Below are 57,097 nucleotides of genomic sequence, written 5' to 3'. Positions count from 1 at the left end.
TTCGCGCCGACAGAAAATTCTCGTCAGAATCTGCTGCGCGAGAATCTGCAGGATAAGCAGATTTTTGTCACCGGAAACACCGTCATCGATGCCTTGTTCTGGGTGCGCGATCGCGTGCTGAGCGATGAAGCCCTGCGCCAGAAACTCACGCAGCAGTACCCGTTCCTGGATAACGGTAAGAAGATGATTCTGGTCACCGGGCATCGGCGTGAAAGCTTTGGTCGTGGTTTTGAACAGATCTGCCATGCGCTGGCGGACATTGCCAATAACCATCAGGACGTACAGATAGTTTATCCGGTACACCTTAACCCGAACGTCAGTGAACCGGTGAACCGTATTCTGGGCCATGTTGATAATGTCATTCTGATAGAGCCGCAGGATTATTTGCCATTTGTCTGGCTGATGAATCACGCCTGGCTGATCCTGACCGACTCGGGTGGCATCCAGGAAGAGGCACCTTCGCTGGGCAAGCCGGTTCTGGTGATGCGTGAAATGACCGAACGTCCGGAAGCGATTGAGGCCGGAACCGTTCGTCTGGTTGGCACGAAACGTGAACGCATTGTTGAAGAGGTCACCCGCTTGCTGGGTGATGAGAAAGAGTACGAGGCGATGAGCCGCGCGCACAACCCATACGGTGACGGGCAGGCCTGCCATCGTATTTTGACAGCACTTAAAAACAATCAGGTAACGCTATGAGTTTTTCGACCATTTCCGTGATTGGCCTTGGCTATATCGGTTTACCAACGGCGGCGGCTTTTGCTTCCAGACAAAAACAGGTCACAGGCGTTGATATCAACCAGCATGCGGTCGACACCATCAATCGTGGTGAGATCCATATCGTTGAGCCTGAACTGGGCGATGTCGTCAAAACGGCGGTTGCACAGGGTTTTTTGCGTGCCACTACCACGCCGGTTTGTGCAGATGCTTACCTGATTGCGGTACCGACGCCGTTTAAAGGCGATCACGAACCCGATATGGTTTACGTTGAGTCCGCCGCTAAATCTATTGCACCCGTGCTGAAGAAAGGGGCGCTGGTGATCCTGGAATCCACCTCGCCGGTCGGGTCTACCGAACAGATGGCGCAGTGGCTGGCCGAAGCCCGCCCAGATTTAACTTTCCCGCAGCAGGCGGGAGAGCAGGCCGATATCAATATTGCCTACTGCCCTGAGCGCGTACTGCCGGGTCAGGTGATGGTAGAACTGATTAAGAATGACCGTGTGATTGGCGGCATGACGCCGGTTTGCTCCGAACGCGCCAGCGCGCTGTACAACATCTTCCTGGAGGGCGAGTGCGTGGTGACTAACGCCCGTACGGCGGAGATGTGCAAACTGACCGAGAACAGCTTCCGCGATGTGAATATCGCGTTTGCCAATGAGCTGTCGCTGATTTGCGCCGACCAGGGGATTAACGTCTGGGAGTTGATTCGTCTGGCGAATCGCCACCCGCGCGTAAATATTCTTCAGCCAGGACCTGGCGTTGGCGGGCACTGTATCGCCGTCGACCCCTGGTTTATCGTCGCGCAAAACCCGGACCAGGCTCGCCTGATTCGTACCGCACGTGAAGTGAACGACCATAAGCCGCAGTGGGTGATTAACCAGGTGAAAGCAACGGTTGCCGATTGTCTGGCCGCCAGCGGCAAGCGCGCCAGCGAGCTAAAAATCGCCTGCTTTGGCCTTGCCTTCAAACCGAATATTGACGATCTGCGTGAAAGCCCGGCGATGGAAATTGCGAAGCTGATTGCCGAGTGGAATACCGGAGAAACCCTCGTGGTAGAGCCCAACATTCACCAGTTGCCGAAAAAACTTGCAGGCGAATGTCGGTTGACCTCCCTCGACGATGCGCTGGGCAGTGCAGATGTGCTGGTGATGCTGGTCGATCATAAAGAATTTAAAGCGCACGCCGCAGACCGCGTTCAGCAGCAGTATATTGTTGATACAAAAGGCGTCTGGCGGTGAGCATTCACGCCGTTGTTGAACCTCTCGTCTGGGAGAATCAGTTCTTCGGCGTGAACAGTGCCATCCTGCGTTTTTCCGCAGGTGCACCGGCGCTGCTGCCTGACGCGTTGATCGGCTGGTCGCGGGTGCAGGCGAAAATTCCGGCGGCAGACGCCGAACAGCTTGATGCCTTGCAGCAGTTGGGATTCCGGCTGGTGGAAGGAGAGGTCGACCTGGTTATGCCGGTGAGCGCCGTTGCGGACCCGCAGGCCGACGTTGCCGGAGAGGATGATATTCCCCTGCTACGTCAGCAGGCGGCGCAGGCGTTTTCCCAGAGCCGCTTTCGCGCGCCCTGGTACCCGGCCGACGCCAGCGGGCGTTTTTATGCGCAGTGGATAGAGAACGCGGTCAAGGGCACATTCGACCATCAGTGTCTGGTCTTTCGCGACCAGACCGGAGCGATCCACGCCTTTGTTTCGCTGCGCCAGCTGAATGACACCGATGCTCGCATTGGTCTGCTCGCCGGGCGTGGAGCCGGGGCGGCGCTGATGCAGGCGGCAGAACACTGGGCCCACGAGCGTGGGCTGACAACACTGCGGGTGGCGACCCAGATGGGCAACACCGCCGCGCTTAAACGTTATATTCAAAGCGGTGCCAACGTTGAAAGCACTGCGTACTGGTTATACAGGTGAAATGATGATCCCATTTAACGCGCCACCGGTAGTTGGAACCGAAGTTGATTATATGCAGTCAGCCATGGGCAGCGGCAAGCTGTGCGGCGACGGTGGTTACACCCGCCGCTGTCAGCAGTGGATGGAACAGCATTTTGGCAGTGCCAAAGTCCTCCTGACGCCGTCCTGTACCGCATCGCTGGAGATGGCAGCGCTGTTGCTGGATATTCAGCCCGGCGATGAAGTCATCATGCCGAGCTATACCTTCGTTTCTACCGCCAATGCTTTCGTGCTGCGCGGCGCCAGGATCGTGTTTGTTGATATCCGCCCGGATACCATGAATATCGATGAGACTCTGATTGAAGCTGCGGTGACCGACAAGACCCGCGCGATTGTGCCGGTGCACTACGCCGGGGTGGCCTGCGAAATGGACACCATCATGGCGATCGCTAAAAAATACGACCTGTTTGTGGTGGAAGATGCCGCGCAGGGCGTGATGTCCACCTATAAGGGGCGCGCGCTGGGTACCATTGGCCATATCGGCTGCTTCAGCTTCCATGAAACCAAAAACTATACCGCCGGTGGTGAAGGTGGGGCGACGTTGATTAACGATCGTGACCTCGTCGAGCGCGCGGAAGTGATCCGCGAAAAGGGCACCAACCGTAGCCAGTTTTTCCGTGGCCAGGTGGATAAATATACCTGGCGTGATATTGGCTCCAGCTACCTGATGTCGGATTTGCAGGCTGCTTATCTGTGGGCGCAGCTGGAAGCCGCAGAGCGGATTAACCAGCAGCGTCTGATGCTGTGGCAGAACTACTACGATGCCCTGCTGCCGTTGGCGAAAGCAGGCCGTATCGAGTTGCCGGTGGTACCGAAAGACTGCGTGCAGAATGCACACATGTTTTATATCAAACTGCGTGATATCGAGGATCGCAGTAAGCTGATTAGCTGGCTGAAAGAGGCCGAAATTCTGGCCGTGTTCCATTATATTCCGCTGCATGCCTCACCGGCGGGTCAGACGTTTGGTGAATTCCACGGTGAAGATAAATTCACCACTCGTGAGAGCGAGCGCCTGCTGCGCCTGCCGCTGTTCTATAACCTGTCCACTGTTAACCAGCGCACGGTCATCAACTCTCTGTTAAGTTTCTTCGGCTGATATGTCTCTTGCGAAAGCCTCAGTGTGGACGGCGGCGTCCACGCTGATAAAAATTGGTGCTGGCCTGCTGGTGGTGAAGCTGCTGGCAGTCTCCTTTGGCCCCTCCGGCGTCGGGCAGGCGGGAAACTTTCGTCAACTGGTCACCGTGCTTGGGGTACTGGCCGGCGCCGGGATTTTCAACGGTGTGACCAAACTGGTTGCCCAGCACCATGACTCACCGGAGCAGCTCCATAAGGTTGTCGCCACCTCTTCGGCGATGGTACTGGCCTTCTCCTCACTGCTGGCGGTCATTTTTGTTTTGGCGGCGGCGCCGATAAGCCAGGGGCTATTTGGCCATACTCATTATCAGGGGTTGGTCCGTCTGGTTGCGCTGGTGCAGATGGGTATTGCCTGGGCAAACCTGCTGCTGGCGTTGATGAAAGGCTTTCGTGATGCCGCAGGTAATGCACTGTCGCTCATCGTTGGCAGCATTGTCGGCGTGGTGGCCTATTATGCCTGTTACTATTTCGGTGGTTATCAGGGGGCATTGCTAGGCCTGGCGCTGGTCCCTGCGCTGGTGGTGGTTCCGGCGGCCGTCATGCTGGCGCGCAGGGGAACTATTCCGCTGCACTACTTGCGCCCGCGGTGGCATAAGCCGATAGCCAGTCAGCTCGGTAAATTTACCCTGATGGCGCTTATCACATCGGTCACACTGCCGGTGGCTTACGTCATGATGCGAAACCTGCTTGCGGAGCACTATAGCTGGGACGAGGTGGGTATCTGGCAGGGGGTAAGTAGTATTTCAGACGCCTACCTGCAGTTTATTACCGCATCATTTAGTGTTTATCTGCTGCCGACGCTGTCGCGTCTGACGGCAAAAGCTGATATCACCCGCGAGATTGTTAAGTCATTGAAATTTGTGCTGCTGGCGGTGGCTGTTGCCAGTTTCACCGTCTGGCTGTTGCGTGATTTTGCCATCTGGCTGCTGTTCTCTGCGAAGTTTACCGCCATGCGCGATCTCTTCGCCTGGCAACTGGTGGGGGATGTGCTGAAGGTAGGCGCGTACGTATATGGTTATCTGGTTATCGCCAAAGCGTCTTTGCGTTTTTATATTCTGACCGAAGTCAGCCAGTTCGCGCTGCTGACGGTGTTCTCTCACTGGCTTATCCCGACGCATGGCGCACTGGGAGCAGCCCAGGCCTACATGGCCACCTATATTGTTTATTTTGCGCTGTGTAGCGGCGTATTTTTACTGTGGCGTAAACGGGCATGACTGCACTGATACACGTACTGGGATCGGATATCCCACATCATAACCGCACCGTTCTGGCCTTCTTCAATGAAGAACTGGCCGCCGGGAGCCCGCATGCCCGCCTCTTTATGGTTGCCGGGGCGGACAATGGCCTGAGCGCTGAGTTTCCCGCGCTGTCACTCTCCTTCTATCCCGGTAAAAAATCGCTGGCACAGGCGGTGATTGCCCGCGCCAGGCAGAACCGCGCCCAGCGCTTCTTTTTCCACGGTCAGTTCAACACGGCTCTGTGGCTGGCGCTGCTGAGCGGCGGGATCCGCCCGGCGCAGTTCAACTGGCACGCCTGGGGGGCGGATCTGTATGAAGTCTCCCGCGGCTGGAAATTCCGCCTGTTTTATCCGCTGCGCCGTCTGGCACAAGGTCGCGTTGGCCAGGTGTTTGCCACCCGCGGCGATCTCAACTTCTTTGCCCGCCAGCATCCTCGTGTGGCGGGGGAATTGCTGTATTTCCCGACGCGTATGGACCCTTCGCTCAATCACCTGGTGAGTGATACTCCCCGGGAAGGCAAGATGACCATCCTGGTGGGTAACTCCGGCGATCGCAGCAACGAGCACATCGCGGCGCTGAAGGCCGTGCATCAGCAGTTTGGCGATACGGTGAATGTGGTGGTGCCAATGGGGTACCCGGCAAACAACGAGCGCTATATCGATGAGGTTGAGGCGGCGGGTCTGACGCTGTTCAGCAACGGTAATCTGCAGGTCCTGCGTGAAAAAATGGCGTTTGATGACTACCTGGCGCTGCTGCGTCGTTGCGATTTGGGGTATTTCATTTTTGCCCGCCAGCAGGGGATTGGCACACTTTGCTTGCTGATCCAGGCCGGTGTACCTTGTGTATTGAATCGCGAGAATCCGTTCTGGCAGGACATGACTGAACAACATATTCCGGTGCTGTTTACGACCGATACGCTTAATGAACAGGTAGTACGTGAAGCGCAGCGCCAACTGGCAAATATAGATAAAACGCAGATTGCCTTTTTCCGGCCCAATTACCTGCAGCCCTGGCACCGGGCGCTGCTGCTGGCCGCGGGGGAAGCACAATGAGCCTGATGCAGTTTACTGGCCTGTTCGTCGTCTGGTTATTATCGACGCTGTTTATCGCCACCCTGACGTATTTTGAATTCCGCCGCGTCCGGTTTAACTTCAACGTTTTCTTTTCGCTGCTGTTTTTACTGACCTTCTTCTTTGGGTTCCCGCTCACTTGTACGCTGGTGTTCCGCTTTGATGTTGGTGTCGCGCCGCCGGAGGTACTGCTACAAACCCTGCTGGCGGCGGTGTGCTTCTATGCGGTGTATTACGTGACGTACAAAACGCGTCTGCGTGCCGGCAGCACTCAGGTGACGCGGCGACCGCTGTTTACCATTAACCGCGTGGAAGCGCATCTGACGTGGGTGCTGTTAATGGTGATTGCTCTGCTGAGCGTTGGCACCTTTTTCATGCATAACGGCTTCCTGCTGTTTAAGCTGCATTCGTATAGCCAGATTTTCTCCAGCGAAGTGTCCGGCGTGGCGTTGAAGCGCTTTTTCTACTTCTTCATCCCGGCGATGCTGGTGGTCTATTTTCTGCGCCCTGGCTGGCGTTCCTGGATATTCTTCCTCATCAGTACCGTTGCTTTTGGTCTTCTGACCTATGCCATTGTGGGGGGAACCAGGGCAAACATCATTATCGCCTTCGCCATTTTCCTGTTCATCGGCATTATTCGCGGCTGGATTTCGCTGTGGATGCTGGCGGCGGCAGGGGTGTTTGGCATTGTCGGTATGTTCTGGCTGGCGCTTAAACGCTATGGCATGAACGTCAGCGGCGACGAAGCGTTTTATACCTTCCTGTACCTGACCCGCGACACCTTCTCGCCGTGGGAGAATCTGGCGCTGTTGCTGCAAAACTACGACAAGATTGATTTCCAGGGGCTGGCGCCGATTGTCCGTGATTTCTACGTCTTTATTCCGGGCTGGCTGTGGCCGGACCGTCCGAGCCTGGTGCTCAATACGGCGAACTACTTTACCTGGGAAGTGCTTAACAACCATTCCGGGCTGGCGATTTCACCGACGCTTATCGGTTCGCTGGTCGTGATGGGCGGCGTGTGGTTTATTCCACTTGGTGCGGTCACGGTAGGACTGATTATCAAATGGTTTGACTGGCTGTATACGCTGGGCAACCAGGAGACGAATCGCTATAAGGCGGCCATTCTGCACAGCTTCTGCTTCGGCGCTATCTTCAATATGATCGTGCTGGCGCGTGAGGGGCTAGACTCCTTTGCGTCCCGCGTGGTCTTTTTCCTGGTGATTTTCGGCCTGTGTCTGCTGGTGGCGAAACTCCTGTACTGGCTATTTGACAGTGCAGGTCTGATTCACAAACGAGTACGCGGGCTGACGCAGCCACAGGTCTGATAAGGATACACATGACAGACTCCACCTCCGCGCCGCTGTATGCGTTGCGCGGCCTGAAACTTATCGGCTGGCGCAACATGCAGCATGCGCTCGATTATCTCTATGCCGATGGGCACCTGAAGCAGGGTACTCTGGTGGCGATTAACGCCGAAAAAATGCTGACTGCGGAAGATGATGCCGAGGTTCGCGCACTGATCGATGCGGCAGAGTTCAAATACGCCGACGGCATCAGCGTGGTGCGTTCCGTGCGTAAAAAATACCCGCAGGCGGAAATATCTCGCGTCGCGGGGGCCGATCTCTGGGAAGCGCTGATGGCGCGCGCAGGTGCCGAGGGGACGCCGGTTTTTCTGATAGGCGGTAAACCGGAAGTGCTTGCCCAGACGGAAGCGAAGCTACGCCAGCAGTGGCAGGTGAATATTGTTGGCAGCCAGGACGGATACTTTGCTCCGGAGCAACGGCAGGCGTTGTTTGAGCGTATTCGCGATAGCGGGGCGCAGGTGGTGACCGTGGCGCTGGGCTCGCCGAAGCAGGAAATCCTGATGCGCGACTGCCGGAAAGTCTATCCCAATGCGCTCTACATGGGCGTTGGCGGCACCTATGATGTGTTCACCGGTCACGTGAAGCGTGCGCCGGCATTCTGGCAAAACCTGGGACTTGAGTGGTTGTACCGTCTGCTTTCCCAGCCAAGCCGCCTCAAACGCCAGCTCCGCCTGCTGCGCTATCTTCGCTGGCATTACACCGGCCAGCTGTAAATCCCGCCTTACTTTCTGGAAGTTTTGGTCTATTTTTGAGCAATGCTTCCAGATTTTTAATACTTTGTTTGCCATTTCGTAAAAATTGTTAAACCATTCGCTGCCTGAAGGGCGGTCTGCCTGTTTTTTTGACTGCCTTTCACCATCCGATAGAGCACGTTATCCATAACAATAACCGGCAAAGACCGGGCAATTGCAAACACAAGAGGACCTATGGCAGAGAATAAACCGGAGCTTCAACGCGGTCTTGAAGCCCGTCATATCGAATTAATCGCCCTTGGGGGCACCATCGGCGTTGGCCTGTTCATGGGCGCGGCAAGCACCCTGAAATGGGCCGGCCCGTCTGTACTGCTGGCCTACATCATCGCTGGCCTGTTCGTTTTCTTCATCATGCGATCGATGGGGGAGATGCTGTTCCTTGAGCCTGTCGCAGGCTCCTTCGCCGTGTACGCGCATCGCTACATGAGTCCCTTCTTCGGCTACCTGACCGCCTGGTCGTACTGGTTTATGTGGATGGCGGTCGGGATATCGGAAATCACCGCCATCGGCGTTTATGTACAGTTCTGGTACCCGGAACTACCGCAGTGGATCCCGGCGATTATCGCCGTGGCGATGGTTGCGCTGGCGAACCTGGCGGCGGTCAGACTGTACGGTGAGCTGGAATTCTGGTTCGCTATGATCAAAGTCACCACCATCATCGTGATGATTATTGTCGGGCTTGGGGTCATTTTCTTTGGCTTCGGCAATGGTGGGCATTCGGTAGGTTTCGGAAACCTAACCGAGCACGGTGGCTTCTTTGCCGGTGGCTGGAAGGGTTTCCTGACGGCGCTATGTATCGTGGTGGCGTCCTATCAGGGCGTTGAGCTTATCGGTATCACGGCAGGCGAAGCAAAGAACCCGCAGGTCACGCTGCGCAGCGCGGTCAGCAAGGTGCTGTGGCGTATCCTGATTTTCTATGTGGGCGCTATCTTTGTGATTGTCACCATCTTCCCGTGGAACGAAATTGGCAGCAACGGCAGCCCGTTCGTCCTGACCTTTGCTAAGATTGGCATTACGGCTGCGGCCGGGATCATTAACTTCGTTGTGCTGACGGCGGCACTCTCCGGCTGTAACAGCGGTATGTACAGCTGCGGACGTATGCTCTACGCCCTGGCGAAGAACCGCCAGCTGCCCGCTGCCGTGGGTAAAGTTTCCCGCAGCGGTGTACCGGTTGCCGGGGTGGCAATTTCAATTGCAATTCTGTTGTTGGGCTCCTGCCTCAACTACATTATTCCTAACCCGCAGCGCGTGTTTGTCTATGTCTATAGCGCCAGCGTTCTGCCGGGCATGGTGCCGTGGTTTGTGATTCTGATTAGCCAGCTGCGTTTCCGTCAGGCGCATAAAGAGGCGATTGCCAGCCATCCGTTCCGCTCCGTGCTGTTCCCGTGGGCAAACTATCTGACAATGGCGTTCCTGGTGTGCGTGCTGATTGGCATGGGCTTTAATGAAGATACGCGTATGTCGCTGTTTGTCGGAGTCCTCTTCCTTGCTGCTGTAACGCTTATTTATAAGGTTTTTGGCCTGCACCGCCATGCCGTAGCGGAGAAAGTGGGGGAATAAGCAGCAAAATGAGCAAAGCATGACCAAACGATAATTTTCTTTAAAAAGGCACTAGACAGCGGGGTAGGAAGTCCGTATTATCCGACCCCGCAACGGCGCTAAGCGCCCGTAGCTCAGCTGGATAGAGCGCTGCCCTCCGGAGGCAGAGGTCTCAGGTTCGAATCCTGTCGGGCGCACCATTTACCCGGTGCTAGAGCTGCGGTGGTTTTAAGACCGCGTAAAAGATTTGTAGTGGTGGCTATAGCTCAGTTGGTAGAGCCCTGGATTGTGATTCCAGTTGTCGTGGGTTCGAATCCCATTAGCCACCCCATTATTAAGAAGTTGTGAATTGCGAAGGTGGCGGAATTGGTAGACGCGCTAGCTTCAGGTGTTAGTGTTCTTACGGACGTGGGGGTTCAAGTCCCCCCCCTCGCACCACGACTTTATAAAGAATTGAACTAAAAATTCAAAAAGCAGTACATCGGCGAGTAGCGCAGCTTGGTAGCGCAACTGGTTTGGGACCAGTGGGTCGGAGGTTCGAATCCTCTCTCGCCGACCAATTTTGAACCCCGCTTCGGCGGGGTTTTTTGTTTTCTGTGAATCGTCAAAAGCATCTGTCGTTAAGGCAAAATCCCCTGTCGCTGAGCGGCGACACGCAATCCTCTGATTTCCATTCATTCTTTAAAAACAGCCGATTAACGTCGCTGTTCAGCGACATCTCATCAATTCTTAAAGGTTGTGAACCCCCGCATTCTGGGGATGCAAATCTGGCACGGCGTGTGCAATAATATGCGTGTAGATGCTCATTCCACCTCTTATGTTCGCCTTAGTGCCTCATAAACTCAGGAATGATGCAGAGCCGTTTACGGTGCTTATCGTCCACAGACAGATGTCGCTTCGGCCTCATCAAACACCATGGACACAACGTTGAGTGAAGCACCCATTTATGTTGTCAAACAGACCTGTTTTAACGCCTGCACAGTTGTGCAGGCGTTTTTTTATGGGTGACGGGGAGGATTACTGCGGGTTGTTCTGCAGGGTTAACATCAAACCGTCGCGACGCATCAGGGCCGCTTCTTCTGGTTGATGTAAACGATCGAGAGTGTCGGCAAGCCAGGCGTAGTCATAGGCATCCGGGCGCTGCTTCAGCGCCGCGCGGAATGCGATGCTCGCTTCCTGCCACTCACCGTGCTTCATTAACGACTGTCCCAGCGTGCTCCACAGCAGCGGGCGATCGCCTACCGCTTTGATCTGCTGACGCAGCACTTTCTCCAGCTGTTCCGGGTTGTTGGTCTTCAGACGCGGAATAAGCGCGACCAGGCGGTCATCATACTGGCGTTTCAACCCATCGATGATTATCTGCTGCGCGGTGTCATGGTCATCACATTCGATGAGGTGCTCGGCCATGGCGACCTGTAGCGCCACCTGCTGGCGGGTTTTACGGCTCTGGTTCTTCCACCAGTTGCGCAGACCTTCGCTACCCTGGTCGGCGCGAGCCTGATCCATGATCCCAATCCACGCCTGCTGCTCCAGCGCCTGACGATGCTCTTCATCACCGACGTTGGCTTTCGCCATAGATGGAATGATATCCAGCAGCGAGGTCCATGCCCCGGTGCGAATATAAGCCTGCTCGGCCAGACGCAGTACTTCAGGATGGCGTGGGGTAATTTCCAGCAGTTTATCCACGCCATGACGCGCGGCGTGATTTTCCTGGCGGGCAAGCTGCAGACGTACGCGGGCAATTTCAACAGGAATGGTGTCGTTGCCGGCAAGCTCTGCCGCACGCTCGAGATGCTGATTCGCCCGGGCTTCATCGCCGCGCTGCTGGGCCGCTTCGGCGGCCAACAGATAGTTCACTACCGGCTGTTCGGCGTGATCGGCGTTCTTACTCATCAGCTTCTCAACCTGCTGATAATCACCTTCTGCCAGCTTCAGCAGCGCCTGCTCGGTTTGTTTACGGGCACGGCGACGCTTACGGCCAACGAACCAGCCGCGGGTGTGCGCCCCGGTGCGGAAAAGGCGGCGCAGGATCCACTCGATAGCGAACAACACCACCATGGTCAGGATCAGGATTATCACTAAACCGGTGACGCTGGTTTCAATGTTGTAGGTATCCGTCTGGATAAGAACGTAACCCTGATGGCCCGCCAGCATCGGGCCAAGTACGATCCCGGCAATCAGCAGTGCAAAGAGTAATAATACTTTCAACATAATTATTCTCCCTGCGGCGCGGCGGCGGCCGGTGCTTCAGCCTGCGGAACCGCGCTAGCCGGTGCTGACGGCTGTGCCAGCAGGTTACGCACGCGGGTCTGCATCAGTTTTTCCATGATCGCCTGACTTTGCAGCGTCTCCGGCACGTTCATGGTAATGCTTTGCTGGCTGAGTCTGTCGACCTCTTCCAGGAAGGCCTTGGTGGTAGCGTCTTCGGTGTCGTAGTACGCCCGTACCCAGGTAGAGACGTTATCCAGCGCCTGCTTGTAAGTCTCTTCCTGATGGCGCGGCACTGCCTGTGCGGCAACCAGCAGACGAGAACGGATGTTCTCGCGCAGGTAGATATCCTGATTCGGCGCCAGCAGCGGTACGGCGGTCTCATCGCGACGGCGAATAGTGATAAAGCTGTCCATAAAGTTCTGCCAGCTCTTCTGCAGGTTCACCCGCCACTCGCCGAGCGAGCTGGAGAGCTCTGTGCCATCGTCATCCATCGGGGAAGAGTCATCGTTGTTATCCGCAAGACGCAGATTATCTATCTGATTCGCCAGTTGGTTAACTTTCAGGATGATGCCGTCGTAATCGACCTGCGCCACGCCGGACAGGCTGGCGATATCGTCGGTAATGGCACGACGCGCGGTGATAAGACTTGGATCATTCATGTCGGCGAGGCTGGCGTCGGCGCTTTTCAGCAGCGCCGCAGCGGTGGTAACGTCCTGATCGCTCCAGAGCTTGCGCCCAGCCAGTTTAACCAGGAAATCGGCCTGAGCCAGCAGCCAGGTTTTGGCGTCGCTCCCGGAGATAGTCATCACTTTCTGCTGCAGTTCGTCGAGCTGTTTTGCCATCGCTTCCTGCTGACGTGCCGCGTCAGTCAGCCGATCGGCCTGCTGTTTGATGATGCCATCCAGCTCGCTCTTTTGCGTTTCCTGCGCCTTTTGCAGCGCAATCACCTGGTTTGCCAGCGTATCGTTGGCCGTCGTTTGTGACGCTGCCTGCTGTTTTCCCCAACCGTAAAGGCCCACGCCTGCGGCCAGCGCAATGGCGATAGCGACAGCGCTCAGCACCAGGCTGGTTTTATTGCCGTTGCCTTCTTTTGCGGTTTTAGATGGCTGTTCGACTTTTTCTGGCTGTGGCGCGGTGTCCACGGCCTCCCTGGTCTCTTCAACCACGGCGGAGGAATTTTTTTGTTCCGTCATTATGGCTTCCAGTTTTGAGAGTTATTGTAACGCGCGCAGCAGCGCATCGTTGTCGGCGCTATCAGCGACCTGAACGTCATGCCAGCCTAATTCTTTGGCGAGGCGCGCCAGGCGTTCGCTGACAACCCAAAGCCGACAGCGGAGTAGCCAGTTTTCGCGATACCACGGCGGGGTTAGCGACCAAATCTGTTGTAACATTTCTCCGCTGGTGATGACCAGCGTGGTCACGCCGCGGGAGTGCCAGCGCAGGGCTTCTTCCGCACCGTCGTAGTGTATCGCTGTTCGTTGATAACATTCACAAAAAGTCACTTCAGCGCCGCGTGCCGTCAGCGTTTCGCCGATAAGCTCGCGGCCGCCGTTACCACGCAAAATCAGCGCTTTCTTGCCAGCAACGTTTTGTAATTCAGGTAATTGTAGCAAGACTTCACTGATTTCCCGATCCTGAGGATAACGAATCTCAGCGCCACTCTCTTTGTGCAGCGCCAGGGCCGTCGTTCGACCGATGGCAAAGTAGTGCGGTGTAAGCGGCCAGCTGGACTGGTGCTTGTTGAGCTCCGCGCTGGCAAAAGTGACCGCATGTTGTGAGAGGGCAAAAACGAGATCGGTATCGGTGAGAGCGGCAAGCCGGGCCGGAAGCGATGCCAGCTCCCGTCCGGGGGTAAATTCGATGAGAGGAAAGCTCCAGGCCACTCGCCCCAGTGTGCGCAGGCGGCTCACTAAATCTTCTCCCTGAGGAGACGGGCGGGTGACCAGTATACTCATGCCGGGGACTCTCCGTCGTAAACCGCAGCCAGAATGCTGCGCGCACCGTTATCCAGTAATTCATCTGCCAGAGAAATGCCCATTTGTTCGGCATCTTCGGGTTTGCCGCGACGCTCGCCGCGAATAGTTTGTGAACCGTCGGGCGCGCCGACCAGCGCACGCAGCCAGAGTTCGCCGTTGTTCAGTTCAGCATAGCTGCCAATAGGCACCTGGCAACCACCCTCGAGGCGCATATTCATTGCGCGTTCAGCGGCAACGCGAACGGCGGTGTCGTGATGATTCAGCGGTGCCAGCAGAGCGCGGGTCTGTTCGTCGTCAAGGCGGCACTCAATCCCCACCGCGCCCTGGCCCACGGCCGGGAGCGATTGCTCCGGCGACAGCGCCATCCGCACGCGTGATTCAAGGCCGAGGCGTTTTAGCCCGGCGACGGCGAGGATAATTGCGTCGTAGTCGTTGTTATCCAGTTTGCTGAGGCGCGTGCCGACGTTGCCGCGCAAAGAGCGGATGATCAGGTCCGGGCGCTGGGCGGCCAGCTGGCACTGACGGCGTAAACTTGACGTGCCGACGACGCTGCCGGCGGGCAGGTCGTCGAGCGAGGCAAAGCGGTTAGAGACAAAAGCGTCACGTGGATCTTCACGCTCGCAAATCGTCACCAGACCGAGCCCTTCCGGGAAATCAACCGGCACATCTTTCATCGAGTGGACGGCGATATCGGCCCGGTTCTCAAGCAACGCCAGCTCTAACTCTTTGACAAAAAGCCCTTTACCGCCCACCTTGGCCAGCGGCGTGTCGAGGATGACGTCGCCGCGCGTGATAAGCGGCACCAGTTCTACCTGCAGACCGGGATGACAGGCCATCAGGCTGTCTTTAACATAATGTGCCTGCCAGAGCGCAAGAGGGCTTTGACGTGTGGCAATTCTCAAAACTTTGTCTAACATGCTTGTTACCGTCATTATCGTCCACTGTTCATCCTAACATTGTTGCCTTAAGGATGTCAGTTTTCACGGTTTTTGCGGGTAGAGGGAAGCGGACGTGTCGCGTCATTGCACTGCGGATGACACAACTCGCCGGACCGTATTGCGGAGTTTACGCGTTTTATTCAGTGCTACACTTGTATGTAGCGCATCTTTCTTTACGGTCAACCGGCAAGGTGTTAAATTGATCACGTTTTAGACCATTTGTTCGTCAATGCGACAACAACGAAAACGACGACAAACGGTAACGGTTGTTTTTTGACTTACTGTAACCCTCCGTATCCCCCGCGGTTTACCCGCTTTCTGATACGCCGGGTTTGAACATCAGGCGAAATGTCTTGTACCTCTATATTGAGACACTTAAACAGAGACTGGATGCCATCAATCAATTGCGTGTGGATCGCGCGCTTGCTGCCATGGGCCCTGCTTTCCAGCAGGTCTACAGTCTACTGCCGACATTGTTACACTATCATCATCCGCTGATGCCGGGTTACCTCGACGGTAACGTTCCCTGTGGCATTTGCCTTTACACGCCTGATGAAACCCAACGCCACTACTTAGACGAACTCGAACTGCACCGCGGTATGCCGCGTCAGGACACGCCGCAGGGTGAATTGCCTATCACCGGTGTCTACACCATGGGCAGTACCTCTTCGGTGGGGCAGAGCTGTTCGTCTGACCTCGATATCTGGGTCTGTCACCAGGCCTGGCTCGATAACGAAGAGCGCCAACTTCTGCAGCGTAAATGCAGCCTGCTCGAGAGCTGGGCGGCATCCCTCGGCGTTGAAGTGAGTTTCTTCCTGATTGACGAAAACCGCTTCCGCCATAATGAGAGCGGCAGCCTCGGTGGTGAAGACTGTGGTTCAACGCAGCACATTTTGCTGCTCGACGAATTTTATCGCACCGCGGTGCGCCTCGCCGGGAAACGTATTCTGTGGAATATGGTGCCGTGCGCGGAAGAAGATCATTACGACGACTACGTGATGACGCTGTACGCCCAGGGCGTACTGACGCCGAACGAATGGCTCGATCTCGGCGGTATGAGCTCGCTGTCGGCGGAAGAGTACTTCGGCGCAAGCCTGTGGCAGCTCTACAAAAGTATTGATTCCCCGTATAAAGCGGTGTTGAAAACGCTGCTGCTGGAAGCCTATTCCTGGGAATACCCCAACACCCGCCTGCTGGCGAAAGACATTAAACAGCGCCTGCACGACGGCGAGATTATCTCCTTTGGTCTCGATCCGTACTGCATGATGCTGGAGCGCGTCACTGAGTATCTGAAGGCTATCGAAGACGAAACTCGTCTCGACCTGGTTCGCCGCTGTTTCTACCTCAAAGTCTGCGAAAAACTGAGCCGCGAACGCGCCTGCGTAGGCTGGCGACGTGAAGTGCTGAGCCAGCTGGTGCAAGAGTGGGGCTGGGACGACGCCCGCCTGACGATGCTCGACAACCGCGCTAACTGGAAGATTGACGAAGTACGCAACGCGCACAACGAGCTGCTCGATGCGATGATGCAGAGCTACCGTAACCTGATCCGCTTCGCGCGCCGTAACAACCTCAGCGTTTCTGCAAGCCCGCAGGATATCGGTGTACTGACCCGTAAACTGTATGCCGCTTTCGAAGCGCTGCCGGGTAAAGTGACGCTCGTGAACCCGCAAATTTCGCCGGATCTTTCCGAACCGAACCTGACGTTCATCCACGTGCCGCCGGGCAGAGCCAACCGTACCGGTTGGTATCTCTATAATCGTGCGCCGAATATGGAGTCGATCGTCAGTCATCAGCCGCTGGAATATAACCGTTATCTTAATAAGCTGGTGGCCTGGGCCTGGTTTAACGGCTTGCTGACCTCACGTACCCGTCTGTTTATTAAGGGCAACGGCATCGTTGACCTGGCAAAACTGCAGGAGATGGTGGCCGACGTGTCGCACCACTTCCCGCTACGTCTGCCGGCGCCAACGCCAAAAGCGCTCTACAGCCCTTGCGAAATCCGCCATCTGGCGATCATCGTTAACCTCGAATATGACCCCACGGCCGCGTTCCGCAACCAGGTGGTACATTTCGATTTCCGTAAGCTGGACGTCTTCAGCTTTGGTGAAGAGCAAAACTGTCTGATAGGCAGCGTCGATCTGCTGTACCGAAACTCGTGGAACGAAGTGCGTACGCTGCACTTCAACGGCGAACAGGCGATGATCGAAGCGCTGAAAACGATTCTCGGCAAAATGCACCAGGATGCCGCACCGCCGGACAGCGTTGAGGTGTTCTGCTACAGCCAGCACCTGCGCGGCCTGATCCGTACTCGCGTACAGCAGCTGGTGTCAGAGTGCGTTGAGCTGCGTCTCTCCAGCACTCGTCAGGAAACCGGGCGCTTTAAAGCGCTGCGCGTGTCGGGCCAGACCTGGGGTCTGTTCTTCGAGCGCCTGAACGTGTCGGTGCAGAAGCTGGAAAACGCCATCGAGTTTTACGGTGCTATTTCTCACAACAAGCTGCACGGTCTGTCGGTACAGGTTGAGACCAACCATGTCAAACTGCCGTCAGTGGTCGATGGTTTTGCCAGTGAAGGGATCATCCAGTTCTTCTTTGAAGACACCAGTGATGACAACGGCTTCAACATTTACATTCTTGATGAGACTAACCGGGTAGAGGTGTATCACCACTGCGAAGGCAGTAAAGAGGAGCTGGTGCGTGACGTCAGCCGCTTCTACTCGTCGTCGCACGATCGTTTTACCTACGGCTCCAGCTTCATCAACTTCAACCTGCCGCAGTTCTACCAGATTGTGAAGGTCGACGGGCGCGCGCAGGTAATCCCGTTCCGCACCCAGACGGTGGGGCCGGTTACCGCCGAGAGTCAGGAAAACGCGGCGCCGCTGCTGCAGCAGTATTTCTCCTGAGCCGTCGCAAGCCCGGCAAGCGTTTAGCGCTACCGGGCAATGCTGTTAGCGGAAACTTACGTCCTCACCTGCCTGCGCAGTCGCCGCCTTCTCCAGTAAACTCCAGAACTCTTCGCCGCTGCGATCGCAGATCCACTCATCTCCTTGCAGAGAAAAATGGTAGCCGCCCTGTTTAGTTGCGAGCCACACCTGATGCAGCGGCTCCTGACGGTTGATGATAATTTTGCTACCGTTTTCGAAGGAGAGCGTTAGCACGCCGCCGTTTATTTCGCAGTCGATATCGCTGTCGCCGTCCCAGTCGTCGAGACGCTCTTCAATGGTGAGCCACAGGGTATCTGCCAGGCGATGAAATTCACTGTCGTTCATTGTCGTTTCCCATTTTTTAGTGATGCGGCAGTATACCGTGAAACATAATGCGTTGCAGTCGGGCGCTAAACGCTTGCTTTTACGTCTTCTCCTGCGATGATAGAAAACAGAAAGTTTGAACAACAGGCACTTTAAGAATGAAAAACGTGTACCGAACGCTCGCCGTATTACTGACGATGTTCAGCCTGACCGGCTGCGGCCTGAAGGGGCCTCTCTATTTCCCGCCGGCAGATAAAACCGCGCCGCCGCCGACCAAACCGGTCGACAGCAAAACTCAGAGTACTTCGCCGGATCGTAACGATCGCGGTGTTGATGGTGGGCCGACTCAGGTCAATCTCTGACGGTTCCAGGCGGTTTCTGCGTGAGTGGGGTGAATGATGCAGTTCTCTAAAATGCATGGCCTGGGCAACGACTTTATGGTCGTTGATGCGGTGACGCAGAATGTGTTCTTTTCTCCGGAGCTTATCCGACGGCTGTCGGACAGGCACCTTGGCGTGGGTTTTGATCAACTGCTGATCGTGGAACCCCCGTACGATCCGGAGCTTGATTTTCACTACCGCATTTTTAATGCTGATGGCAGCGAAGTTTCCCAGTGTGGCAACGGGGCGCGCTGCTTTGCGCGTTTCGTTCGCCTGAAGGGCCTGACCAACAAACGTGATATTCGGGTCAGTACCGCGAATGGTCGCATGGTGCTGAGCGTCACCGACGATGACCTGGTGCGTGTCAACATGGGCGAGCCGAACTTTGAGCCCTCTCAGGTGCCATTCCGCGCTAACAAAGCGGAAAAGACCTATATCATGCGCGCCGCGGAACAGACCATCATGTGCGGCGTGGTGTCGATGGGCAACCCGCACTGTGTGATTCAGGTTGATGACGTCGAAACGGCGGCCATCGAAACGCTGGGTCCGGTGCTGGAAAGCCACGAGCGTTTCCCGGAACGGGCCAATATCGGATTTATGCAGGTCGTCAAACGCGACCATATTCGTCTGCGCGTCTATGAACGTGGCGCAGGGGAAACTCAGGCCTGCGGTAGCGGTGCCTGCGCGGCCGTTGCTGTTGGTATTCAACAGGGGTTGCTGGCAGAAGAAGTACGCGTGGAATTACCAGGCGGGCGATTAGATATCGCCTGGAAAGGTCCGGGTCAACCGTTGTTTATGACTGGCCCGGCGGCACATGTCTACGACGGGTTTATTCACTTATGAAACAAGTCGGGGAAGAACAGCAGGACGAAATCGCAACGCTTAACGATCGCGCCGTGGTGGAGTACCTGTTGCAACATCCTGAGTTTTTTATCCGCAACGCCCGCTGGGTGGAGCAGATGCGGGTACCTCATCCGGTGCGCGGGACCATCTCGCTGGTGGAGTGGCATATGGCGCGGGCGCGGAATCACATCAACGCGCTCGAAGAGAATATGTCGATGCTGATGGAACAGGCGACGGAGAACGAAAGTTTGTTCTATCGCCTGCTGCATCTGCAAACCCGGCTGGCCGCGGCTGAAAGCCTCGACGATCTCCTTAATCGCTTCCATCGCTGGGCGCGGGAGTTGGGGTTAGCCGGTGCCACACTGCGTCTGTTCCCTGACCGCTGGCGTATTGGTGCGCCTTCCAGCGCCACCCGGCTTGCGCTTTCGCGCCAGGCGTTCGAACCGCTGCGGATTCAGCGTCTGGGACATGAGCGGCACTATCTCGGCTCGCTGAACGGCCCTGAGCTGCTGCTGGTCCTGCCAGAAGCGAAAGCGATCGGCTCTGTGGCAATGTCGATGATGGGTAGCGATGGCGATTTGGGGATTATCCTTTTCACCAGCCGCGACGCGCATCACTACCAGCAGGGACAAGGCACGCATCTGCTGCAGGAAATCGCGCTGATGATGCCGGGGCTACTGGAGCGCTGGATTGAGCGCGTATGACCGATTCCCCGCTGCACGAACCGGTAACACGCTTTTTACGCTATCTCGGCGTTGAGCGTCAGCTCAGCCCGGTCACGCTGCTGAACTATCAGCGTCAGCTTGATGCCGTCATTACGCTTGCCGGGGAAACCGGCGTAAAAAGCTGGCAACAATGTGATGCTGCAACGGTGCGTAGCTTTGCAACCCGCAGTCGCCGTAAGGGCCTTGGCCCGGCGAGCCTTGCGCTGCGGCTTTCCGCCCTGCGTAGTTTCTTCGACTGGCTGGTAAGCCAGGGCGAGCTGTCGGCGAATCCTGCCAAAGCGGTTTCAGCCCCGAAAACACCGCGCCATCTCCCTAAAAATATCGACGTTGATGACGTCAATCGTCTGCTGGATATCGATCTTAACGATCCGTTAGCCGTCCGCGACCGCGCGATGCTGGAAGTGATGTACGGCGCCGGGCTGCGTCTGTCTGAACTGGTTAACCTCGATATCAAAAACCTGGACCTGTCGACCGGTGAAGTGTGGGTGATGGGGAAGGGCAGCAAAGAGCGGCGTTTACCCATCGGGCGGAATGCGGTGGTGTGGATTGAGCACTGGCTCGATCTGCGCGGACTGTTCGGCGGCGATGACGAAGCGCTGTTTTTGTCGAAGCTTGGCAAACGCATCTCGGCGAGAAACGTCCAGAAGCGTTTTGCCGAGTGGGGCATCAGGCAAGGCCTGAACAGCCACGTTCACCCTCATAAATTGCGGCATTCGTTCGCCACCCATATGCTGGAGTCGAGCGGCGATCTGCGTGGGGTTCAGGAGCTGCTGGGGCATGCTAACCTGTCGACGACCCAAATCTATACCCATCTTGATTTTCAACACCTTGCCTCGGTGTACGACGCGGCGCATCCACGCGCCAAACGGGGGAAATAATGCGTTTTTACCGCCCATTAGGTCAGATTTCGGCTTTGACGTTTGACCTGGACGATACCCTTTACGATAACTATCAGGTGATCCGCACCACGGAACAAGAGTCGCTGGCGTTTGTGCAGAACTATCATCCGGCGATGAAGGGTTTTGAGAGCAATGACTTCCTGCAGGTGCGCCAGGCGCTGCGCCGGGCCGAGCCGGAAATTTACCACGACGTGACCGAATGGCGACGTCGGGCAGTAGAGCAAGCGATGCTCAGCGCGGGATTAAGCCCGTCAGAAGCCAGCATTGGCGCGCATGCGGCGATGCTGTATTTTGCCCAATGGCGTAGCCGGATTGATGTGCCAGAAGAAACCCATGACACGCTCGCCAGGCTTGCGAAAAAATGGCCGCTGGTAGCGATCACTAACGGTAACGCTCAGCCGGAGCTGTTTGGTCTCAATGACTACTTCCGCTTTGTGCTGCGCGCAGGCCCGGACGGGCGCTCCAAACCTTTCTCCGACATGTATCATCTGGCGGCGGAACGACTGGAAGTCCCGATCGAGCAAATTCTGCACGTCGGCGATGACCTCACCACCGACGTCGCCGGTGCCGTCCGCTGCGGGATGCAGGCCTGCTGGATCAACCTGCGAGAAGGGTCGTTGATGGAAATTCATGATAGCCGTCTGCTGCCGCACGTAGAAATTTCCCGGTTGGCATCCCTCACCACGCTGATATAATCACCAGTAACTCTGTATAAATTTCCAGGGGTTCTCTGAGCCCCGATATTCTCCGGCGGTGCCAATGGACGTTTCTTACCTGCTCGACAGCCTCAATGACAAACAGCGTGAAGCCGTGGCGGCGTCGCGCACCAATATGTTGGTCCTCGCCGGGGCGGGCAGCGGTAAAACACGTGTGCTGGTGCACCGCATCGCCTGGTTGCTGAGCGTAGAAAACTGCTCGCCGTACTCCATTATGGCGGTGACTTTTACCAACAAAGCGGCGGCGGAAATGCGCCATCGTATCTCTCAGTTGATGGGCACTTCCCAGGGCGGAATGTGGGTGGGGACCTTCCATGGCCTGGCGCATCGTCTGCTGCGTGCGCACCATCTGGATGCGAATCTGCCGCAGGATTTCCAGATCCTCGACAGCGAAGACCAGCTGCGTCTGCTGAAACGCCTCATCAAGGCGATGAACCTGGATGAGAAGCAGTGGCCACCGCGTCAGGCGATGTGGTACATCAATAGCCAGAAGGACGAAGGACTGCGTCCGCATCATATTCAGAGCTACGGTAATCCGGTCGAACAGACCTGGCAGAAGGTGTATCAGGCCTACCAGGAAGCCTGCGATCGCGCAGGGCTGGTGGATTTTGCCGAACTGCTGCTGCGCGCGCACGAACTGTGGCTCAATAAACCGCATATTCTTCAGCACTACCGCGAGCGTTTTACCAACATTCTCGTCGACGAATTCCAGGATACCAACAACATTCAGTACGCCTGGATCCGCCTGCTGGCGGGTGACAGCGGCAAAGTGATGATCGTTGGTGACGATGACCAGTCGATCTACGGCTGGCGTGGTGCGCAGGTGGAGAACATCCAGCGCTTCCTGAACGATTTCCCGGGCGCGGAAACTATTCGTCTCGAACAGAACTACCGTTCAACCAGCAACATCCTGAGCGCGGCTAACGCCCTGATTGAAAACAACAACGGGCGACTGGGGAAAAAACTGTGGACCGACGGTGTCGACGGTGAACCTATCTCGCTTTACTGCGCCTTCAACGAACTCGACGAAGCCCGCTTCGTGGTGAACCGGATTAAAACCTGGCAGGACAACGGCGGAGCGCTGGAAAAATGCGCCATTCTTTATCGCAGCAACGCTCAGTCGCGCGTGCTGGAAGAGGCGTTGTTACAGGCGAGCATGCCATACCGTATTTATGGCGGAATGCGCTTCTTCGAACGCCAGGAAATCAAAGACGCCCTCTCTTACCTGCGCCTGATTGCAAATCGCAATGACGATGCCGCTTTTGAGCGCGTGGTGAATACGCCAACTCGTGGGATCGGCGATCGCACCCTTGACGTAGTGCGCCAGACTTCCCGTGACCGCCAGCTTACCCTGTGGCAGGCATGCCGCGAGTTACTGCAGGAGAAAGCGCTTGCAGGCCGCGCCGCCAGTGCGCTCCAGCGGTTTATGGAACTGATTGATGCGCTGGCGCATGAAACTGCCGATATGCCTCTGCACGTGCAGACTGACCGGGTGATTAAAGACTCCGGCCTGCGCACAATGTATGAGCAGGAAAAAGGCGAGAAGGGCCAGACCCGAATCGAAAACTTAGAGGAGCTGGTGACGGCAACGCGCCAGTTCAGCTACAACGACGAAGATGAAGATCTGCTGCCGCTGCAGGCGTTTCTCTCTCATGCCGCGCTTGAGGCGGGTGAAGGGCAGGCCGATACCTGGCAGGACGCGGTACAGCTGATGACGCTGCACTCGGCAAAAGGGCTGGAATTTCCGCAGGTGTTTATTGTAGGAATGGAAGAGGGGATGTTCCCGAGCCAGATGTCGCTCGATGAAGGCGGGCGTCTGGAAGAAGAGCGTCGTCTGGCCTACGTCGGCGTCACCCGCGCGATGGAGAAGCTGACGCTGACCTACGCGGAAACGCGCCGCCTGTACGGTAAAGAGGTCTATCATCGGCCGTCACGGTTTATCGGCGAGCTGCCGGAAGCCTGCGTGGAAGAGGTACGCCTGCGCGCGACGGTGAGCCGTCCGGTCAGCCATCAGCGCATGGGTACACCGATGTCGGAGAACGATACCGGCTACAAGCTCGGCCAGCGCGTGCGCCACTCGAAATTCGGTGAAGGTACCATCGTGAATCTGGAAGGCAGCGGCGAACACAGCCGTTTGCAGGTGGCGTTCCAGGGGCAGGGTATCAAATGGCTGGTGGCAGCCTATGCCCGTCTCGAAACCGTGTAACTTTCAGAAAAATATCATTATTTTGTAATAATCTGCTAGCCTTATAAGCCAGAGGGGAATTTATACCTGCTGGCGTTTCGTTGCATGTTGACGCTGCATTAGTGCTGGCGTAACATGCGCGCACGATTACGCTAAGAGGACATTCGCCTTGGACACACCCAGTAGATGCTGGCTCAATTTCCTGTCAACCAGGAACAACTCCTAAGGCTATCCTCGAATGCTGATAGCCTTAGCGGTTGTCAGCGACCTGAATTACTCCCGTCGCGCTGAGTCAGGCTTAATGGTCTGAAACCCCATTTGTTTCTGTGTGCCCACCGAACTGTCCGATAATTTTTTGCATTGGGAGTCCCGGTCATGCTGAGCGCATTTCAACTGGAAAACAATCGCTTAACGCGTCTTGAAGCGGAAGAGATCAAACACCTGGCAAGTTCAGTGTGGGTTGACCTCGTCGAGCCAGACGACGAAGAGCGAAGCCGTGTGCAAACGGAATTGGGCCAGAACCTGGCTACCCGTCCTGAACTGGAAGACATCGAGGCCTCCGCGCGATTCTTTGAAGACGAAGACGGTCTGCACATTCACTCATTTTTCTTTTTTGAAGATGCTGAAGACCACGCCGGTAACTCAACCGTGGCATTTACCATTCGTGAAGGACGTCTGTTCACCCTGCGTGAACGCGAACTGCCGGCGTTTCGGCTCTACCGTATGCGCTCCCGTAACCAGGAGATGGTGGACGGCAACGCCTATGAGCTGCTGCTGGATCTGTTCGAAACCAAAATTGAACAGCTGGCGGATGAGATCGAAAACATTTACAGCGATCTGGAAAAACTGAGCCGCGTTATTATGGAAGGCCAGCAGGGCGACGAGTATGACGATGCGCTCTCGACGCTGGCAGAGCAGGAAGATATCGGCTGGAAGGTTCGTTTGTGTCTGATGGATACCCAACGCGCACTGAACTTCCTGGTGCGTAAAGCGCGTCTGCCGGCGGGTCAGCTGGAGCAGGCTCGTGAGATCCTGCGCGATATCGAATCCCTGCTGCCGCACAACGAATCCCTGTTCCAGAAAGTGAACTTCCTGATGCAGGCGGCGATGGGCTTCATCAACATCGAGCAGAACCGCATCATCAAGATCTTCTCGGTGGTATCCGTGGTGTTTCTGCCGCCGACGCTGGTGGCCTCAAGCTATGGGATGAACTTTGAGTTTATGCCGGAGCTGCGCTGGAGCTTTGGTTATCCCGGCGCGATTATTTTTATGATCCTCGCCGGGCTTGCGCCATATCTCTACTTCAAACGCCGTAACTGGCTCTGAGTGACGGCTTATCAGGCCTACGTATTCTGTAGGCCTGATAACGCTACAGCCCTTTACGCGTCCTGCGTAACGTATACACCGCATCCATCACGAAAATCGCCAGCGCGACCCAGATAAACGCGAAGGTCAGCATCTTGTCTGCCCCCGGCACTTCGCCGTAAAACGTGACCGCCAGCAGGAACATCAGCGTAGGACCAATGTACTGGAAGAATCCCAGCGTCGAAAGGCGCAGGCGAGTGGCCGCACCGGTAAAGCACAGCAGCGGGATCGTCGTCACCACGCCTGCGGCAACCAGCAGCAGATTCAGCGACAGCGGGTTTTGCCCCATATGGCTGGTGCTGCTATCGGCGATACCAAACAGATAAATAGCAGCAACTGGCAGCAGCCACAGGGTTTCGAATAGCATTCCGGTTTGTGCATCCACGGCGATTTTTTTGCGTACCAGGCCGTAGAAGGCGAAGCTGAAGGCCAGCCCCAGGGCGATAAGCGGCAGAGAACCAAAAGTCCACAGCTGAACCAGCACCCCGCACGCCGCCAGGATCACCGCTAACCACTGCATGCGGCGGAAGCGCTCGCCGAGGAAAATCATCCCGAGCAAAATATTCACCAGCGGGTTAATAAAGTAGCCAAGGCTCGCTTCGAGCATATGGTGGTTATTCACCGCCCAGATGAAAAGCAGCCAGTTTCCGCCAATCAGCACCGCGGAGAGCGCCAGCATGAATATTTTCTTTGGCGTTTGCAGCAGGACCTTCACCCGCGGCCACTGGCGGCTGATGCTCATCAGCGCCACCATAAAGAAAAATGACCAGATCACACGATGGGTGAGGATTTCGTCGGCGGGAACGTAGTAAATCAGCTTGAAGTACGCCGGTGCGATACCCCAAATAAAATAAGCGGCGAGTGCGAGTAACACACCCAGCCGCGTTTGTTTAGCATCCATCGGTTAAATTCCTTGCAAAAATGTGAAGGGATTTTACTCGATAATGACGATTCAACCCACCATATACGTTGCCGTAGCGCTGGCAATATAGAGCTGTTCTTCGTTGTGCAGCTCAACACGGGCAACGGCCACTTTATTCCCGGCGCGCAGCAGGCTGCTGGTGGCGGTAAAGCGGTTACCGCGGCCAGGGCGCAGATAATCGACGCGCAGATCGATAGTCCCCATGCGCGACAGGCGCTGGCGCAGCTCATCTTCGTTAATGGTGTCATGGCGCGTCAGCGTGCTGCCAACACATACCAGCCCTGCTGCAACATCCAGCACTGACGCTATAACTCCGCCGTGCAAAATGCTCTGTGCCCAGTTACCGACCATCATCGGCTGGTTGTTAAAGCAGAGCTCGGCGTACTCTTTTTCGTAGCGGGCAAGCTCCAGCCCCAGCGCGCGGTTGAAGGGCATGTGATAGACGAAAATTTCTCCCACCATCTTTAACGCCGCTTCCGCGGTTAATTCAGCAGACATAACAAGCCTTCCGTTGGTTAATGAAATGTTGATTTTATGCTTATGTATTGTTGTTTTCCACTTTAAGAACCGACGGGCAGGAAAGCAGGGCGTAACGATGTAGAATGAAACCAGAATAAAAATAGTGATAAAAATCTTAAGTTCAGGAGAACAATACTGATGAGGAAAACTCTGGGATGGTGGTTTGCTCTTGCCGGACTGCCGCTGACGGCGCTGGCGCAGGAAGCCACTATGAACACGGTCAAAGACACCCCAGCCGTGCGCGGCAGCATCATTGCGAACATGCTTCAGGAGCACGACAACCCTTTCGTGCTCTACCCCTACGAAAGCAATTACGTGATTTACACCTGGACCAGCGATCTCAATAAAGAGGCCATCCGCAGCTATGACTGGGCGGAGCATGCGCGTAAAGATGAGGTGAAATTCCAGCTGAGCCTGGCGTTCCCGCTGTGGCGCGGCATTCTGGGAGACAACTCGGTGCTGGGCGCCTCTTATACCCAAAAATCCTGGTGGCAGCTATCTAACAGCAAAGAATCGGCACCGTTTCGTGAAACCAACTACGAGCCGCAGCTGTTTCTCGGTTTTGCCACCGACTACCAGTTTGCCGGGTGGACGCTGCGTGACGTGGAGTTTGGTTATAACCATGATTCAAACGGCCGCGCTGACCCGACCTCGCGCAGCTGGAATCGACTCTATACCCGCCTGATGGCGCAAAACGGCAACTGGCTGGTGGAAGTGAAACCCTGGATGGTTATCGGCAATACCACCGATAATCCGGACATCACCAAATATATGGGCTACTACCGCCTCAAAATTGGCTATCAGCTGGGTGATGCGGTGCTGAGTGCACAGGGGCAGTACAACTGGAACAGCGGCTACGGCGGCGCCGAGCTGGGCGTGAGTTACCCGGTGACCAAACACGTGCGCGTTTATACCCAGGTTTACAGCGGCTACGGTGAATCTCTTATCGATTACAACTTTAACCAGACGCGCGTCGGCGTTGGGGTTATGCTAAACGATCTGTTCTAAAGCATTGCAGTTTGGCGCGTAGGCGATGAAAATAGCGCCTGTTTTTAATTCGGGGAATGGGGTCACAGTGGCACAGGCGGAAGTATTTAATCAACAATCGCTGGCGAAGCAGGTTTTACAGGAGACCTTCGGCTACCAGCAGTTCCGCCCGGGCCAGGAAACCATTATTGAGACCGTGCTGGAAGGACGCGACTGTCTGGTGGTCATGCCCACCGGAGGCGGTAAATCGCTTTGCTACCAGATCCCAGCACTGGTGCTCGATGGCCTGACGGTAGTGGTTTCCCCGCTGATTTCGCTGATGAAAGACCAGGTCGATCAGCTACTGGCCAACGGTGTGGCTGCGGCGTGCCTCAACTCGACTCAGACCCGTGAGCAGCAGCAGGAAGTCATGGCCGGATGTCGGACAGGCAAAATTCGTCTGCTGTACATTGCACCCGAGCGTCTGATGCTTGATAACTTCCTCGATAACCTCAGCCACTGGAATCCGGTGATGCTGGCGGTGGATGAGGCGCACTGTATTTCTCAGTGGGGGCATGATTTCCGCCCGGAATATGCCGCACTCGGCCAGCTACGCCAGCGCTTCCCGGCGCTGCCGTTTATGGCGCTGACCGCCACCGCAGACGACACTACCCGGCTGGATATTGTCCGCCTGTTGGGGCTCAACGATCCGCTGATTCAGATAAGCAGCTTCGATCGCCCGAACATCCGCTATATGCTGATGGAGAAGTTTAAACCGTTGGATCAGCTCATGCGCTACGTGCAGGAGCAGCGCGGTAAATCGGGCATTATCTACTGCAACAGCCGCGCCAAAGTGGAAGATACCGCTGCCCGCCTGCAAAGCCGTGGGATCAGCGCTGGGGCTTACCATGCCGGGCTTGAAAATCACATCCGTGCCGAGGTGCAGGAGAAATTCCAGCGCGACGACCTGCAAATTGTTGTGGCGACCGTGGCGTTCGGGATGGGGATCAACAAGCCCAACGTGCGCTTCGTGGTGCACTTCGATATTCCGCGCAATATTGAATCTTACTATCAGGAAACCGGCCGTGCCGGGCGTGACGGCCTGCCGGCAGAAGCGATGCTGTTCTACGATCCGGCCGATATGGCGTGGCTGCGGCGCTGCCTGGAGGAGAAACCTGCCGGGCAACTGCTGGATATTGAACGTCACAAACTGAATGCGATGGGCGCTTTCGCGGAGGCGCAAACCTGCCGTCGTCTGGTGTTGCTGAACTACTTTGGCGAGGGGCGGCAGGAGCCGTGCGGCAACTGCGATATCTGCCTTGATCCACCAAAACAGTACGACGGTCTGGAAGATGCGCGCAAAGCGCTGTCGACCATTTATCGCGTCAACCAACGCTTCGGGATGGGGTACGTGGTGGAAGTGCTGCGCGGGGCAAACAATCAGCGCATTCGCGAGCTGGGCCACGACAAACTACCGGTGTACGGTATCGGGCGTGAAAAAAGCCACGAACACTGGGTGAGCGTTATCCGTCAGCTGATCCATCTCGGTTTCGCGACGCAGAACATTGCCCTCCATTCAGCCCTGCAGCTGACCGAAGCCGCGCGGCCGGTGCTGCGCGGCGATGTCCCATTGGCGCTCGCGGTACCGCGTATTATCGCTCTGAAGCCGCGCGTGATGCAGAAAGCGGCGGTGGGCAACTACGACCGCAAGCTCTTCGCCAAGCTGCGTAAACTGCGCAAAGCTATCGCCGATGAAGAGAACATCCCGCCTTACGTGGTGTTCAACGACGCAACGCTTATCGAAATGGCCGAGCAGATGCCGCTTTCGGCGAGCGACATGCTCAGCGTTAACGGGGTCGGGATGCGCAAGCTGGAGCGCTTTGGTAAAGAGTTTATGGCGCTTATCCGCTCGCATGTTGACGGTGACGACGAAGAGTAGTCAGCCGGGCAAAAAAGTGCCAGTATGGTGACTCACTGAACTATTTCCCCGCGAGTTATTTATGTTGATGCTATTTCTGACCGTGGCGTTAGTGCACATCATTGCGCTGATGAGCCCGGGGCCGGATTTCTTTTTCGTTTCGCAAACCGCTGTGAGCCGTTCCCGCAAAGAAGCCATGATGGGCGTGCTGGGGATCACCGCCGGCGTGATGGTCTGGGCAGGCGTCGCGCTGCTGGGCCTGCACCTAATCCTCGAAAAAATGGCATGGCTGCATAACATCATTATGGTGGGCGGCGGCCTGTACCTGTGCTGGATGGGCTACCAGATGCTGCGCGGGGCGCTGAAAAAACAGAAACCCACTACCGATGCGCCGCAGGTTGAGCTGGCCCAGAGTGGCCGGAGCTTTATCAAAGGGCTGCTGACCAATCTGGCAAATCCGAAGGCGATTATCTATTTCGGTTCGGTGTTCTCACTGTTTGTTGGTGACGATATTGGCGGAGCCGAGCGCTGGGGTATTTTCCTGATGATTGTGGTGGAAACATTCGCCTGGTTCACTGTGGTGGCAAGCCTCTTCGCTTTACCAGCGATGCGCCGTGGCTATCAGCGGATGGCGAAGTGGATTGATGGCGTCGCCGGCACGTTATTCACCGCCTTTGGTATCCACCTGATCCTCTCCCGTTAAGCATGTCGCGCTGTGGCCAACAGCGCGCCAACCAGCATAAACAGCGATCCAAACGCTTTATTCAGGGCCCTCATTTGACGGGGGCCCTTGATCCAGGTCGCAATCCGTGTGGCGAGCGTCGCGTAGCCAATCATCACGATAATATCTACCGCAACGGTCGTCACGCCGAGCACCACATACTGCATAACCTGAGGCTGATTCGGGATAACAAACTGCGGGAAAAGTGCGGCAAGAAACACAATGCTCTTCGGGTTAGTCAGATTGACGAAAACCGCGCGGCGGTAGAGCGTGCGGCGAGACTGCGTTTTTGCCAGCTGATTTAAATCGATAGCACCCGCCGCCCGCCACTGCTGAATACCGAGCCAGATAAGATAGGCGGCTCCGGCCCATTTCAACACTTCGAAGGCGAACACCGAGCGTGAGAACAGGGTTCCCAGACCCACACCGACCAGCAGGATGTGCACGCTAAGGCCGGTCTGCAACCCGGCAATCGACGCCGCTGCACCGCGATAGCCGTAGTTAAGGGCGGTCGTCATGGTATTAATGGCTCCCGACCCTGGTGACAGACTAAAAATGACGGATGTCAGCAGATAGGCGAACCACCATTCGAAGGTCATGAGAAACTCCCGGATTGACTATTTTTATGCCACAATACGCTTTGTTCCAGCGATGTACTATCGACTGAAACAAAAATGATAAACGTCGATAAGCGAGAGTGGATACCCGATGTTTCGTCAGCAAAATGACTGGGAAACAAGAGAAAACGCGTTTGCTGCATTCACCATGGGGCCGCTGAACGATTTCTGGCAGCAACGAGAAGAAGCGGAATTCACCGGAGTGGATAACGTTGCGGTGCGTTTTGTCCGTTTTTGCGCGCCGGGAAATGACCGGGTGGTTGTAGTCTGCCCTGGACGAATCGAAAGCTACGTGAAATATGCCGAAGTCGCGTGGGATCTCTTCCATAGCGGCTTTGATGTGCTGATTATCGACCACCGCGGGCAGGGGCGTTCCGGGCGAATGCTGTCGGATACTCACCGCGGGCATGTCGTCAACTTTAGCGACTACGTGGACGATCTGGCAGCGTTCTGGCACCAGGAAGTAGCCCCAGGCCACTGGCGTAAACGCTTCATTCTGGCGCATTCGATGGGCGGCGCGATTGCCACGCTGTTTTTACAGCGCCACGCGCCCCAGTGCGATGCCATCGCGCTGAGCGCCCCGATGTTCGGCATTATCATTCGCCTCCCGGACTGGATGGTGCGCCATTTGCTCGACTGGGCGGAAGGGCATCAACGGATCCGCGAGGGTTATGCTATTGGTACCGGGCGCTGGCGGGCACTGCCGTATGGCATGAACGTGCTGACGCACAGTAAAGAACGCTATCGACGAAATCTGCGTTTTTATTCCGACAACCCGCAGCTGCGCGTTGGCGGCCCAACCTGGCACTGGGTGCGGGAAGGGATGCTGGCCGGTGAGCAAGTGCTCGCTGGGGCAGCAAAAGACACCACTCCGGTTTTGCTGTTGCAGGCAGAGGACGAGCGGGTGGTGGATAATCGTATGCATGAGCGTTTTTGTGAAATTCGCGCCGAAGCGGGTTATCCCTGTGAAGGGGGTAAACCGTTTGTCATCGAAGGCGCGTACCATGAGATCCTTTTCGAAAAGGACAATATGCGCTCGGTCGCGCTCAATGCCATCGTCGATTTTTTCTCTCGACATGATTAATGATGTTTTACTCCAGAGGTTAAATTTTCCTATGTACCAGGTTGTTGCGTCTGATTTAGATGGCACGCTGCTCAATCCCGATCACATGTTGTCTCCCTACACCAAAGAAACCCTGAAGCTCCTGACTCAGAAGGGGATCCACTTTGTCTTCGCCACCGGTCGTCACTACATCGACGTCGGCCAGATCCGCGATAATCTGGGTATCAAAGCCTATATGATCACCTCCAACGGTGCGCGAGTACACGATACCGACGGTAACCTGGTGTTCTCTCATAACCTGGATCGTGATATCGCCGCTGACCTGTTTGGCGTAGTGCACAACAACCCGGATATCGTGACCAACGTCTATCGCGATGACGAATGGTTCATGAACCGCCATCGTCCGGAAGAGATGCGTTTCTTCAAAGAAGCGGTGTTCAATTACTCACTCTACGAGCCGGGTCTGCTGGAGCCGGAAGGCATCAGTAAAGTCTTCTTCACCTGTCAGGATCACGAAACGCTGCTGCCGCTGGAGCAGGCGATCAACGCCCGCTGGGGCGATCGCGTGAACGTTAGTTTCTCTACCGTAACCTGTCTTGAAGTGATGGCGGGCGGGGTATCAAAAGGCCACGCGCTGGAAGCCGTGGCGAAAGCGATGGGCTATGGTCTGAAAAACTGCATCGCCTTCGGCGATGGTATGAACGATGCTGAGCTGCTGTCGATGGCGGGCAAAGGCTGCATTATGCAGAATGCTCACCAGCGTCTGAAAGACCTGCACCCGGAGCTGGAAGTGATTGGCTCCAACGCTGATGATGCGGTAGCGCATTATCTGCGCAAGATGTATCTCTGATAAATAACCTGACGACTGGGTTATTATTAACCAGTCGTCAACCTTCATGTCCGCTACACTATCTCTCCATCTTCCTGAGAGACTTTCATTGTGGCGTTACTCATCATCACCACGATCCTGTGGGCCTTCTCCTTTAGCCTGATTGGCGAATACCTCGCCGGACATGTCGACAGCTATTTTTCCGTGCTGATGCGCGTTGGTCTGGCGGCGCTGGTATTCCTGCCGTTCCTGCGTCCTCGTGGGCAAACGCTGAAAACCATTGCCCTGTATATGCTGGTGGGCGCATTACAGCTGGGCATCATGTACCTGTTCAGCTTCCGGGCTTATCTCTACCTGACGGTGTCAGAATTCCTGCTGTTCACTGTGCTGACACCGCTGTACATCACGCTTATCTACGATCTGTTGAGTAAGCGCAAACTGCGCTGGGGCTATGCGCTGAGCGCGCTGCTGGCGGTGGTTGGTGCGGCGATTATCCGTTATGACAAAGTGAGCGATCACTTCTGGACCGGGCTGATGCTGGTGCAGTTGGCGAACATCAGCTTTGCGATAGGCATGGTGGGTTACAAGCGTCTGATGGAAGTTCACCCGATGCCGCAGCATAACGCCTTTGCCTGGTTCTACCTTGGCGCGTTTCTGGTGGCGGTGGTGGCCTGGTTTGCGCTGGGGGATCCGCAGAAATTACCCACGACCACGTTGCAATGGGGCATTCTGGTGTGGCTGGGTGTGGTGGCATCCGGGCTCGGCTACTTCATGTGGAACTACGGTGCAACCCAGGTGGATGCCGGTACGCTCGGTATCATGAATAACGTGCACGTACCGGCAGGGCTGTTGGTCAACCTCGCTATCTGGCAGGTTCAGCCCCACTGGCCGAGCTTCATTATTGGTGGAACGGTGATACTGGCTTCGCTGTGGGTCCATCGCCGCTGGGTCGCTCCGCGTTCTTCACAAACGGCAGATGATCGCAAGCGTGGTTCCGCGCTGAACGAATAAAGGCTTCTGTTACCGGCTGACGCTGTTCGCCGTCGCGCACGGCGGCGTACAGCCGGCTCCACAATCCCTCGCCCAGGGTTTTGGTTACCACCAGACCCTGGCGCTCAAAGCTCTCCACCACCCAGTGCGGCAGTGCCGCAATCCCCATGCGGGCGGCCACCATCTGCACCAATAGCAGAGTGTTATCCACGCTTTTCAGCGACGGGCTCACTCCTGCAGGCTGCAGGAAATGACGCCAGATATCGAGCCTTCCACGCTGAACCGGATAGATAAGCAGGGTTTCGCTGGCGAGATCTTCAGGCGTAATGCGCGTCTTTGCGGCCAGCGGATGCTCTGGCGCGAGGATCAGCCGTACTTCGTAATCAAACATCGGCGAGTAGTGCAGCCCGCTACGCGGCAGAATATCTGAGGTCAGTACGATATCGAGCTCGCCCTGCTGGAGCGCAGGCTGCGGATCGAAGGTGACGCCGGATTTAAAATCCATCTCGACCTGCGGCCAGTGGTGGCGGAAGTTTTCCAGCGCCGGGGTCAGCCACTGAATACAGCTATGACACTCGATGGCAATTCGCAGGGTGGTCTGCTGTGGCTCGTTGCAGGACTGAAGCGCCCGGCTGATTTGCGGCAGTACCTGACTCGCCAACTGCAGCAGAATTTCACCCTGCGGTGTAAAGCGCAGCGGCTGACTCTTACGCACAAACAGCCGAAAGCCAAGGCGTTGTTCCAGATCGCTGAACTGATGGGAAAGGGCGGACTGAGTCTGGTGTAGCGTCGCCGCAGCGGCAGCGAGTGAGCCCGTGTTCCGTAACGCCTGCAGCGTTTTCAGGTGTTTTATCTCGATCATGAAAGTCCTTCACTTCGGCATGAACAAATTGCGCTTGAGGAATATACAGTAACTGCCAATTATAGATGTGTAAACATCCAGACGTCTAAATACTGAAATTTCTCTGAGAGGCATACCATGACAATTATTAATCACACCCTCGGTTTTCCTCGCGTTGGCCTGCGTCGCGAGCTGAAGAAAGCACAAGAGAGCTACTGGGCGGGGAATTCAACTCGTGAAGAACTGCTGGCGACCGGTCGCGAACTGCGCGCCCGTCATTGGCAACAGCAACAGCAGGCCGGTGTTGATCTGCTGCCGGTCGGCGATTTCGCCTGGTACGACCATGTTCTGACCACCAGCCTGCTGCTGGGTAATGTGCCGGCTCGTCATCAGAACAACGACGGCTCAGTCGATATCGATACGCTGTTCCGTATCGGGCGTGGTCGTGCACCTACTGGTGAACCAGCGGCCGCAGCGGAAATGACCAAGTGGTTCAACACCAACTACCACTACATGGTGCCGGAGTTCACCAAAGGTCAGCAGTTCAAACTGACCTGGACCCAACTGCTGGATGAAGTGGACGAAGCGCTGGCGCTCGGGCACAAGGTAAAACCGGTGCTGCTGGGGCCTGTCACTTATCTGTGGCTGGGTAAAGTGAAGGGCGAGCAGTTTGACCGTCTGAGCCTGCTGAACGACATTCTGCCGGTGTACAAGCAGGTTCTGGCGGAGCTGGCAAAGCGTGGTATCGAGTGGGTGCAGATTGATGAACCCGCACTGGTGCTGGAATTGCCGCAGGCGTGGCTTGCGGCGTTCAAACCGGCTTATGACGCGTTGAACGGCCCGGTTAAGCTGCTGCTGACCACCTATTTTGAAGGCGTTACGCCAAATCTGGAGACCATCACCGCGCTGCCGGTACAGGGACTGCATGTTGACCTGGTGCACGGTAAAGATGATGTGGCCGAGCTGCATCGCCGTCTGCCTGCCGACTGGCTACTCTCCGCGGGTCTGGTGAACGGTCGTAACGTCTGGCGCGCCGATCTGAGTGAAAAATACGCACAAATTAAGGATATCGTAGGCCTGCGCGCTCTGTGGGTGGCTTCTTCCTGCTCGCTGCTGCACAGCCCAATCGATCTCAGCGTTGAGACACGTCTGGATGCAGAGGTGAAGAGCTGGTTTGCCTTCGCTCTGCAAAAATGTGAAGAGCTGGCGCTGCTGCGCGATGCGCTGAACAGCGGCGATACCGCCAAAATTGTGGCGTGGAGCGCCCCGATTCAGGCTCGCCGTCACTCCACTCGTGTGCACAACGCGGCGGTAGAAAAACGTCTGGCAGCGATTACCGCTCAGGACAGCCAGCGTGAGAATGCCTACCCGGTGCGTGCTGAAGCACAGCGTGCGCGCTTTAACCTGCCAGCGTGGCCGACCACGACGATTGGTTCTTTCCCGCAGACCACTGAGATCCGCGGCCTGCGTCTGGATTTCAAAAAGGGAAATCTGGATGCCAACAACTACCGCACCGGTATCGCTGAGCACATCAAGCAGGCCATTGTGGAGCAAGAGCGCCTGGGGCTGGACGTGCTGGTACACGGTGAAGCCGAACGTAATGACATGGTGGAGTATTTCGGTGAGCACCTCGACGGCTTTATCTTTACCCAGAACGGTTGGGTGCAGAGCTACGGCTCCCGCTGCGTGAAACCGCCGGTGGTTATTGGTGATGTCAGCCGCCCGGCACCTATCACCGTAGAGTGGGCGAAGTACGCTCAGTCGCTGACCGACAAACCGGTAAAAGGCATGCTGACTGGCCCGGTGACCATTCTCTGCTGGTCCTTCCCGCGTGAAGACGTCAGCCGTGAAACCATCGCTAAACAGATTGCCCTTGCCCTGCGTGATGAAGTGGCCGATCTGGAAGCGGCAGGTATCGGTATCATCCAGATTGATGAGCCGGCGCTGCGCGAAGGCCTGCCGCTGAAGCGCAGCGACTGGGATGCGTATCTGCAGTGGGGCGTTGAAGCCTTCCGCATCAACGCTGCCGTCGCGCAGGATGAAACCCAGATCCACACCCACATGTGTTATTGCGAGTTTAACGACATCATGGATTCCATCGCCGCGCTGGATGCCGACGTGATAACGATTGAAACCTCGCGCTCTGACATGGAGCTGCTGGAGTCATTTGAAGAGTTCGAATACCCGAATGAGATTGGACCGGGCGTGTATGACATCCACTCTCCGAACGTTCCGAGCGTGGAATGGATTGAAGCCCTGCTGGCAAAAGCGGCCCAGCGTATTCCGGCGGAGCGTCTGTGGGTAAACCCGGACTGCGGCCTGAAGACCCGCGGCTGGCCGGAAACCCGTGCTGCACTGGCTAACATGGTTAAAGCGGCGCAGAACCTGCGTCAGGCGTAATGAATCGGCCCGGAGGCATTATGCTTACCGGGCCTGTTGTTATTTTTTACTTCCATACTGCGAAAACCACGCCAGCATCCGCTGCCAGCCATCGTGCGCCGATTCAGCATGATAGCTCGGGCGATAATCCGCATTAAACGCGTGTCCGGCTTCCGGATAAATCACGATTTCCGCTTTCGCATTCGCGGCTCTCAGCGCATGGCGCATAGTTTCGACGGTATCCAGCGGAATACCGGTATCCTGCCCCCCGTATAACCCCAGCACGGGGGCATTCAGGTTCACCGCAATATCAACCGGATGTTTTGGCGAGTTAAGGGTTTTATCCCCGACCAGTTTTCCGTACCAGGCAACGGCCGCTTTGAGCTGCGGGTTATGGGCAGCATACAGCCAGGCAATACGGCCGCCCCAGCAGAAACCCGTGACCATCAGGCGATGGGCATCACCACCGTTGCGGGCAGCCCAGCTGGCAACGTGGTCGAGGTCAGCCAGCACCTGTGCATCGGGCACTTTGCTTACCAGGCCGCTGAAAAGCGTCGGGATATCTGCGTAGTCGTTCGGATCGCCCTGGCGGAAATAGAGCTCCGGGGCAACCGCCAGATAGCCTTCCAGCGCCAGGCGGCGGCACAGATCGCGAATATGTTCGTGCACGCCAAAAATTTCCTGTATCACCATAACGACGGGGAGCGGACCTTCGGCGTGTTTTGGACGAGCGTACCAGGCCGGCATGCTTTCGCCCTGGGAAGGAATCGATGTATCGCCTGCGGTGATAGCGTCGTCAGATGTATGTACGATAGTTGAAGCGTGCGGCGCAGCAGCAGGTGCAAATCCAGGTTGTTTTTGTGTTGTCATGGCATTCTCCATACCCTGTAATAATTAGCGCATCGATAACTATAGACTGCACGTTAACAAACCATCATGTCGTAAACAGGCTATCTTTTGTGCAGTGGCCGGCGACATTGCTTGTTAATGTGATGCAAATCACCAATTAATGAGAATTCAATGTAATATTTTTCATTCATGGTGACTGCCATCACGAAAATACCCGCAGGGCTTCTGTAAAGTGTCTTTTTACTTCTGCTGACCATCTGAACCACAGAGGAGTTTTTTTATGTCCAAGTCTGATGTTTTCCACTTAGGCCTCACCAAAAATGATTTACAAGGGGCTACGCTTGCCATCGTCCCTGGCGATCCGGAGCGTGTTGAAAAGATCGCCGCGCTGATGGAAAAGCCGGTTAAGCTGGCATCGCATCGTGAATTCACTTCCTGGCGCGCTGAACTCGATGGCAAAGCAGTGATTGTTTGCTCTACCGGGATCGGCGGTCCATCTACTTCTATCGCAGTCGAAGAACTGGCACAGCTGGGTATTCGCACCTTCCTGCGCGTGGGCACCACCGGCGCTATTCAGCCGCACATCAACGTTGGCGACGTACTGGTGACTACCGCATCTGTGCGCCTCGACGGTGCCAGCCTGCACTTTGCGCCGCTGGAATTCCCGGCGGTTGCCGACTTCGCATGTACTACCGCACTGGTAGACGCCGCGAAATCTGTCGGGGCGACTACCCATATTGGCGTTACCGCCTCTTCTGATACCTTCTACCCGGGTCAGGAGCGTTACGACACCTTCTCTGGTCGCGTTGTGCGTCAGTACAAAGGCTCGATGGCAGAATGGCAGTCTATGGGCGTCATGAACTACGAAATGGAGTCAGCGACGTTGCTGACCATGTGTTCCAGCCAGGGCCTGCGTGCCGGGATGGTGGCGGGTGTTATCGTCAACCGTACCCAGCAGGAAATCCCGAACGCTGAAACCATGAAAAAGACCGAAAGCCACGCGGTGAAAATCGTGGTCGAGGCGGCTCGTCGCCTGCTGTAACTTTCCCTTCTTTGAAAAGGCCGACCTGTTCGGCCTTTTTTTTTGCGTAACACCTCGCAGGAAATCCCTTTTAAACTGGACGTTTATACAGCACAATTCTATTTTGTGCGGTAAGCGGTTGAAGCAGGAGGGAACAGTGGATATCTCAATCATACTGAGCGCGGTCGTCGCGCTGGTGGCAGGCGTACTGATTGGCTGGCTGGCGGAGCGATCTCGCGCGGCCCAGCTACAGGCCGATCTTCTGGCCGAACAGCGTGAGATGTACGGTGAACTGAGTGCAACCAAACAGCAGCTGCTGCAAAGCGAACACTGGCGTGAAGAGTGTGAACTGCTGAACAACGAGCTACGCAGCCTGCGGGAAATCAATACCTCACTTGAGGCTGATCTGCGTGAAGTCACTACTCGCCTGGAATCCACCCAACTGCATGCCGAAGATAAAATTCGCCAGATGGTTAACAGCGAGCAGCGCCTGAGCGAACAGTTCGAGAACCTCGCCAATCGTATTTTTGAACATAGCAATCGTCGGGTAGACGAGCAGAACCGCCAGAGTCTGGGAAGCCTGCTGACCCCGCTGCGTGAACAGCTCGATGGTTTTCGTCGTCAGGTGCAGGACAGCTTTGGCGTGGAGGCTCGCGAGCGGCATACGCTCGCCCATGAGATTCGTAACCTGCAACAGCTTAATGCACAGATGGCTCAGGAAGCGGTGAACCTGACGCGGGCGCTGAAAGGTGATAACAAAACGCAGGGTAACTGGGGGGAGGTCGTGCTTACCCGGGTGCTTGAGGCCTCTGGCCTGCGCGAAGGGCATGAGTATCAAACCCAGGTCAGTATTGAGACCGACAACCGCGCACGCATGCAGCCTGATGTGATTGTCCGCCTGCCACAGGGCAAAGATGTGGTCATCGATGCCAAGATGACTCTCATCGCCTACGAGCGTTATTTCAACGCCGAGGATGAGTACACCCGAGAAAGCGCGTTGCAGGAGCATATCGCCTCTGTTCGCAGCCATATTCGTCTGTTGGGGCGCAAAGATTACCAGCAGCTTCCAGGGCTGCGATCGCTTGATTACGTGCTGATGTTTATTCCCGTCGAACCCGCGTTCCTGTTGGCAATAGACCGGCAGCCCGAACTGATAACTGAAGCGCTGAAAAATAACATTATGCTGGTTAGCCCGACGACGCTTCTGGTGGCGCTACGCACGATTGCTAACCTCTGGCGCTACGAGCACCAGAGTCGTAATGCCCAACAAATTGCCGATCGCGCCAGCCGTCTGTATGACAAAATGCGTCTTTTCGTGGATGACATGACTTCCGTCGGGCAAGGGCTCGACCGGGCGCAGGAAAACTACCGCCAGGCGATGAAAAAACTCGCATCAGGGCGTGGAAATCTGTTGGTGCAGGCCGAAGCGTTCAGGGGGTTGGGGGTTGAAGTTAAACGCGAAATTAACCCGGACCTTGTTGAACAGGCCAGCGCTCAGGATGAAGAATATCGCCTGCGAGAAGCGCAGAACGGTGAAGAGGAGCGTGAAGAAAACGATCGTTCCAGCATCTTCCGGGAAGGTTGAGTCGTAGGGGAAATGCAGCCAATCTGTTACACTCGCAGGACATTTTTTTGATAAGCAGGCATTAAGATGGCTGAGGATTCACAAGACACGACGCACTTTGGCTTCCAGACCGTAGCCAAAGGACAGAAAGCTGATATGGTGGCGCACGTATTTCACTCTGTTGCCGCGAAATACGACGTGATGAACGACCTGATGTCATTCGGTATTCATCGTTTGTGGAAGCGCTTCACCATTGACTGCAGCGGCGTTCGTCGTGGGCAGACCGTGCTGGATCTGGCCGGAGGCACTGGCGATCTGACGGCAAAATTCTCTCGTCTGGTCGGTGAAACCGGGCGGGTTGTTCTGGCAGATATCAACGACTCCATGTTGAAAATGGGTCGTGAGAAACTGCGTAATATCGGTGTGATAGGGAATGTGGAATACGTGCAGGCGAACGCCGAAGCGCTGCCTTTCCCGGACAACACCTTTGACTGCATTACCATCTCTTTTGGTCTGCGTAACGTCACCGATAAAGACAAAGCGCTGCGTTCTATGTTCCGCGTGCTGAAGCCGGGTGGCCGCCTGCTGGTGCTCGAGTTTTCTAAACCGATTATCGATCCGCTCAGCAAAGCCTACGATGCCTATTCATTCCACATTCTGCCACGCATTGGCGAAATGGTGGCAAACGATGCGGAAAGCTATCGCTATCTGGCAGAGTCTATCCGTATGCACCCGGATCAGGACACTCTGAAATCCATGATGCAGGACGCAGGCTTTGAAAGCGTGGACTACTACAACCTGACGGCAGGGATTGTGGCGCTGCATCGCGGCTACAAATTCTGACAGGAGGGACACCATGCCTTTACAGCCATTAGTCACCGCCGGAATCGAATCGATTCTGAACACCTTTCTCTGGCGCGAACGAGCGCTGAAACCGGCCCGCCAACGGCTGATGGGAAAAGTGCTGCGCATCGAGCTTAAAGAATTTTCCTCACCGCTGATTCTGGCTTTTAGTGAGCAGCAGATTGACGTGCTGGGGGCATGGGAAGGTGAGGCTGACTGCACGGTTGTTACCCGTGCCAGCGTTCTGCCGCAGTTGCGTAATCGTCAACAGCTAACGGCGCTTATCCGCAGCGGTGATCTCGAAGTGCAGGGTGACCTCCAGGTGGTGCAGAACTTTGTTGCGCTCGCCGATCTGGCCGAGTTCGACCCTGCTGAACTGCTGGCACCTTACACCGGCGATATCGCCGCCGAGGGGGTCAGCAAACTGTTACGCGGCGGTGCCGCCTTTTTACGTCACGGTTTTCAGCGCCAGCAACGTTATGCCGCCGAGGCGTTAACGGAAGAGTGGAAGCTGGCGCCGGGACCACTGGAAGTGGCATGGTTTGCTGAAGAAACGGCGGCCGTTGCGCGTAGCGTTGATGCATTAATGAAGCGGCTGGAAAAGCTGGAGGGACAATGACGCCAGGGGAAATGCGGCGCCTGTATTTCATCATCCGCACCTTTCTAAGTTACGGACTCGACGAACTCATCCCAAAAATACGCATTACGCTGCCGCTTCGCATCTGGCGGCGGATGCTGTTCTGGATGCCTAACCGCCATAAAAATAAACCGTTAGGCGAACGTCTGCGTCTGGCACTGCAGGAGCTGGGTCCGGTATGGATCAAGTTTGGTCAGATGCTGTCAACGCGACGGGATCTCTTCCCCCCGCAAATTGCCGATCAGCTGGCGCTGTTGCAGGACCGCGTTGCCCCGTTTGACGGTAAGCTCGCGAAGCAGCAGATCGAACAGGCGATGGGCGATATCCCGGTGGAGACCTGGTTTGATGATTTTGACATCGAGCCGCTGGCCTCTGCCTCCATCGCGCAGGTGCATACTGCCCGCCTGAAGGCAAATGGTCAGGATGTGGTAATCAAAGTTATCCGTCCCGATATTCTGCCGGTGATCAAAGCCGACATGCGCCTGATTTACCGCCTTGCACGCTGGGTACCGCGATTACTGCCTGACGGCCGTCGTCTGCGCCCGATGGAAGTGGTGCGTGAGTATGAAAAGACGCTCATCGACGAACTGAACCTGCTGCGGGAAGCCGCCAACGCCATTCAGCTGCGCCGCAATTTCGAAAATAGCCCGATGCTCTACGTACCGGAAGTGTATTCTGACTACTGTAGCCAGAATATGCTGGTGATGGAGCGTATTTACGGCATCCCGGTGTCGGACGTGGAAACCCTGGAAAAACAGGGCACCAACATGAAGCTGCTGGCCGAGCGCGGTGTTCAGGTCTTCTTTACCCAGGTGTTCCGCGATAGCTTCTTCCATGCAGACATGCACCCGGGCAACATTTTTGTCAGTTACGATCATCCAGAAGATCCGCAATACATCGGGATCGACTGCGGCATTGTTGGTTCGCTCAATAAAGACGACAAGCGCTATCTGGCGGAGAACTTTATCGCCTTCTTCAACCGTGATTATCGCAAAGTAGCGGAGCTGCACGTCGATTCTGGTTGGGTACCGTCGGATACCAACGTCGAAGAGTTTGAATTCGCCATTCGTACCGTATGCGAGCCAATCTTCGAGAAACCGCTGGCAGAAATCTCATTTGGCCATGTGCTGCTAAACCTGTTCAACACCGCGCGGCGCTTCAATATGGAAGTGCAGCCTCAATTAGTTTTACTTCAGAAGACGTTACTTTACGTTGAGGGCGTAGGCCGCCAGCTCTATCCTCAGTTAGACTTGTGGAAGACGGCGAAGCCGTTTCTGGAGTCGTGGATTAAAGATCAGGTGGGGCTCCCGGCGCTGGTGCGTGCTTTCAAAGAGAAAGCGCCGTTCTGGATCGAAAAAATGCCAGAAATCCCTGAACTGGTTTATGACAGCCTGCGCCAGAGCAAACAACTGCAGCGTAGTATTGATAAGATAGCGACCGACATGGCGTCTAATCGTACCCGACAGGGGCAGTCACGTTATCTGTTTGGTATAGGCGCGGTTTTACTTCTGAGCGGTACCCTGCTTCTGATCAACCGTCCTGACTGGGATCTGATGCCGGCCTGGATTATGGCTGGCGGTCTGGTTGCCTGGCTGATTGGCTGGCGGAAAACGCGCTGAGTTTTGCATCGCTATCGTATATACCCTAAATAATTCGAGTTGCAGGAAGGTGGCAAGTGAGTGAATCCCCAGGAACTTACTCAGGTAAGTGACTGAGGTGAACGAATGCGGCCAACGCACATGCAACTTGAAGTATGACGGGTATAATGTAGGTTGATTATTTCATCATCTATAACAGAGGAATATTTATGGGTGGTATTAGCATTTGGCAGTTACTGATTATCGTCGTGATTGTGGTTCTGCTTTTCGGGACTAAAAAGCTGAGCTCGTTGGGATCTGACCTGGGCGCATCTATCAAAGGCTTCAAAAAAGCCATGGGTGATGATGAAGAGAAGAAGGATAACTCCGCGCAGGATGCAGATTTCACTGCAAAATCCATCTCTGATAAGCCAGACGATGCCAAGAAAGACGGGGCGAAAAGCCACGACAAAGAGCAGGTGTAATTCGTGTTCGATATTGGTTTTAGTGAACTGTTGCTGGTCTTCGTTATTGGCCTGATTGTACTGGGACCAAAGCGATTACCTGTGGCAGTAAAAACGGTGGTGGGCTGGGTGCGGGCGCTACGTTCGCTGGCGGCCACCGTTCAAAACGAGTTGACCCAGGAGCTGAAGCTTCAGGAATTCCAGGACAGCCTGAAGAAGGTTGAGAAAGCCAGCATGGAAAACCTGACGCCTGAGCTTAAAGCCTCGATGGATGAGCTGCGCGAAGCGGCAGAGTCTATGAAACGCTCCTATACCATTCACGATCCTGAGAAAGCCAGCGACGAAGCTAACACCATCCATAACCCGGTGGTGAAAGGCTCCGAAGCGCAGCGGGAAGGGGTTACGCCTGCTACTGCTGAACATCAGGCAGCTGTTGAAGCGACTGCTCCACAGACCGAGCCTGCGGTGGCCCCGGCAGAGGAAACCCTGCATGTAACACCCGTTGCTGAGCCCGAGAAGGTGAAAGCGGCTGCTGCACCGGCTTCAGGATCCACCCCCGCATCAAGTGATAAAGCGTAAACATGAGCGTAGAAGATACTCAACCGCTGATTTCGCATCTGATTGAGCTGCGTAAGCGTCTGCTTAACTGCATCATCGCGGTTTTTGCCATATTTCTGGCGTTGGTTTATTTCGCCAATGATATCTATCAGGTGGTGTCTGCCCCGCTGATCCAGCACATGCCGAAAGGCGCGACGATGATCGCGACGGATGTGGCCTCGCCGTTCTTTACCCCTATCAAGCTGACCTTCATGGTGTCGATTATTCTGTCGGCTCCGGTCATCCTGTATCAGGTGTGGGCGTTTATCGCCCCGGCGTTGTACAAACACGAGCGCAAGCTGGTGGTGCCACTGCTGGTTTCCAGTACGCTGCTGTTTTATATCGGGATGGCGTTCGCCTACTTCGTGGTCTTCCCGCTGGCGTTTGGTTTCCTGACCCACACGGCGCCGGAAGGGGTTCTGGTCTCGACGGATATCAAGAGCTACCTCGACTTCGTTATGGCGCTGTTTATGGCGTTCGGGGTGTCGTTTGAGGTGCCGGTTGCGATTGTTCTGCTGTGCTGGGTCGGCGTTACGACGCCGGACGATCTGCGCAGCAAGCGCCCGTACGTGCTGGTAGGTGCGTTTGTCGTCGGCATGTTGCTGACGCCACCCGATGTATTCTCGCAAACGCTGTTGGCGATACCGATGTACTGTCTGTTTGAGGTGGGGGTGTTCTTTGCCCGCTTCTATACCGGTAAACGGCAGTCTCGTGATGAAGACGCCGCGGCGGATGAAGCCGAAGAAAAAGAAGAGTAATCAACAACCGCCCGTCAGGGCGGTTGTCATATGGGGATTAGCATGTTTGATATTGGCATAAACCTGACCAGCCCGCAGTTCGCCAAAGACAGGGATGATGTGGTTGCCCGCGCCCGTGAGGCTGGAGTCAGCGGTATGCTGCTCACCGGCACGAATCTGCACGAAAGCACCGAAGCGCAGCGTCTGACTCAACGCTATGCGCGCTGCTGGTCTACGGCTGGAGTTCACCCGCACGACAGCAGCCACTGGACCCCGCAAACTGCCGATGCCCTGCGGCAGCTGGCACAGCAGCCTGGCGTGGTGGCTATCGGTGAATGCGGCCTCGACTTCAATCGTAACTTTTCGACGCCGCAGGAGCAGGAATATGCGTTCAGCGCGCAGCTGGCGCTGGCGGCCGAACTTAATATGCCGGTGTTCCTGCACTGTCGTGATGCCCACGTGCGCTTTCTGGCGCTGCTGGAACCCTGGCTGAGTCAACTGCCAGGTGCAGTCGTACACTGTTTTACCGGTAGCCGGGAAGAGATGCAGGCATGCGTCGACCACGGTCTGTACATTGGGATCACCGGATGGGTGTGCGATGAGCGTCGGGGAATGGAACTGCGTGAGATGCTGCCGCACATTCCGGCAGAACGCCTGCTGATTGAAACCGATGCCCCGTACCTGCTCCCGCGTGATTTGTCGCCGAAGCCTGCATCAAGGCGTAATGAGCCGATGCATCTTGCCCACATTATGGAGCGTATCGCGCACTGGAGGGGCGAAGAGGCGCAGTGGCTGGAAACGGTAACGGACGATAATGCCAGAAAACTGTTTGGCGTGGCGTTCTGATCTGCGACTCAGGTTTTACGGAAATCGGTATTTTTAACGCTCTGCAGCACCTGTTTGTTGAGCAGGTTCAACAGTAGCATGGAGCGCGCTTCGCCATCCGGCTCGGTGAATATCGCCTGCAGGCCTTCGAAAGCGCCTTCGGTAATCACCACACTATCGCCAGGCCAGGGCGTATCAGGATCGATGATGCCTTCCGGCGGGTTGACTGAAAGCTGGTGAATAACGGCAGAAGGTACCGTCGCAGGCTGAGAGCCAAAGCGAACAAAGTGGCTGACGCCGCGGGTGGCGTTGATGGTGGTGGTGTGGATAACCTCAGGGTCGAATTCGACAAACATATAGTTCGGGAACAGAGGTTCGTTAACGGACGTCCTTTTGCCCCGGACGATTTTCTCCAGGGTGATCATCGGTGTCAGGCAATGCACGGCCTGGCGCTCCAGATGTTCCTGAGCACGCAACAGCTGCCCACGTTTGCAGTACAGTAAATACCAGGCTTGCATAATCACTCTTTCCCGTTAACTCGCGGCAAGCATAACAAATGCCAGGGACGATCGCTAAATTGAATATCACCGCGAGTTTTCGCCGAATTGTGGTACTTCACGCTAATTTAACAAAAATACAGCATCACGTTGGCGAACACCGTATAATGAATCGCTTATCAAGAGGCCATAACGTACTCCATGAAATACAACGACCTACGCGACTTTCTGACATTGCTGGAACAGCAGGGCGAACTGAAACGCATCTCGCTGCCGGTTGACCCCCACCTCGAAATCACTGAGATTGCCGATCGTACCCTGCGTGCCGGTGGTCCGGCGCTGCTGTTTGAAAACCCAAAGGGTTACAGCATGCCGGTGCTGTGCAATCTGTTTGGCACTCCGAAACGTGTGGCGATGGGAATGGGGCAGGAAGACGTCAGCGCGTTGCGTGAGGTTGGTAAGCTGCTGGCCTTCCTGAAAGAGCCGGAGCCGCCAAAAGGTTTCCGTGACCTGTTTGATAAGCTGCCGCAGTTCAAGCAGGTGTTGAACATGCCGACCAGGCGTCTGCGTGGCGCATCTTGCCAGCAAAAAGTGATGTCTGGCGACGATGTCGATTTGACGCGAATTCCTGTCATGACCTGCTGGCCGGAAGATGCTGCACCGCTCATCACCTGGGGACTGACCGTCACCCGTGGTCCGCACAAGGAGCGGCAAAATCTCGGGATTTATCGCCAACAGCTGATTGGCAAAAACAAGCTCATCATGCGTTGGTTGTCCCATCGTGGCGGTGCGCTGGATTATCAGGAGTGGTGTGCAGCGCATCCGGGCGAACGTTTCCCGGTTTCCGTTGCGCTGGGGGCCGACCCGGCAACCATCCTCGGCGCCGTGACGCCAGTACCGGACACGCTGTCTGAATATGCGTTTGCCGGACTGCTGCGTGGCACTAAAACCGAAGTGGTGAAATGCATTTCGAACGATCTTGAGGTGCCTGCCAGCGCAGAGATTGTCCTTGAAGGTTATATTGAGCCGGGCGAGATGGCGCCGGAAGGTCCTTATGGCGATCATACGGGCTACTACAATGAAGTGGACAGTTTTCCGGTCTTTACCGTCACGCACATCACGCAGCGCGAAGATGCTATTTATCACTCTACCTATACCGGGCGTCCGCCAGATGAACCGGCGGTTCTGGGCGTAGCGCTTAATGAAGTTTTCGTACCCATTCTGCAAAAGCAATTCCCGGAAATTGTCGATTTTTATCTGCCGCCGGAAGGCTGTTCATACCGCCTTGCCGTCGTGACGATGAAAAAACAGTACGCCGGACATGCAAAACGCGTCATGATGGGCGTTTGGTCGTTTTTGCGCCAGTTTATGTACACTAAATTTGTGATCGTCTGCGATGATGACGTTAACGCGCGTGACTGGAACGACGTTATCTGGGCGATTACGACACGTATGGATCCGGCCCGTGATACGGTGCTTGTTGAAAATACGCCAATTGATTATCTGGATTTTGCCTCGCCGGTTTCCGGCCTGGGTTCAAAAATGGGGCTGGATGCCACAAACAAATGGCCGGGAGAAACCCAGCGTGAGTGGGGACGTCCTATCAAAAAAGATCCCAACGTCACGGCGCGTATCGACGCCATCTGGGATGAACTGGCCATCATGAATGACGGTAAAAGTTGAGAGACCGTTTTGCCTAACAGACCCGACAGAGGGAGCGCATGACAACCTTAAGCTGTAAAGTGACCTCGGTAGATGCCATCACCGACACTGTTTATCGCGTACGTTTAGTACCGGAAGCCCCGTTTTCGTTTCGCGCCGGTCAGTATCTGATGGTGGTGATGGATGAGCGCGATAAGCGCCCGTTCTCTATGGCCTCCACGCCTGCTGAACAGGAATTTATTGAGCTGCATATTGGTGCATCTGAGCTCAACCTGTACGCCATGGCCGTGATGGACAGGATCCTGAAAGAGCGCGAAGTGGTTGTCGATATTCCTCACGGCGATGCCTGGCTACGCGACGACGAGCAGCGTCCGCTGATCCTGATTGCTGGCGGGACGGGCTTCTCTTACGTGCGTTCGATTCTGCTGACCGCACTGGCGCAGGATCCGAACCGCGACGTGGTTATCTACTGGGGCGGTCGTGAAGAAAAACATCTCTACGATCTCTCTGAGCTTGAGGCGTTATCGGTCAACCATCCGAATCTGCGCATCGAACCTGTGGTGGAGCAGCCGGAAGAGGGCTGGCGCGGACGTACCGGAACGGTACTGACGGCGGTTCTGCAGGATTTTGGTACGCTGGCCGAGCACGATATCTATATCGCTGGCCGCTTCGAGATGGCGAAAATTGCCCGCGATCTGTTCTGCAATGAACGCGATGCGCGTGAAGATCGCCTGTTTGGCGACGCTTTCTCCTTTATTTAGAAATAGAAATAAAAAACCCGCCCCTGACAGGCGGGAAGAACGGCAACTAAACTGATGCCGGGCCGTGGCCCGGCTTTTTATTACACTCTTTCAAAGACCGTCGCGATCCCCTGACCCAGCCCGATACACATCGTCGCCAGACCAAACTGGGCGTCTTTACGTTCCATCAGGTTAATCAGCGTGGTGCTGATGCGGGCACCGGAACAACCCAGCGGGTGACCAAGCGCGATAGCGCCACCGTTGAGGTTGATCTTTTCATCGATCTGCTCCATCAGTCCCAGATCTTTAATGCAAGGTAGGATCTGTGCGGCAAAGGCTTCATTCATTTCAAACAGATCGATATCGCTCGCCGTCAGGCCTGCTTTTTTCAGCGCCAGCTTAGAGGCTGGAACCGGGCCGTAACCCATAATTGACGGGTCGCAGCCCACTACCGCCATTGAACGGATACGAGCACGTGGCTTCAGGCCAAGCTCGCGGGCACGGCTTTCACTCATTACCAGCATGGCAGCAGCACCGTCGGAGAGGGCCGAGGAGGTCCCTGCAGTCACGGTACCCGTCACCGGATCGAACGCTGGGCGCAGGGTAGAAAGCGCTTCAACGGTGGTCTCCGGACGGATAACTTCGTCGATATAGAACTGTTTCACCACGCCGTCGGCGTCGTGACCGCCGGTCGGCAGGATCTCATTTTTAAACGCACCAGACTGAGTGGCAGCCCAGGCGCGAGCGTGAGAGCGGGCAGCGAAGGCATCCTGCATTTCACGGCTGATGCCGTGAAGGCGCGAGAGCATTTCTGCAGTTAATCCCATCATTCCCGCCGCCTTTGCCACGTTACGACTCATGCCCGGGTGAAAATCCACGCCGTGGCTCATCGGGACATGACCCATATGCTCCACGCCGCCAATCAGGCAGGTTTGCGCATCGCCGGTCATGATCATGCGTGCCGCATCATGCAGCGCCTGCATGGAAGAACCACACAGGCGGTTAACGGTAACCGCCGGGACTGAATGTGGGATTTCAGCCAGCAACGAGGCGTTGCGGGCGATGTTGAACCCCTGTTCAAGGGTTTGCTGTACGCAACCCCAGTAGATGTCGTCAACCGCAGAAGGGTCCAGCGCCGGATTGCGCGCCAGCAGGCTGCGCATCAGGTGGGCGGAGAGATCCTCCGCGCGCACGTTACGGAAAGCACCGCCCTTTGAACGGCCCATCGGGGTACGAATTGCATCAACAATGACAACCTTTTCCATTGCGACTCCTTAAGCCTTTTTCAGCTCACCCACCGGGCGGGCAGGTTCAACCGGGGGATAGTACGCTTCGTTATGACGCGCTTTGGTACGCAGACCTTCCGGAACCTGATACAACGGGCCCAGGTGCTCATACTGCTGCGCCATATCGAGATATTTCGCGCTGCCGAGTGTGTCCAGCCAGCGGAATGCGCCGCCGTGGAACGGAGGGAAGCCTAAGCCATACACCAGCGCCATATCCGCTTCCGCAGGGCTTGCGATAATGCCTTCCTCGAGGCAACGGACAACTTCGTTGACCATCGGGATCATCATCCGGGCGATGATTTCCTCGTCGCTGAAGTCGCGTTTTGCTTTGCTCACGTCAGCCAGCAGGCTATCTACCGCCGGATCTTCTTCTTTCTTCGGCTTGCCTTTGCTATCTGCGGTGTAGCGCCAGAAGCCGAGGCCGTTTTTCTGCCCGTAGCGGCTGGCGTCAAACAGCGCATCAATGGCGTCGCGGTAATCTTTCTGCATGCGCTGCGGGAAGCCCGCGGCCATCACGGCCTGTGCATGGTGCGCCGTGTCGATACCGACCACGTCGAGGAGATAAGCCGGACCCATCGGCCAGCCGAATTGTTTCTCCATCACTTTGTCGACTTTGCGGAAATCAGCCCCGTCGCGCAGCAGCTGGCTGAAACCAGCGAAGTAAGGGAACAGTACGCGGTTGACGAAGAAGCCTGGGCAATCATTGACCACGATAGGGGTTTTGCCCATTTTGCTCGCCCACGCCACCACTTTAGCAATGGTGCTGTCGGCGGTTTTCTCGCCGCGGATGACTTCCACCAACGGCATACGGTGTACCGGGTTGAAGAAGTGCATGCCGCAGAAGTTTTCCGGCCGCTTCAGCACGCTTGCCAGTTCGCTAATCGGAATGGTCGAGGTGTTGGAAGCCAGTACCGCGTCAGGGCGTACTTTGTCTTCGGTTTCTGCCAGAACGGCTTTTTTTACTTTCGGGTTTTCTACTACGGCTTCAACCACCACATCGACACGCTCAAAACCAGAGTAGTCGAGGGTTGGATGAATAGTAGAGATAACGCCCGCCAGTTTCAGACCGTCGATTTTTCCGCGTTCCAGCTGTTTATTCAGCAGTTTGGCGGCTTCGGTCATACCGAGGGTCAGCGATTTGTCGTTGATATCCTTCATAATCACCGGTACGCCTTTCCAGGCGGACTGGTAAGCAATACCGCCACCCATGATCCCGGCGCCGAGGACGGCTGCCTGTTTCGGGGTTTCGATATTTTTGGTCAGATGCTTTGCCTGACCCTTAACATATTGGTCGTTGAGGAAAATACCGACCAGCGCACGGGCTTCAGGAGTATGGGCCAGAGGAACGAAGCTCTGGTTTTCCAGCTTCAGTGCTTCATCACGCCCCAGTTTTGCAGCCGCTTCAATCGTTTTCACTGCGGTCATCGGCGCCGGGTAATGTTTTCCGGCAGTTTGCGCCACCATGCCTTTGGCGATGGTGAAGCTCATGGCAGCTTCAATTTTGCTAAGCTTCAGCGGCTCAAGCTTCGGCTGACGTTTCGCTTTCCAGTCGAGATCGCCGTTAATTGCCTGACGCAGAATAGTAAGGGCACCATCGCGCAGTTTCTCGGTTTTGACCACGCCATCGACGAGACCAATCTTCAGCGCCTGTTCAGCACCAACGTCTTTTCCGGCTGCGATGATTTCCAGTGCGCTGTCGGCACCCAGCAGGCGCGGCATGCGAACAGAGCCCCCGAAGCCAGGCATGATGCCCAGTTTGGTTTCCGGCAGGCCAATACGCAGATCCGGCGTTGCCAGACGGTAGTCGGTGGCCAGTACACATTCGCAGCCCCCACCCAGCGCATAGCCGTTGATGGCGGAGATGGTCGGTACCGGTAAGTCTTCAAGACGGTTAAATACGCTGTTGGCAAAATGCAGCCATTGGCTCAGCTGCTCCTGAGGGACCAGGAACAGCGACAGGAATTCGGTGATATCCGCGCCGACGATAAACGCCGCTTTCTCAGAACGCAGCAGCAGACCTTTTAAGTCATGTTGTTTTTCGAGCACGTCCAGCGCGCTGCCGAGGCTTGCTACGGTTGCGGTATCGAGCTTGTTGACCGAGCCGGGGGCATCGAACACCAGTTCGGCAATGCCATCTTCCAGCCAGTCGAGGTACAGGGTGTCGCCTTTGTAGAGCATGTCAGTCTCCTGAATCCAGCAAAGTAATCTGGTCGTACCAGATGAAACGGAGTGTGGATTTTATGTTAATAAAATGCAAATTAGTCTTTAAAGAAATGCCAGCTTGATCACGCTCGGCAGAAATCACGCAGGCAGAATGAGGTGTGCTAAGATGCGGAGACTTGTGGGCAAAAGAACAGAAGGGTAGAACATGGAATCATTGGCTGCACTCTATAAAAATCATATTGTTACCTTACAGGAACGGACCCGCGACGTACTCGAGCGCTTTAAGCTTGATGCGCTACTTATTCATTCTGGCGAACTGGTTAACGTTTTCCTCGACGACCATCCTTATCCATTCAAAGTTAACCCACAGTTCAAGGCCTGGGTTCCGGTCACGCAGGTGCCAAACTGCTGGCTGTTGGTGGATGGCGTCAACAAACCGAAGCTGTGGTTCTATCTGCCGGTGGATTACTGGCATAACGTCGAACCGCTACCAACCTCTTTCTGGACTGAAGATGTCGAAGTGATCGCACTGCCAAAAGCGGATGGCATCAGCAGCCTGTTACCGGCAGCGCGTGGCAACATTGCCTATATTGGTCCGGTACCGGAGCGCGCACTGGGCCTTGAGATCCCGGCGGATAAAATCAACCCGAAAGGGGTGATTGACTACCTGCACTACTATCGCGCCTACAAAACAGACTACGAGCTGGTCTGTATGCGTGAAGCGCAGAAAACGGCGGTTAATGGCCACCGCGCAGCGCATGAGGCTTTCCTCTCCGGAATGAGCGAGTTCGATATTAACCTCGCCTATCTGACCGCAACCGGTCATCGTGATACCGACGTGCCGTACAGCAACATTGTGGCGCTGAATGAACATGCCTCTGTGCTGCATTACACCAAACTCGATCACCGCGCGCCGTCAGAGCTGCGCAGCTTCCTGCTGGATGCTGGTGCAGAATATAACGGCTATGCGGCTGACTTGACCCGTACCTGGGCGGCCCATGGTGATAACGACTTTGCGCATCTGATAAAAGATGTGAACGACGAACAGCTGTCGCTGATTGCCACGATGAAGTCGGGTACCAGTTATGTGGATTATCACATCCAGTTCCATCAGCGCATCGCTAAACTGCTGCGTAAACATCAGCTGATCACCGGCATGAGTGAAGAAGCGATGGTCGAAAACAACATTACCGGGCCGTTTATGCCGCACGGTATCGGTCACCCGCTGGGGCTGCAGGTACATGATGTTGCAGGCTTCATGCAGGATGATAAAGGCACGCACCTGGCTGCCCCATCAAAATATCCTTATCTGCGCTGTACCCGTACGCTTGAGCCGCGCATGGTCCTGACTATTGAGCCGGGGATTTACTTTATTGAATCACTGCTGGCGCCATGGCGTGAAGGACAGTTCAGCAAACACTTCAACTGGCAGAAAATTGATGCTCTGAAGCCGTTCGGTGGGATCCGCATTGAAGACAATGTGGTTATCCATGAAAACAGCATCGAAAACATGACGCGAGACCTGAAGCTGGCGTAATGGAGAGTTGGTTGATACCGGCGGCGCCGGTGACTGTCGTCGAAGAAATTAAAAAGAGCCGCTTTATTACCCTTCTCGCGCATACCGAAGGGGTTGAAGCGGCGAAAGCCTTTGTTGAATCCGTTCGGGCTGAGCACCCTGATGCCCGTCACCATTGTGTGGCGTGGGTGGCGGGTGCGCCTGACGACTCTCAACAACTGGGGTTTTCAGATGATGGTGAACCGGCGGGAACGGCGGGAAAACCCATGCTGGCTCAGCTGATGGGCAGCGGCGTGGGGGAGATAACTGCCGTCGTGGTGCGTTACTACGGCGGTATTCTGTTGGGGACCGGCGGGCTGGTGAAAGCCTATGGTGGTGGTGTCAGCCAGGCGTTGGGCCAGCTCACCACGCTCTGCAAGATGCCGTTAACTGAATATACTTTGCAGTGTGAATATGGGCAGTTAAGCGGGATTGAAACGCTGCTGGGCCAGTTTTCCGGGAAAATTACGGATAGCGATTATCAGGTCAATGTCAGCCTCCGGGTTGCGCTTCCGGCCTCGGAAGTGGCGAACTTTTCCGCGAAGCTGGCTGATTTTAGTCGTGGTTCATTGCAATTACTCAAGATTGACGAATAATCCCCACCAGACTTTTTTGTATATCAAAGGAAGCGGCAGAGATGCATTTTCGCGCCATAACCCGAATCGTTGGACTACTGGTCATCTTATTCTCGGGAACGATGATTGTTCCTGGACTGGTGGCACTGATTTATCGCGATGGTGCGGGACGTGCCTTTACACAAACCTTTTTTGTCGCGCTGGCTATCGGTTCACTGCTGTGGTGGCCAAACCGTCGGGAAAAGCGCGAACTGAAATCGCGTGAAGGGTTCCTGATAGTCGTCCTGTTCTGGACAGTGCTGGGAAGCGTTGGTGCCCTGCCGTTTATCTTTGCCGAGCAGCCAAACCTGACGGTGACGGATGCCTTCTTCGAATCTTTCTCCGGCCTGACCACTACCGGTGCGACAACGCTGGTGGGGCTGGACTCATTACCCCACGCTATCCTTTTCTATCGTCAGATGCTGCAGTGGTTTGGCGGGATGGGGATCATCGTCCTGGCGGTGGCTATTTTGCCTATCCTTGGGGTAGGGGGGATGCAGCTGTATCGTGCAGAGATGCCTGGTCCGCTTAAAGACAACAAGATGCGCCCACGTATCGCCGAAACGGCGAAAACGCTATGGCTCATCTATGTACTGCTGACAGTCGCCTGTGCGCTGGCGCTGTGGTTTGCGGGGATGCCGGCGTTCGATGCGATTGGCCATAGCTTCGCGACCATCGCCATCGGTGGGTTCTCTACTCACGATGCCAGCGTCGGCTTCTTTAATAGCCCAACGATTAACACCATCATCGCGGTCTTCCTGCTGATCTCTGGCTGTAACTACGGTCTGCACTTCTCCTTGTTGAGCGGGCGTAGTCTGAAAGTGTACTGGCGCGACCCTGAATTTCGCATGTTCATTGGTGTACAGTTGACGCTGGTCCTCATCTGTACCCTGATGCTGTGGTTCCATAATGTATATGGCTCCGCGCTGATGACGCTCAACCAGGCTTTCTTCCAGGTGGTCTCGATGGCGACTACGGCGGGCTTTACGACAGACAGTATTGCCCGCTGGCCGCTGTTCCTGCCGGTGCTATTACTGTGTTCTGCATTTATTGGTGGGTGTGCCGGGTCGACGGGCGGTGGCCTGAAGGTGATTCGTATCCTGCTGCTGTTCAAGCAGGGAAACCGTGAGCTGAAACGTCTGGTTCACCCGAATGCCGTCTATAGTATTAAGCTGGGTAATCGGGCGCTGCCGGAACGTATTCTTGAGGCAGTGTGGGGCTTCTTCTCTGCTTATGCGCTGGTCTTTATCGTCAGCATGCTGGCTATCATCGCCACAGGTGTTGATGATTTCTCTGCCTTTGCTTCCGTGGTAGCGACGCTGAACAACCTCGGGCCTGGGCTTGGGGTTGTCGCGGATAACTTTGCCAGTATGAATCCGGTCGCGAAGTGGATCCTTATCGCCAACATGCTGTTCGGTCGTCTGGAAGTCTTTACGCTGCTGGTACTGTTTACCCCAACATTCTGGCGCGAATAACAGGAGTATCTGTTGAAAACGTTGATTCTTTTCTCAACCCGCGATGGGCAAACCCGTGAGATTGCCTCCTTTCTGGCTTCTGAACTGAAGGAGCTTGGGGTCAATGCGGAGGTGATGAACCTCCACCGGGCTGGCAACATCATGTGGAATCAGTACGATCGCGTGGTGATTGGGGCTTCTATTCGTTACGGCCACTTCCATTCATCGCTGGACAGCTTTGTGAAAAAGCACGTGCAGGTACTGAATACCTTACCCAGTGCTTTTTACACCGTGAACCTGGTTGCCCGTAAACCGGAGAAGCGTACGCCGCAGACCAACAGCTACACGCGCAAGTTCCTGTTGAACTCGCCGTGGCAGCCAACGCAGTGCGAAGTGTTTGCTGGTGCGCTGCGTTATCCCCGCTATCGCTGGTACGACCGCTTTATGATTCGTCTTATTATGAAGATGACCGGCGGGGAAACGGATACGAATAAAGAAGTGGTGTATACCGACTGGCAGCAAGTGTCCGATTTTGCCCGACAAATCGCGCAACTCGTGAGCAAATAGCACTAAAATTCGGCGTTGAGACTGAAAATTAAGCGAACGATAAGTTTTTTTGAATTTATGCTTGTCACTTCAGAATTACTCCCTATAATGCGCCTCCATCGACACGGAACAACGGCAAACAAGCCGCCGGGTTGAAAGAGTTTCTCCGGAAATTCTGCCAGAGAAAAGCGAAAATAATCGCTTGACTCTGAAGGAGGAAAGCGTAATATACGCCACCTCGCGACAGAGCGCTAAGGCGCGTCGCAACTGCTCTTTAACAATTTATCAGACAATCTGTGTGGGCACTCAAAGTGACATGGATTCTTAACGTCCTCGGACGATAAATGAATACCAAGTCTCTAGAGTGAACACGTAATTCATTACGAAGTTTAATTCTACGAGCATCAAACTTAAATTGAAGAGTTTGATCATGGCTCAGATTGAACGCTGGCGGCA

Annotated in this window: 53 protein-coding genes and 4 tRNA genes (1 of these 57 cut by a window edge); 44 read left to right on the top strand and 13 right to left on the bottom strand. The window is 55.6% G+C overall.

Translation table 11 applies throughout. The features are described from left to right. The 13 genes from wecB to C7387_RS22220 all read left to right on the top strand — a co-directional run. Nucleotides 1–696: the 3' portion of a non-hydrolyzing UDP-N-acetylglucosamine 2-epimerase gene (gene wecB, locus C7387_RS22280; protein ID WP_071777469.1), read on the top strand. Its footprint begins 435 nt before the window's first position; 696 of the gene's 1,131 nt are visible here — the last part of the coding sequence; its start codon lies beyond the left edge, outside the window; it ends in the stop codon at nucleotides 694–696. Continuing rightward, nucleotides 693–1,955, top strand: a complete 1,263-nt coding sequence (wecC, locus tag C7387_RS22275) for a UDP-N-acetyl-D-mannosamine dehydrogenase (RefSeq protein ID WP_006816626.1) — start codon at nucleotides 693–695, stop codon at nucleotides 1,953–1,955. The genes wecB and wecC overlap by 4 nt, the downstream gene beginning before the upstream one ends. Continuing rightward, entirely contained in the window at nucleotides 1,952–2,626 is a 675-nt protein-coding gene (gene rffC, locus C7387_RS22270) for a dTDP-4-amino-4,6-dideoxy-D-galactose acyltransferase (RefSeq protein WP_120817524.1), read from the top strand. The genes wecC and rffC overlap by 4 nt, the downstream gene beginning before the upstream one ends. A gap of 4 nt (nucleotides 2,627–2,630) precedes the next feature. Further along, nucleotides 2,631–3,761, top strand: coding sequence for a dTDP-4-amino-4,6-dideoxygalactose transaminase (gene rffA, locus C7387_RS22265; RefSeq protein WP_038253031.1), 1,131 nt, complete (start codon nucleotides 2,631–2,633; stop codon nucleotides 3,759–3,761). Between the two features lies 1 nt (nucleotide 3,762). After that, a complete protein-coding gene (gene wzxE / locus C7387_RS22260; RefSeq protein ID WP_120817523.1) occupies nucleotides 3,763–5,013 on the top strand; it encodes a lipid III flippase WzxE in 1,251 nt (416 codons plus the stop codon). After that, the gene (locus C7387_RS22255) at nucleotides 5,010–6,089 is read left to right on the top strand and encodes a TDP-N-acetylfucosamine:lipid II N-acetylfucosaminyltransferase (protein ID WP_120817522.1); all 1,080 of its coding nucleotides are present in this window, start codon (nucleotides 5,010–5,012) and stop codon (nucleotides 6,087–6,089) included. Before wzxE ends, C7387_RS22255 begins: the two co-directional genes overlap by 4 nt. Continuing rightward, nucleotides 6,086–7,432 carry an ECA oligosaccharide polymerase gene (gene wzyE / locus C7387_RS22250; protein WP_006816621.1) on the top strand — a complete coding sequence of 449 codons (1,347 nt, stop codon included), beginning with the start codon at nucleotides 6,086–6,088 and terminating at the stop codon, nucleotides 7,430–7,432. Before C7387_RS22255 ends, wzyE begins: the two co-directional genes overlap by 4 nt. Nucleotides 7,433–7,443: 11 nt before the next feature. Further along, a complete protein-coding gene (gene wecG / locus C7387_RS22245) occupies nucleotides 7,444–8,184 on the top strand; it encodes a lipopolysaccharide N-acetylmannosaminouronosyltransferase (protein ID WP_006816620.1) in 741 nt (246 codons plus the stop codon). Between the two features lie 213 nt (nucleotides 8,185–8,397). After that, a complete protein-coding gene (gene thrP / locus C7387_RS22240; RefSeq protein ID WP_006816618.1) occupies nucleotides 8,398–9,783 on the top strand; it encodes a bifunctional threonine/serine APC transporter ThrP in 1,386 nt (461 codons plus the stop codon). 102 nt (nucleotides 9,784–9,885) lie between these two features. Continuing rightward, nucleotides 9,886–9,962: transfer RNA gene (locus C7387_RS22235), tRNA-Arg, on the top strand. Between the two features lie 55 nt (nucleotides 9,963–10,017). After that, nucleotides 10,018–10,093, top strand: a tRNA-His gene (locus tag C7387_RS22230). A gap of 20 nt (nucleotides 10,094–10,113) precedes the next feature. Continuing rightward, a tRNA-Leu gene (locus tag C7387_RS22225) sits at nucleotides 10,114–10,200 on the top strand. A gap of 44 nt (nucleotides 10,201–10,244) precedes the next feature. Then, nucleotides 10,245–10,321: transfer RNA gene (locus tag C7387_RS22220), tRNA-Pro, on the top strand. 458 nt (nucleotides 10,322–10,779) lie between these two features. On the opposite strand, the gene hemY is transcribed toward C7387_RS22220, so the two are convergent. The 4 genes from hemY to hemC are packed head-to-tail and all read right to left on the bottom strand — an operon-like array spanning nucleotide 10,780 to nucleotide 14,866. Beyond that, on the bottom strand, nucleotides 10,780–11,973 hold the full coding sequence (gene hemY / locus C7387_RS22215) for a protoheme IX biogenesis protein HemY (protein WP_120817521.1): 1,194 nt from the start codon (nucleotides 11,971–11,973) through the stop codon (nucleotides 10,780–10,782). A gap of 2 nt (nucleotides 11,974–11,975) precedes the next feature. Beyond that, nucleotides 11,976–13,166 (bottom strand): uroporphyrinogen-III C-methyltransferase, encoded by a 1,191-nt coding sequence (hemX, locus tag C7387_RS22210; protein ID WP_120817520.1) that lies wholly within the window; start codon nucleotides 13,164–13,166, stop codon nucleotides 11,976–11,978. A 21-nt stretch (nucleotides 13,167–13,187) separates the two neighbouring features. Further along, entirely contained in the window at nucleotides 13,188–13,928 is a 741-nt protein-coding gene (gene hemD, locus C7387_RS22205) for a uroporphyrinogen-III synthase (protein WP_006816614.1), read from the bottom strand. Beyond that, a complete protein-coding gene (gene hemC / locus C7387_RS22200; protein ID WP_134436939.1) occupies nucleotides 13,925–14,866 on the bottom strand; it encodes a hydroxymethylbilane synthase in 942 nt (313 codons plus the stop codon). Before hemC ends, hemD begins: the two co-directional genes overlap by 4 nt. Nucleotides 14,867–15,240: 374 nt before the next feature. Between hemC and cyaA the strand changes: the two genes are divergently transcribed. Further along, nucleotides 15,241–17,787, top strand: a complete 2,547-nt coding sequence (cyaA, locus tag C7387_RS22195) for a class I adenylate cyclase (protein WP_120817518.1) — start codon at nucleotides 15,241–15,243, stop codon at nucleotides 17,785–17,787. A gap of 45 nt (nucleotides 17,788–17,832) precedes the next feature. Here cyaA and cyaY read toward each other — a convergent pair whose 3' ends face one another. Next, the gene (gene cyaY, locus C7387_RS22190; protein WP_006816611.1) at nucleotides 17,833–18,153 is read right to left on the bottom strand and encodes an iron donor protein CyaY; all 321 of its coding nucleotides are present in this window, start codon (nucleotides 18,151–18,153) and stop codon (nucleotides 17,833–17,835) included. 137 nt (nucleotides 18,154–18,290) lie between these two features. Here cyaY and lptM point away from each other — a divergent pair, with 137 nt between their 5' ends. From lptM to corA, 8 genes are all read left to right on the top strand, one after another. Continuing rightward, nucleotides 18,291–18,494 (top strand): LPS translocon maturation chaperone LptM, encoded by a 204-nt coding sequence (gene lptM, locus C7387_RS22185; protein ID WP_006816610.1) that lies wholly within the window; start codon nucleotides 18,291–18,293, stop codon nucleotides 18,492–18,494. 36 nt (nucleotides 18,495–18,530) lie between these two features. Continuing rightward, nucleotides 18,531–19,355, top strand: a complete 825-nt coding sequence (gene dapF / locus C7387_RS22180; RefSeq protein ID WP_120817527.1) for a diaminopimelate epimerase — start codon at nucleotides 18,531–18,533, stop codon at nucleotides 19,353–19,355. Further along, nucleotides 19,352–20,059, top strand: a complete 708-nt coding sequence (locus C7387_RS22175) for a DUF484 domain-containing protein (protein ID WP_006816608.1) — start codon at nucleotides 19,352–19,354, stop codon at nucleotides 20,057–20,059. Before dapF ends, C7387_RS22175 begins: the two co-directional genes overlap by 4 nt. Next, a complete protein-coding gene (gene xerC, locus C7387_RS22170; RefSeq protein WP_038252977.1) occupies nucleotides 20,056–20,958 on the top strand; it encodes a tyrosine recombinase XerC in 903 nt (300 codons plus the stop codon). The genes C7387_RS22175 and xerC overlap by 4 nt, the downstream gene beginning before the upstream one ends. Then, nucleotides 20,958–21,674 carry a 5-amino-6-(5-phospho-D-ribitylamino)uracil phosphatase YigB gene (gene yigB / locus C7387_RS22165; RefSeq protein ID WP_120817517.1) on the top strand — a complete coding sequence of 239 codons (717 nt, stop codon included), beginning with the start codon at nucleotides 20,958–20,960 and terminating at the stop codon, nucleotides 21,672–21,674. The genes xerC and yigB overlap by 1 nt, the downstream gene beginning before the upstream one ends. 64 nt (nucleotides 21,675–21,738) lie before the next feature. After that, nucleotides 21,739–23,901, top strand: a complete 2,163-nt coding sequence (gene uvrD, locus C7387_RS22160; protein ID WP_038252974.1) for a DNA helicase II — start codon at nucleotides 21,739–21,741, stop codon at nucleotides 23,899–23,901. Nucleotides 23,902–24,049: 148 nt separating this feature from the next. Beyond that, entirely contained in the window at nucleotides 24,050–24,106 is a 57-nt protein-coding gene (ysgD, locus tag C7387_RS23425) for a YsgD/CorL family protein (protein WP_350338171.1), read from the top strand. 149 nt (nucleotides 24,107–24,255) lie between these two features. Continuing rightward, nucleotides 24,256–25,206, top strand: coding sequence for a magnesium/cobalt transporter CorA (gene corA, locus C7387_RS22155; RefSeq protein ID WP_006816604.1), 951 nt, complete (start codon nucleotides 24,256–24,258; stop codon nucleotides 25,204–25,206). 43 nt (nucleotides 25,207–25,249) lie between these two features. Here the strand turns inward: corA and rarD are convergent, their stop codons facing one another. Beyond that, nucleotides 25,250–26,146 (bottom strand): EamA family transporter RarD, encoded by an 897-nt coding sequence (gene rarD / locus C7387_RS22150; RefSeq protein WP_006816603.1) that lies wholly within the window; start codon nucleotides 26,144–26,146, stop codon nucleotides 25,250–25,252. A gap of 51 nt (nucleotides 26,147–26,197) precedes the next feature. After that, the gene (gene yigI, locus C7387_RS22145) at nucleotides 26,198–26,665 is read right to left on the bottom strand and encodes an acyl-CoA thioesterase YigI (RefSeq protein WP_006816602.1); all 468 of its coding nucleotides are present in this window, start codon (nucleotides 26,663–26,665) and stop codon (nucleotides 26,198–26,200) included. Between the two features lie 159 nt (nucleotides 26,666–26,824). Here yigI and pldA point away from each other — a divergent pair, with 159 nt between their 5' ends. The 3 genes from pldA to rhtC all read left to right on the top strand — a co-directional run bounded on the left by pldA (nucleotide 26,825) and on the right by rhtC (nucleotide 30,273). After that, nucleotides 26,825–27,694, top strand: a complete 870-nt coding sequence (pldA, locus tag C7387_RS22140; protein WP_038252972.1) for a phospholipase A — start codon at nucleotides 26,825–26,827, stop codon at nucleotides 27,692–27,694. A gap of 67 nt (nucleotides 27,695–27,761) precedes the next feature. After that, nucleotides 27,762–29,591, top strand: coding sequence for an ATP-dependent DNA helicase RecQ (gene recQ / locus C7387_RS22135; RefSeq protein ID WP_038252970.1), 1,830 nt, complete (start codon nucleotides 27,762–27,764; stop codon nucleotides 29,589–29,591). Between the two features lie 61 nt (nucleotides 29,592–29,652). Beyond that, nucleotides 29,653–30,273: a threonine export protein RhtC gene (gene rhtC / locus C7387_RS22130; RefSeq protein WP_006816599.1), complete on the top strand. Its 621-nt coding sequence runs from the start codon at nucleotides 29,653–29,655 to the stop codon at nucleotides 30,271–30,273. Here the strand turns inward: rhtC and rhtB are convergent. Next, nucleotides 30,270–30,890: a homoserine/homoserine lactone efflux protein gene (gene rhtB / locus C7387_RS22125; protein WP_120817516.1), complete on the bottom strand. Its 621-nt coding sequence runs from the start codon at nucleotides 30,888–30,890 to the stop codon at nucleotides 30,270–30,272. The genes rhtC and rhtB overlap by 4 nt on opposite strands. Before the next feature lie 109 nt (nucleotides 30,891–30,999). Here rhtB and pldB point away from each other — a divergent pair, with 109 nt between their 5' ends. The 3 genes from pldB (at nucleotide 31,000) to C7387_RS22110 (ending at nucleotide 33,811) form a co-directional block, all read left to right on the top strand. Further along, nucleotides 31,000–31,992 (top strand): lysophospholipase L2, encoded by a 993-nt coding sequence (pldB, locus tag C7387_RS22120; protein ID WP_038252966.1) that lies wholly within the window; start codon nucleotides 31,000–31,002, stop codon nucleotides 31,990–31,992. Between the two features lie 31 nt (nucleotides 31,993–32,023). Next, nucleotides 32,024–32,821: a sugar/pyridoxal phosphate phosphatase YigL gene (gene yigL / locus C7387_RS22115; RefSeq protein WP_038252964.1), complete on the top strand. Its 798-nt coding sequence runs from the start codon at nucleotides 32,024–32,026 to the stop codon at nucleotides 32,819–32,821. A 90-nt stretch (nucleotides 32,822–32,911) separates the two neighbouring features. After that, nucleotides 32,912–33,811: a carboxylate/amino acid/amine transporter gene (locus C7387_RS22110; RefSeq protein WP_038252962.1), complete on the top strand. Its 900-nt coding sequence runs from the start codon at nucleotides 32,912–32,914 to the stop codon at nucleotides 33,809–33,811. Here C7387_RS22110 and metR read toward each other — a convergent pair. Beyond that, nucleotides 33,699–34,652: an HTH-type transcriptional regulator MetR gene (metR, locus tag C7387_RS22105; protein WP_006816594.1), complete on the bottom strand. Its 954-nt coding sequence runs from the start codon at nucleotides 34,650–34,652 to the stop codon at nucleotides 33,699–33,701. The two genes, C7387_RS22110 and metR, sit on opposite strands and share 113 nt — an antisense overlap. Nucleotides 34,653–34,769: 117 nt before the next feature. Here metR and metE point away from each other — a divergent pair, with 117 nt between their 5' ends. Continuing rightward, entirely contained in the window at nucleotides 34,770–37,031 is a 2,262-nt protein-coding gene (gene metE / locus C7387_RS22100; protein ID WP_038252956.1) for a 5-methyltetrahydropteroyltriglutamate--homocysteine S-methyltransferase, read from the top strand. 39 nt (nucleotides 37,032–37,070) lie between these two features. Here metE and C7387_RS22095 read toward each other — a convergent pair whose 3' ends face one another. Continuing rightward, a complete protein-coding gene (locus C7387_RS22095) occupies nucleotides 37,071–37,880 on the bottom strand; it encodes a dienelactone hydrolase family protein (protein WP_038252953.1) in 810 nt (269 codons plus the stop codon). 259 nt (nucleotides 37,881–38,139) lie between these two features. Here C7387_RS22095 and udp point away from each other — a divergent pair, with 259 nt between their 5' ends. The 9 genes from udp (at nucleotide 38,140) to tatD (ending at nucleotide 46,145) form a co-directional block, all read left to right on the top strand. Continuing rightward, on the top strand, nucleotides 38,140–38,901 hold the full coding sequence (udp, locus tag C7387_RS22090) for a uridine phosphorylase (RefSeq protein ID WP_006816590.1): 762 nt from the start codon (nucleotides 38,140–38,142) through the stop codon (nucleotides 38,899–38,901). Between the two features lie 136 nt (nucleotides 38,902–39,037). Then, nucleotides 39,038–40,465 carry a DNA recombination protein RmuC gene (gene rmuC / locus C7387_RS22085; RefSeq protein WP_120817515.1) on the top strand — a complete coding sequence of 476 codons (1,428 nt, stop codon included), beginning with the start codon at nucleotides 39,038–39,040 and terminating at the stop codon, nucleotides 40,463–40,465. Nucleotides 40,466–40,531: 66 nt separating this feature from the next. Beyond that, nucleotides 40,532–41,287: a bifunctional demethylmenaquinone methyltransferase/2-methoxy-6-polyprenyl-1,4-benzoquinol methylase UbiE gene (ubiE, locus tag C7387_RS22080; protein ID WP_006816588.1), complete on the top strand. Its 756-nt coding sequence runs from the start codon at nucleotides 40,532–40,534 to the stop codon at nucleotides 41,285–41,287. Between the two features lie 13 nt (nucleotides 41,288–41,300). Next, nucleotides 41,301–41,906: a ubiquinone biosynthesis protein UbiJ gene (gene ubiJ / locus C7387_RS22075; RefSeq protein ID WP_006816587.1), complete on the top strand. Its 606-nt coding sequence runs from the start codon at nucleotides 41,301–41,303 to the stop codon at nucleotides 41,904–41,906. Further along, a complete protein-coding gene (ubiB, locus tag C7387_RS22070; RefSeq protein WP_006816586.1) occupies nucleotides 41,903–43,543 on the top strand; it encodes a ubiquinone biosynthesis regulatory protein kinase UbiB in 1,641 nt (546 codons plus the stop codon). Before ubiJ ends, ubiB begins: the two co-directional genes overlap by 4 nt. A 188-nt stretch (nucleotides 43,544–43,731) precedes the next feature. Beyond that, nucleotides 43,732–43,986: a Sec-independent protein translocase subunit TatA gene (gene tatA, locus C7387_RS22065; RefSeq protein WP_006816585.1), complete on the top strand. Its 255-nt coding sequence runs from the start codon at nucleotides 43,732–43,734 to the stop codon at nucleotides 43,984–43,986. 3 nt (nucleotides 43,987–43,989) lie between these two features. Then, nucleotides 43,990–44,544, top strand: a complete 555-nt coding sequence (tatB, locus tag C7387_RS22060; RefSeq protein ID WP_120817514.1) for a Sec-independent protein translocase protein TatB — start codon at nucleotides 43,990–43,992, stop codon at nucleotides 44,542–44,544. A 2-nt stretch (nucleotides 44,545–44,546) separates the two neighbouring features. Next, nucleotides 44,547–45,320 carry a Sec-independent protein translocase subunit TatC gene (tatC, locus tag C7387_RS22055; protein WP_006816583.1) on the top strand — a complete coding sequence of 258 codons (774 nt, stop codon included), beginning with the start codon at nucleotides 44,547–44,549 and terminating at the stop codon, nucleotides 45,318–45,320. Nucleotides 45,321–45,362: 42 nt separating this feature from the next. Next, the gene (gene tatD, locus C7387_RS22050; protein ID WP_038252948.1) at nucleotides 45,363–46,145 is read left to right on the top strand and encodes a 3'-5' ssDNA/RNA exonuclease TatD; all 783 of its coding nucleotides are present in this window, start codon (nucleotides 45,363–45,365) and stop codon (nucleotides 46,143–46,145) included. Between the two features lie 8 nt (nucleotides 46,146–46,153). Here tatD and rfaH read toward each other — a convergent pair whose 3' ends face one another. Further along, nucleotides 46,154–46,642 carry a transcription/translation regulatory transformer protein RfaH gene (gene rfaH, locus C7387_RS22045; RefSeq protein WP_120817513.1) on the bottom strand — a complete coding sequence of 163 codons (489 nt, stop codon included), beginning with the start codon at nucleotides 46,640–46,642 and terminating at the stop codon, nucleotides 46,154–46,156. A 180-nt stretch (nucleotides 46,643–46,822) separates the two neighbouring features. On the opposite strand from rfaH, the gene ubiD reads away from it, so the two are divergent. Beyond that, nucleotides 46,823–48,304: a 4-hydroxy-3-polyprenylbenzoate decarboxylase gene (ubiD, locus tag C7387_RS22035; RefSeq protein WP_120817512.1), complete on the top strand. Its 1,482-nt coding sequence runs from the start codon at nucleotides 46,823–46,825 to the stop codon at nucleotides 48,302–48,304. A 38-nt stretch (nucleotides 48,305–48,342) separates the two neighbouring features. Then, nucleotides 48,343–49,044 (top strand): NAD(P)H-flavin reductase, encoded by a 702-nt coding sequence (gene fre, locus C7387_RS22030; RefSeq protein WP_006816579.1) that lies wholly within the window; start codon nucleotides 48,343–48,345, stop codon nucleotides 49,042–49,044. Nucleotides 49,045–49,124: 80 nt separating this feature from the next. Here the strand turns inward: fre and fadA are convergent, their stop codons facing one another. Next, nucleotides 49,125–50,288 (bottom strand): acetyl-CoA C-acyltransferase FadA, encoded by a 1,164-nt coding sequence (gene fadA / locus C7387_RS22025; protein ID WP_038252946.1) that lies wholly within the window; start codon nucleotides 50,286–50,288, stop codon nucleotides 49,125–49,127. Between the two features lie 9 nt (nucleotides 50,289–50,297). Next, nucleotides 50,298–52,487 (bottom strand): fatty acid oxidation complex subunit alpha FadB, encoded by a 2,190-nt coding sequence (fadB, locus tag C7387_RS22020; RefSeq protein WP_038252945.1) that lies wholly within the window; start codon nucleotides 52,485–52,487, stop codon nucleotides 50,298–50,300. A 190-nt stretch (nucleotides 52,488–52,677) separates the two neighbouring features. On the opposite strand from fadB, the gene pepQ reads away from it, so the two are divergent. The 4 genes from pepQ to hemG are packed head-to-tail and all read left to right on the top strand — an operon-like array spanning nucleotide 52,678 to nucleotide 56,662. Further along, nucleotides 52,678–54,009 (top strand): Xaa-Pro dipeptidase, encoded by a 1,332-nt coding sequence (pepQ, locus tag C7387_RS22010; protein ID WP_038252943.1) that lies wholly within the window; start codon nucleotides 52,678–52,680, stop codon nucleotides 54,007–54,009. After that, nucleotides 54,009–54,623 (top strand): IMPACT family protein, encoded by a 615-nt coding sequence (locus C7387_RS22005; RefSeq protein WP_006816574.1) that lies wholly within the window; start codon nucleotides 54,009–54,011, stop codon nucleotides 54,621–54,623. The genes pepQ and C7387_RS22005 overlap by 1 nt, the downstream gene beginning before the upstream one ends. A gap of 41 nt (nucleotides 54,624–54,664) precedes the next feature. After that, nucleotides 54,665–56,116, top strand: coding sequence for a Trk system potassium transporter TrkH (gene trkH, locus C7387_RS22000; RefSeq protein ID WP_006816573.1), 1,452 nt, complete (start codon nucleotides 54,665–54,667; stop codon nucleotides 56,114–56,116). Between the two features lie 12 nt (nucleotides 56,117–56,128). Continuing rightward, nucleotides 56,129–56,662 (top strand): menaquinone-dependent protoporphyrinogen IX dehydrogenase, encoded by a 534-nt coding sequence (gene hemG, locus C7387_RS21995; RefSeq protein ID WP_006816572.1) that lies wholly within the window; start codon nucleotides 56,129–56,131, stop codon nucleotides 56,660–56,662. Nucleotides 56,663–57,097 lie beyond the last annotated feature (435 nt).

Source organism: Yokenella regensburgei, assembly GCF_003634235.1.
GTDB classification, from domain to species: Bacteria; Pseudomonadota; Gammaproteobacteria; order Enterobacterales; family Enterobacteriaceae; genus Yokenella; species Yokenella regensburgei.
Note: the sequence above shows the minus strand (reverse complement) of the source record. Positions and strands in the feature narration are given on the sequence as shown.

Excerpts from the sequence above, each read along its gene's own strand:
- rffA (WP_038253031.1), top strand. The coding sequence starts at position 2,631 with ATGATCCCATTTAACGCGCCACCGGTAGTTGGAACCGAAGTTGATTAT.
- rhtC (WP_006816599.1), top strand. The coding sequence starts at position 29,653 with ATGTTGATGCTATTTCTGACCGTGGCGTTAGTGCACATCATTGCGCTG.
- thrP (WP_006816618.1), top strand. The coding sequence starts at position 8,398 with ATGGCAGAGAATAAACCGGAGCTTCAACGCGGTCTTGAAGCCCGTCAT.
- wecC (WP_006816626.1), top strand. The coding sequence starts at position 693 with ATGAGTTTTTCGACCATTTCCGTGATTGGCCTTGGCTATATCGGTTTA.
- hemY (WP_120817521.1), bottom strand. The coding sequence starts at position 11,973 with ATGTTGAAAGTATTATTACTCTTTGCACTGCTGATTGCCGGGATCGTA.
- tatA (WP_006816585.1), top strand. The coding sequence starts at position 43,732 with ATGGGTGGTATTAGCATTTGGCAGTTACTGATTATCGTCGTGATTGTG.
- wecG (WP_006816620.1), top strand. The coding sequence starts at position 7,444 with ATGACAGACTCCACCTCCGCGCCGCTGTATGCGTTGCGCGGCCTGAAA.
- rhtB (WP_120817516.1), bottom strand. The coding sequence starts at position 30,890 with ATGACCTTCGAATGGTGGTTCGCCTATCTGCTGACATCCGTCATTTTT.
- pldB (WP_038252966.1), top strand. The coding sequence starts at position 31,000 with ATGTTTCGTCAGCAAAATGACTGGGAAACAAGAGAAAACGCGTTTGCT.
- cyaY (WP_006816611.1), bottom strand. The coding sequence starts at position 18,153 with ATGAACGACAGTGAATTTCATCGCCTGGCAGATACCCTGTGGCTCACC.
- C7387_RS22255 (WP_120817522.1), top strand. The coding sequence starts at position 5,010 with ATGACTGCACTGATACACGTACTGGGATCGGATATCCCACATCATAAC.
- rarD (WP_006816603.1), bottom strand. The coding sequence starts at position 26,146 with ATGGATGCTAAACAAACGCGGCTGGGTGTGTTACTCGCACTCGCCGCT.
- uvrD (WP_038252974.1), top strand. The coding sequence starts at position 21,739 with ATGGACGTTTCTTACCTGCTCGACAGCCTCAATGACAAACAGCGTGAA.
- corA (WP_006816604.1), top strand. The coding sequence starts at position 24,256 with ATGCTGAGCGCATTTCAACTGGAAAACAATCGCTTAACGCGTCTTGAA.
- dapF (WP_120817527.1), top strand. The coding sequence starts at position 18,531 with ATGCAGTTCTCTAAAATGCATGGCCTGGGCAACGACTTTATGGTCGTT.
- xerC (WP_038252977.1), top strand. The coding sequence starts at position 20,056 with ATGACCGATTCCCCGCTGCACGAACCGGTAACACGCTTTTTACGCTAT.
- yigB (WP_120817517.1), top strand. The coding sequence starts at position 20,958 with ATGCGTTTTTACCGCCCATTAGGTCAGATTTCGGCTTTGACGTTTGAC.
- ubiD (WP_120817512.1), top strand. The coding sequence starts at position 46,823 with ATGAAATACAACGACCTACGCGACTTTCTGACATTGCTGGAACAGCAG.
- hemD (WP_006816614.1), bottom strand. The coding sequence starts at position 13,928 with ATGAGTATACTGGTCACCCGCCCGTCTCCTCAGGGAGAAGATTTAGTG.
- pldA (WP_038252972.1), top strand. The coding sequence starts at position 26,825 with ATGAGGAAAACTCTGGGATGGTGGTTTGCTCTTGCCGGACTGCCGCTG.
- metE (WP_038252956.1), top strand. The coding sequence starts at position 34,770 with ATGACAATTATTAATCACACCCTCGGTTTTCCTCGCGTTGGCCTGCGT.
- tatC (WP_006816583.1), top strand. The coding sequence starts at position 44,547 with ATGAGCGTAGAAGATACTCAACCGCTGATTTCGCATCTGATTGAGCTG.
- C7387_RS22095 (WP_038252953.1), bottom strand. The coding sequence starts at position 37,880 with ATGACAACACAAAAACAACCTGGATTTGCACCTGCTGCTGCGCCGCAC.
- yigI (WP_006816602.1), bottom strand. The coding sequence starts at position 26,665 with ATGTCTGCTGAATTAACCGCGGAAGCGGCGTTAAAGATGGTGGGAGAA.
- fadA (WP_038252946.1), bottom strand. The coding sequence starts at position 50,288 with ATGGAAAAGGTTGTCATTGTTGATGCAATTCGTACCCCGATGGGCCGT.
- yigL (WP_038252964.1), top strand. The coding sequence starts at position 32,024 with ATGTACCAGGTTGTTGCGTCTGATTTAGATGGCACGCTGCTCAATCCC.
- C7387_RS22005 (WP_006816574.1), top strand. The coding sequence starts at position 54,009 with ATGGAGAGTTGGTTGATACCGGCGGCGCCGGTGACTGTCGTCGAAGAA.
- ubiB (WP_006816586.1), top strand. The coding sequence starts at position 41,903 with ATGACGCCAGGGGAAATGCGGCGCCTGTATTTCATCATCCGCACCTTT.
- ubiJ (WP_006816587.1), top strand. The coding sequence starts at position 41,301 with ATGCCTTTACAGCCATTAGTCACCGCCGGAATCGAATCGATTCTGAAC.
- lptM (WP_006816610.1), top strand. The coding sequence starts at position 18,291 with ATGAAAAACGTGTACCGAACGCTCGCCGTATTACTGACGATGTTCAGC.
- hemC (WP_134436939.1), bottom strand. The coding sequence starts at position 14,866 with ATGTTAGACAAAGTTTTGAGAATTGCCACACGTCAAAGCCCTCTTGCG.
- metR (WP_006816594.1), bottom strand. The coding sequence starts at position 34,652 with ATGATCGAGATAAAACACCTGAAAACGCTGCAGGCGTTACGGAACACG.
- pepQ (WP_038252943.1), top strand. The coding sequence starts at position 52,678 with ATGGAATCATTGGCTGCACTCTATAAAAATCATATTGTTACCTTACAG.
- fadB (WP_038252945.1), bottom strand. The coding sequence starts at position 52,487 with ATGCTCTACAAAGGCGACACCCTGTACCTCGACTGGCTGGAAGATGGC.
- C7387_RS22175 (WP_006816608.1), top strand. The coding sequence starts at position 19,352 with ATGAAACAAGTCGGGGAAGAACAGCAGGACGAAATCGCAACGCTTAAC.
- wzyE (WP_006816621.1), top strand. The coding sequence starts at position 6,086 with ATGAGCCTGATGCAGTTTACTGGCCTGTTCGTCGTCTGGTTATTATCG.
- hemX (WP_120817520.1), bottom strand. The coding sequence starts at position 13,166 with ATGACGGAACAAAAAAATTCCTCCGCCGTGGTTGAAGAGACCAGGGAG.
- trkH (WP_006816573.1), top strand. The coding sequence starts at position 54,665 with ATGCATTTTCGCGCCATAACCCGAATCGTTGGACTACTGGTCATCTTA.
- udp (WP_006816590.1), top strand. The coding sequence starts at position 38,140 with ATGTCCAAGTCTGATGTTTTCCACTTAGGCCTCACCAAAAATGATTTA.
- ubiE (WP_006816588.1), top strand. The coding sequence starts at position 40,532 with ATGGCTGAGGATTCACAAGACACGACGCACTTTGGCTTCCAGACCGTA.
- wzxE (WP_120817523.1), top strand. The coding sequence starts at position 3,763 with ATGTCTCTTGCGAAAGCCTCAGTGTGGACGGCGGCGTCCACGCTGATA.
- fre (WP_006816579.1), top strand. The coding sequence starts at position 48,343 with ATGACAACCTTAAGCTGTAAAGTGACCTCGGTAGATGCCATCACCGAC.
- rfaH (WP_120817513.1), bottom strand. The coding sequence starts at position 46,642 with ATGCAAGCCTGGTATTTACTGTACTGCAAACGTGGGCAGCTGTTGCGT.
- tatD (WP_038252948.1), top strand. The coding sequence starts at position 45,363 with ATGTTTGATATTGGCATAAACCTGACCAGCCCGCAGTTCGCCAAAGAC.